Here is a 57671-nt window from a genome sequence, read left to right as displayed (position 1 = left end):
CATTCACCATTCAAAAATACAACTCTTATATTAACATGTTTGACCAATTATTACAATCTACTTAGCGTAAAGTTTCTTTTACAATTACTTAAATTTCAACATCTCTAACATGAGGGATTGAATTCTGAGCACCTTGAGTTTGAACTGTTATAGAAGATGCTTTACTAGCAAATTTCATTGCTTCCTCGATATTACTTAAATCGGAATCTAACTTAGCAGCTAAATATCCGATAAATGTATCACCAGCAGCTGTGGTATCAACTGTGTTAACCTTATAGGCATTAACAAAACCATTCCGTTCACCCTGTGAATAGAATGATCCGCTCGCACCAACAGTTATTATAACATTCTTTATACCCATTGTATGCAATTTATTTGAAACATTTTCCATTGATTGACGATCATCCACCTTAATCCCAGTAATAGCTTCAGCTTCTGTCTCATTAGGAACAATAATATCTGTTAATTTTAATAGCTCAGCCGGAATATTTTGCTTGGCTGGAGCAGGATTCAAAATTGTTAGAACGCCATTTTCCTTAGCAATTTTAAAAGCTTCAATTGAAGCTTCCAAAGGTGTTTCAAATTCAGTAATCAAACAATCTGCTTCAGCAATAGTTGCTTTAGCTTTTCTAATATCTTCTACTGTAATAGTTTGATTAGCTCCACCATAAATCAAAATACTGTTTTGACCTTTAGCATCCAAAAGAATATAAGCTTTACCAGTTCCGGCTTTTTCATCCTCTGTAACGTGATCGATTTTTAGGCCATCATCTTTAAAGGTATCAAGCATAAAGTCTGCCGCATGATTCTTTCCAATCTTACTGATAAAAGATGTGTCAGCGCCAGCTCTAACTGCAGCAATTGCCTGGTTAGCTCCTTTACCGCCACCAGCTGTAGAGCGATCATGCATAGCCATCGTTTCACCGGGTAATGGTAAACGATCAATATTTAAAATAGTATCTACATTAATTGAACCAAGTACAACAATTTTTTTCATATTACAATTCCTCTAAAAAACAACTCCACTTTCAAGTAAAATATTCGAATATGGTGTTTCCTCACCTGTTCTGATGAAAGCTTTTGTATCATTGAGATCTTTTTTCATATCTTCGTGAGGAATAAATTCAATTGGTGTGTCACCAATAGCTTTTTTAACAGCAGCCAATTGTTCAGGGTTTTGAACTTTAATTTCTTCAGCCAAATAAACTTTTTGAACTTCAAGTTCACTCAAAACATTTTCAAGTACTTGAATAAAACTTGGTAAACCAGCCTCAACTGCTAAATCAATTTTTTCAGTCTTTGCAGGAACTGGCATCCCAGCATCACCAATACCGATTGTGTCAAAATGTCCCATTTGAGCTATAACCCGTGATATGTTTGAGTTTATGACTCTTGTTTTTTTCATGAAATCCTCACCTTTTTCTGTAATCGTTTACAATCTCAATACTAACATTAGCTTTTCTTTAAGTAAATATTTTATCAATATCAGATGGACTGTCGCAACCTTTAGATTAGTATTGCTTGTATTCATCTAAAATTATATCCTATTAAGAGATATTACAAAGAGGAAAAAATATGAAACGAACAGCTAAACTGAGTTTTTACATTATTTTATTTATCATCTTCGGATTGATTGGCCTTTGGATGCCACTGCTCGGAGATGACCTACATTGGGGAACTTATTTCGGTAGCAACTACTTCCCTCAAGGTATCTTTTTGAAATACGACGGTCGTTATTTAGGAGACTTGCTAGTTATTGCTATCACTAAAATCAAGCCACTAGCTTTTATTGCTTATGGGACCTTTATGACAACTATCGTCTACTTGATTCAAAAAATCAGAGAGCAAATTTCTGCTCCTAAATCGCTTGGTCTTTTATCAGCATCGATGGCAACCATTTTTATTTTTATGACTCCAAAAGTAATCTTTAAACAAATTTTGGGTTGGCACGCTGGATTTGCAAATTATGTTCCATCAATTGTCTTCCCTTTATTTATGCTTTATCTAGTCCTCAAAAATTATGACAATAAAGATGTTCATTATTATAGAACTAGCGGCTTTCTAATTTTCTTTGCTGCTATTACAGCTCAATTTTTTGCAGAACATATTACTGTATTAAATGTTTTCAACAGCGTTTTAATCTGGTTATTCTTAAGAAAACATTTTGGCGATCAATTTAAAAAGATTTTCAATGGAATCGTCGTTGGTAACATTATTGGTGCCTTTTTAATGTTTATCAATGGCGCTTATATTAAGATTCTTTTTGGTAGAGATAGTTATCGTTCTCTCAAGGGTTCAGCCAATTCAGATACAATGTTCAATTATTTAAAAATTCAATTTGCTCCTAAAACTTTAATAATAGTAGGAATTTTAATATTAATCTTTTCAATTATTGTTATTGTATACACTAATAAATTAACTAATATCAAACATAAAATCGCTAACTTTGCATTACTGCTTTCAGCTTTTGTCGTTATCGCACCATTTATAGTTGTTTCCCCATTCGGATCCAGATGTATGTTTGCGAGTTACATGTTTTTTGTAACAATTTTTGTTATTAATCTAGATTTATTAGTTTCGGCCTATGAAAAATATCTCTTGCCAATTTTAATGATAATTGTCTTAGGACTAGGGTTAAGACTTGATGCTCTTGCTCATAACTACGGCAAAACTTTTAATTTCCAAATTCAATACTCACAGTATCAAAATACAGTTCAACGTCGTACTCAATATTTCCTACAATATAAGGATGATAAATATATTTGGATAACGGCTCCTGTTCAAAGTGATGCTAACTTTGCAGAATTGTATGTCAAAGACAATACTCGTAATATGGTGCCAATTAACTATTACGATTGGACTGACGCTTTAAGAAAGATAAAGAATAAAAAATTCCATAATCATGATGAATACATGAAAGCATTCGACCAACAAATCTTGAAAAAGGTTAAATTAATTCAAAATAAAGCTAATCAATAACTATAAAAATAGGCTCAGGTGACCACTCTTAAAGGTCACTTGAGCCTATTTTGTTGCTAATAAAATTAAGATTGTACCTGTACATCAGCAGCACTGACCCATTCATTAGTTGCTACCCGATACATTTTGACCCCATTTATTACTGCAGAACCGTCCGTTCTCCATTTGCTGCCGATTGGCAATTCTGCTGGCAAAGTTTGTCCTTGAGTATTATAAATTGGTGTCTGAGATATAACAGTAACTTTAGTCGTATCAGACACTGGTGAAAAATCAATTGTTCCTTTAACAGATACAAAGACATTTGAAGCAATTTGATAATAATCTGCTCCATTTATTGTGACTATCTGACTGTATTTCCAAGCGCTATTAGGTGCCAACTGATTAGCCAATAAATCACCATAAGAATCCACTACATCAGCGGCCGTATTTGAAATTCTGACGATACCTGAAGTAGCTGTCTTAGTGAAATTGTAAGTGTCAGCTGCAATCCATTGACCATATCCAACTAGATAGAAGGTTCGACCATTAACTAGAGCTGTCGCACGGACCCCTATACTCTTCAAGGTTTCAGATGCTGCTTGATAATCAAGGGCAAGAATTCTAGTATCCGTTGAACTTACATTCTTAACAGATGTCGTATTAGAAGATGACGTAGCCGGGATTCGGCTATAAACCAAGTTAACAACTTGAGGATTAAGAGCATACATTTCCTTCAAAACTGTGGCTGCACTTTGAAGATTATATCCTGATATCACACTGTCAGAAGTTAAATCAAACTTGTCTCCTACTAGGTTTCCAGAAAGTTGCTTAGTCATAGGAGTACCTTGATTCTCAATCGGAGTACCATCAGCATTCAAGTAATTAATCGTTACGGTAGGATGATTTTGCCAAATAAGGGGTTGAGCCCTAACCCCAAAATACTCAAAAGTATTAGTTCCATACTTCTTCTGAATATAGGAATCAGGATTACTTGAATACATGAAACCAAGGTGTCCATATATAAGAGTAATATTGCTTGAATCTGGATTTTCAATTTGATATTGATCATTACCAAGATTTTCCAGATTATCATCAGCCCATTTGCTTTTATCCACTGTATACGTGAAATGATAAGTATCTGCAATATCTTCTCCTGCAATGCCATAGGAAGGCAATGCCTTGAAAGTCAGAGGCTGTCCAATAACTCCATAAACTGGTACCGGATCATAAGTACCATCGTTAAAGGAAACAATTAGTGCTCCAGCATTAGGATCGATGTTCTTCAAAGGAGAAAAGTCGCTTAGTGCAGCGCTGCCTAATTCGACCATATTTCCCTGGTTTCCATTGTTAACAAATTTAGTTAGCCATGGTCCAATTTTCTTTAACTGTTGATCATTAATTCCTGAATATGTCGAAACTGAAGTATCTCCTGTAAATTCAACATACGTAGCTTTAGAAACGTTTATTTTAGGAATCTGGCTGACATCAATTTCTTTAGCTTTCGGATTACTGAAATTACCATCTATAGTTAGATGATTGAAATTCAAATTATCCAATGGCGTCAAATCTTGATTTGCTTTAGCATCTGTAGCCAACTTTACCTGCAAAATAATTTGTGATTTAGCTGGTAGCAATTGTAAATACTGCATTCCATTTAAACTTTCAATTGGTGTACTATCCTGATCAGTCATTGAAGCTCCTGGAGTTTTTAGTTGCCCTAATTGATACATAGTTACTGATGCTCCCAACAAGGGATCTTTAAAGTTTTTGATTGCTCCAACAGTTATATTATCAGTCGCTTTGACGTGTAGGCCGTTTTTAATTACGCTTTCCAATAAAGGATCAGTGAAGTTAACCACCGTACTATCGGAAACATCGCTAGGAATGGCATAAGAATTATTTTCTGACGGCAGATTTACATTAATAGTTCCGGTTGGTTCAGGATTAGTAGTCGATAGCGTTCCTGTTCCAGCAGTTCCCCCAGTAGTTATTGTTGAAGTACTGGTAGTACCTGTTGCAGCAGGTTGCGTACTAGAAGTTTTAATAGTAGTCGATGTAGGTGTACCTGAAACTGTCTGCAAACCGGCTGTCGATGCAGGTGTAGTTGTAGACTGTGAACCAGTAATTGTAGTCGTCGATACAGGTTGTGAGCCCGTACCTGTTGTATCTAACGAAGCACTTGTTTCAGGCTGTGGTTTTGCAGTTGCTGTAGTTGTTGCTGGCTGTGAACTAGTTATAACTGAAGTACTTGTGGGCACAGTTCCTTCGGTGGCAGCTGCTTGACTACTACCTGTGTTAGCTTGTGAGGCTACAGATGTTGCTGTAGTCACTGTAGTATTTTCAGCACTTGTCGATTTAGGCGAGGTTGCACTTGCTAATGCTGTTTGAGAGGCTGTTGTTGATGTTTGAATAGTATCTGAAGCAGTAGTTGCAGCCTTTGCTGTTTGGATATTTACAACCGAAGCCAAAATAGCTGAAGAAAACAAAGTAATTCCCACATATAAACGTTTTTTATTTAATGTCATATAGATCACTCTTCTTTCACTTTGCCCCTTATCTTAGTTCCAGAAAAGTCATATACCAAACATATAGTATTGCTTCATATTTTATAAGAATCTATTGATATCAATGCAATAGATAGTTTTATGTTTAATCTATACCAATTGTAAATATTATATTAAATTACTAATATTTATAACTAGAATAATTAAGTAGAAATACGCTCATCTTTATTTATTCCACTTTAGGAAAAAGCTTTTTACAAAAACTGAATCACATTGTTGCATAAATGATAGTAAACTACGAATTGTATTAAGGAATGACCTCAATATATATTAGATAACTTTTAGTACATATGGCAGTGTACATAAAGATTGATAGTTATATAAAAAACAAAAAGATATTCACGGTCGGCATACCATGAATATCTTGAAAATAGATAATTCACACACAATAAATTAAATTAATTAAATAGTAGCTTTGAAAGATTGTTCAACAACATCGTACATGGCAACGTACTCATCTGGAGCAATTCTTAAAAAAGGCATACCATTAGACGTATTTATTACAGTATCTGTGGCCCATTGGCTATTAGGTGCTATAGATACGTCTGTTCTTTGTACTAAATTATGATCATAAACATTAACATTTTTGTCTGCGCCGTCGAGTGACTGTACTTTAATAGTCATGCGACGGTTTTTATATGAGAAACTATCTTTTGAGCTTAAGAACTGGTTAGGTGCAACTTGATAATAGTTAGTTCCATTGATACTTTGTGTTTTAGCAACCTTCCAAGTACTGTTATTTTGAAGAGCAACATCAACTTTACTACCATTTTGATCGTAAACTTGAGCTTGATCGACATCCACTTGAGCAAAGTTACCACTTGAAACTGACTGAGCATTTACATCAGTAATACTACTTGCAGCAGTGGTGAAAGTGCTTCCTGTACCTAATAGTGCACAAACTAGAAATAAGATTGATTTTTTCATTTTTTCAGACCTCACTATACGTAATATTAGATTTCCCCCTGTGTACACTATTTTTTTGCATAAAAATAGTGTACAAAAAAAGATTGATTTTTATATAAAAAATAAAACAATTGGCATTCACACAAATCGCTTATATAAGTTCGGCATATTTTATAAGCATTTTTATAGTACAAGGATTCTGAACATTTTTCAACTTAAATATGTTAAACATTGGATATTTTTTTATTAAATATTTTATATTAATATTATCTCAATTTATGGGAAGCGGTATAACCGTTGATACTATCTACTTCTGTAGACGAACATATCATGCATATATAAAAAACAGGAATGAGTCCAATTAATGGATTCATTCCTGTTTTTTTATTTTTTAAAGTAATTTTTAAAATCTTGATGTAAATGATTGTTGAATAACATCCCACATACCTACATACTCATCTGTGGCAACTCGAACAAAGGGCATTCCCCCTGCCGTTGTTATTACTCGATCTGAATACCAATAAGTTCCTGGTGCTAAAGCTACTTTACTGCTTTCAACAAAATTATGATCATAAACAGATACATCACCATCAGTCGATACTCTAATAACCTCTGGTCTATTGCGATAAACATAGCTATCCTTTGAACTCAAATAATCATTTGTACCAATCTGGTAATAATCTATCCCCTTAATAGTAATCGTTTTGCCTAGATACCAATCACTGTTCTTAGGTTCCGTCTTATCTAATGAACTTCCTGAAGAATCATATAATTCAGCTGACCGAGAACTAACATCAACAAAGTGTCCACTTGAAACTGACTCTGCTTTGACACTTTGGCTAGGTAAAAATGAAAATCCAATGCCTAGTAGTATTACAAAAACAACTACCATAACTTTTCTTCTCATTTTTTATACTTCCTTAGTCTCCTTAGACTAATTAGATGATAATCTGTTTAAACATAAAAGAGCAAAGTGGAAGCATACTTATTTTTTTATAAAAAAAATCGTCAGGCTAATAATCTGACGATTCAAAATTTATTTTTTATTAATTTTTTTCAATAAAGGCTCGTTATTATTAGCCTTGGCCAAATAAAAAGCTAAATTTTTATGATCCTTATAAGCTTGCTTTTTATCAGTATCACCTTGCAATGAAACTGCTGCAATATAATTTAGATCATCTAAGAAATATGACACATGTTTCGATTGAGCGTACTCCAAGCCCCATTTACTAAAATCATATGATCTCCCATACATCTTCATTTCATTGAATGCTTCTGCAAGAGTCTTACAAATAAAGAGGACTTCAAGATCATTGGCATTGGAGATCTTTACATTCTCATCAATAATATTATCAATCATCTGAAAATAGTATTGAGCTCGGTCTCTGTGACCTTGGCCTAAATAGTTCAGACCCTTAAACAAATATGATAATAAAGTATAGACATCATCTTTAGCTGATTTAGTCAGTTGCAATACTTTATCTAAGGTAAACAATGAGGCATCAAAGTTACCTTTCCAATAATCCATCACACCGTTAATTAATTCATACTGTTCCATATCGTTATTAGTTAATTTACCATCCAATAACGATAATTTTTCTTTAACATCTTCAGTTCTATTTAAAAGAACATTACTTTCAATAGTGTCCAAGATGCTATCTTCACTGGCAGATGATTTACTTGAGAAATCACTGAAGACATCATTCAATGTCAAATCCAATTTCAAACAAATTTTTATTAAAATGTTCACGGTTGGTGCTATATTGTGCTTTTCAATCTTACTAATCGTATTCTGAGTACAAATATCGTTAGCTAACTCAATTTGAGTTAAGTTCATTTCCCGTCTTTTATTATAAATAATAGATCCAAGAAACAATGGCAACACACTCCCATCTATCATTATGATATTTATCAATAATACTATACCACCTCATAGAAATATATATACCTTTATTATTAATAATTGACAAAAAGCTAAAAAAAATTTTCCAAATTATTTGCAAATGCACAAAAAATATTGTGAGATATCACTAATATTTTCAACTAGAGATAAAAAAAAGCAGCTGAACAAATGTCCAACTACTTTAGTGATGCGGGTAAGAAGATTCGAACTTCCACGGAGGAAACCCTCCACAAGATCCTTAGTCTTGCGCGTCTGCCAATTCCGCCATACCCGCATGCACTTATTACTATACACATAAATAATTAAATTTTCAAGCTGAAATTTTTATATCTTTTAAATACTTTAATTTGCTGTGACACTTGCCACAAACATATTTACGAAGATTTATTTTTTTTACACGTCGATAAATTGTATGACATTTAGAGCATTCATAAACATGATAAGTTTTACTCTTAACAGTACTTTGAATTGGGGAATAACGTAATCCACCAACTTGCTTCAGCAAAACTTTAAAACTTCGATCTTTGTGCTGAGCTGGTAAACCATCGTTATAAAGATGATAGTGACACAATTCATGTTTAATTACACCAATCAGAGCCTGATTTCCAAATTCCTGATAAATCCTAGGATTTATATCTATATGTCGATCATTCAAATGAAATCTACCACCAGTAGTTCTAAGTCGTGAATTAAACATTGCTCGATGAATAAAAGGTTTCCCAAAATATTCTTGGGAAACCTTTTGAATTAATTCCGTTAATTCTTGATCTGACATTAAGCTAGATTAGTCAACTTTTGAATTAATTTAGAAAACTTGTCCATGTATTCATCTTGCTTCTTTTCAGCTTCATCAAATTGATGACGATCAACGTTTTTATCATCGCCTATACTTGCTGTCATATCAGCACATCCAGCCACATAATTCTTAAAAGCTGAAACTAAAGAAATATGTGTTCCCATCAATCTAGCTGGAGCCTTGCCTTTTTCAAGTTTAGCCAAAGTTTCTTGATAATTTTTAGTTCCAGTTTGAAAATCTTTTTGGATCTTTGTATATTCAACATCGTCCATCTTATCAACTTTACTACGATCAAGCGCATCACGAAGTTTTTCAAATTCTGGATTTAATTTATCCTGTTCTTCTTGAATTGATTGAACTGTATTATTGATTAATTGACCATATTGCATAGCTCTTTTTTGTGCGGCATTCATGTTAATTACCTCTTATTTTCTTCTTCGGTTTTTTCTGTATAAATATCTTTTTCAATAGTAAATCTTGGGCGCTGTTTCACTTCGCTGAAAATCTTTCCAACGTATTCACCGATTACACTAATACTTATTAATTGTACACCACCAAGTGCCCAAATAGATATCATTAATGACGACCAGCCATTGACGACATTTCCATTAATTTTTTGAACAAAACTATATATTAATAGCAACAAACTAACGAAAACAATGAAAAATCCTAATCCCATAATCAATTTAATTGGAACGATCGAAAATGAGGTTATTCCATCGACCGCAAATTTAATCATTTTCCTTAAAGGATACTTTGACTCTCCGGCAAATCTTTCCTTCCGAGCATAATAAACTTTAGCTGTTTTGAACCCAATCATAGGGACAATTCCACGTAAGAATAAATTTCTTTCACGGTAACTTAACAATACCTTACATGCTCTTTGACTCATCAAACGATAGTCAGCGGAATCAGGAACCAAATGCACACCTAAAAAGCCCATGAATTTATAAAAAAGTTCGGCGGTATTTCTCTTAAAGGCTGTATCGGTATCGCGATTATTTCTAACCCCATAAACCACCTCTGCTCCCTTTAAATATTCATCAACCATTTTAGGAATAGCATTAACGTCATCTTGCAAATCAGCATCTATCGTTATAACGGCGTCTGAATCTTTTGAAGCACTGGTAACACCTGCTAATAACGCTCCTTGATGACCAAAGTTACGACTAAGTTTAACCCCTGAAACGACCTCATATTTTTTAGAAAATTCGTCGATCAATGGCCAAGTCTTATCTTTACTACCATCATCAACAAAAACAATTTTACTTGTAGCTGTTATTTTATTTTTAGAAATCAATTCTTGAACAATAGCTGTTAATTCTTTCGTAGTTTCATGTAATACTTCTTCTTCGTTATAACAAGGCACTACGATACTTAATTTAAATAAATCAGACATTTGATTTCCCCCACTTCAAACTAGTCCATTCACAAATACTATATAAGCCTAATCCAGCTAAGATTGCAATCACCGGTAAAAACTCCAAACGATAACGTCCCTGAACTTCAATCAGCAGCTGCACAACTGCATAGGCCATTAATGGTAAAACAATTAAAAACAGCTTATTATTCCATTTCATTTTAAATAATTTCAATGAACCAATCCATGAGAGAATTATCAAACTAACTGTCCCCATATACCCTACGAGTTTAATAAAATTACTAGTTCTCAAAGAATGTTTTGTCTCTAATCCTGTGAAATCAATAGCCATCGATCTTCCTGACCATAACGTTGCATTTTTATTCCAAAAGAGCTTTAACCAGCCCTTAGTAGCATTTAAGTTATTAATATTTTCATGGATAATTTGATGTTCTTTGATACTCATCTTGCCACGACTGCTTTTTAAATCAAAGCGATCAACCATTCTTTGATCGTATGAACCATTTGAATTAGCATCTAAGCCAACTACGAATTTCCATTCTGAATCACGATTAGTTAATCCATATGAATTCAAGCCTGAATTTTTTATTGCCAAGCTAGCACCAGAAAAAACCATTTGATAGATAACTAAGGTCATCAAAACTTTAAGAATTCCCGAGAGATTAAAATGATTGTCTTCAATCATTAAATACAAAATTCCGTAAACGATAATTCCAGCAATTATTACTGGTCCAATTGGTCTAACAATACTTCCAATTCCTAAAGTTAAACCAGCTAGTATATAAGACCAGTACTTGTTTTTCATAATTAAGTAGAATGTCAGTAAAAACAGCATCATACCTAAATATTGATTATCAGCCTGGCTATTCAGTGCCAGCCAATCCAAATCAATCATCAGTATGAATACAGCTAGACGAGCTAACTTAACCTGTTTGAATATTTGTAACGATAATTTATAAACTAATAATAGAATTACGACCTGATATACAACATTCAACAATTGCAAAGCAATAACATGATGACCAAATATTTTAACTACCGTCATAACGTAGACTAAAAAGCCCGTTTGGTAGGCCCATTTAGCAAAATAATCATTATCATAATTAAAAATAGCCTTGCCATCTAAAGCCTTAGGAGCTGTTTTCCAAAGGGCCTTAAAGTCACTCACTTGATCCTGAGGGACCATTTGTAACCAAATAATTGCTCCAATCGCAAAAACCAATAATAAACTAATTAAGACCAAGCGATTTAAATTAGAATCAGTGTCTTTTATCCGATACAGAAAAAATCCAATTCCACTAATAAAAATAATTGCACAAAGAAAAACCAGTATGGCTAGTACTGGTTCTACTTTTAAATAATTAACTGTGTAAAACTGTCCCATTTGAACCAGCACAACAGTTGTAAAAATCGCCAAACAAATTAAAACTGTCTTGCTGATAATGCTTTGAAATCTACTTAGCATTTTTATCCTCTATATTTGACTTGTAACTTTTTGATGATTCTTTAAAAAATTTCCTAGTTTTGAAAGACATTTTTCAATACTATCCATGCTAGCAGCATAGCTAATTCTCAAATGTCCTTCCCCACCAATTCCAAAGAAACTACCTGGTAAAATAGCCAAATGTTCTTCTTTCAATAATTCATTAGCAAATTTGACATCATCTTGTTCATATTCATCAGGAATCTTTAAGAATAGATAGAAAGCCCCATCGGGATCAGGACATTCAAATCCAAGCTTACTCAATCCCTTGTACAATACATCTCGTCTAGCTTGATATTGTTCCTTCATAGCGATTGGATCATCATAACCATTAGTATAGGCTTCCAAAGCTGCATATTGGGTAATTGATGTGATTGACGTTGTAGCTAATTCATGAATTTTATTAATTTGTGAAATAACTTCCGCCGGACCACAAACTACACCAAAACGCCATCCCGTCATGGCGTGAGATTTAGACAATCCGTTCAATAAAATTGTTTGTTCTGGCAAAATATTACCAAAAGAAACGTGTTCAAAATTATAAGTTAATTCACTGTATATTTCATCACTAATAACAAAAATATTATGTTCCTTCAGAATTGCTGCTAAGGCTTCTAATTCGTCCCCAGTATAACTTACTCCCGTAGGATTGCTGGGATAATTAAGTAATAAAATCTTAATTCTTGGATTAGTGCGCAATACTTCAGATAAAACCTCTGGAACTATCTTAAAACCTGTTTTGGAAGTATCTAGGTAAACTGGCGACGCACCGTTAAAGTTAGCATCGGGACCATAAATCGTAAATGATGGCGAAGGGATCAATACTTCATCGCCATTTTGCAAAATAGCATTAAATGCTGAAAAAACACCTTCCGTAACACCGGTAGTAGCAACAATCTGTGTCTCCGGATCATAATTTAAATCATACTTATCATGGAGATACTTGGCTACAGCCTTCAAGAGCTCATGATCACCTTCAGGTACTGTATAGTGCGTTTTATTGTTCTCAATGGCACTAATGGCAGCCTGCTTGATATGATCAGGAGTATTGAAGTTAGGTTCACCAACGGTCATATTAACAGCTCCTGGGATACTCTTAGCTCGAGCGTTAAATTTAAAAATATCTTGTTGCTTAATTGCAACAACAGATGGTTTCATAAGGGAGACTAAATCACTTTTCACTGTTAAACACCTCTTTTTGAAGATTACACCCTAATTCTAACATAGGATATTTGGTAAAAAAAAAGACATTCGAAAATATGAATGTCCAAATATGAATTTTGTTATGACAACTAGACATCAAACACAGTATAAGGCGAACGGCGCTTATGTGCTGTCTTTTTATACCAATTTTCAATAATCTCTGCATTGGCAGGATCAATTTCTTTGCCTTCAAGATAGTCATCAATATCTTTGTAAGAAACGCCTAAAGCCAACTCATCAGGAAGACTTGGACGATCTTCCTCCAAATCAGCCGTTGGTACTTTTTCATAAAGATTCTTAGGGGCTTCTAGCTTAGCTAACATGGCCTTGCCCTGACGTTTATCCAAACGGAATAACGGCGTTACATCAGCTGCACCATCGCCATACTTTGTATAAAAGCCGGTAATATTCTCAGCTGCATGATCAGTTCCTACTACTACACCCTTGTTATCGCCCGCAATAGCATATTGAGCAATCATTCTAGTCCGAGCTTTGATATTACCTTTGTTAAAGTCCGAAATGACTAAGTCATTATCCTCAACCGCTTTGACCATTGCATCAACACTATCCTTGATGTTTACACGCACAACTTTATCAGCTTGCATCCAGTCAATGGCTTGCATTGCATCTGACTCATCAGCTTGTTCACCATAAGGCAAACGTACTGCAATAAATTGATAATCCTTATTGCCAGTCTCTTCACGTAATTCTGTCATAGCCATCTCTGACAACTTACCGGCTAATGTTGAATCTTGACCGCCAGAAATACCCAACACAAGAGTTTTTAAAAAATCGTGTTGTTTCAAATAGTTTTTTAGAAAATCAACTGAACGGCGTATTTCTGTTTCAGGATCAATTTCAGGTTTGGAATGTTCAAATTCAATAATTTTTTTTTGCAATGGTCTCATTTTAGTCACCTAATTTAATATTGTTTACATCGTTTCTGATTTTTTCAATGTACTTCATCTTATGACTGTACAATTTTGAAGACAAATCGACTGGATAAACTTGAGGATTTAGAATACGTTTGTACTCATCCCAGAGCGAATCCAAATTATCAGCACAATATTTTCTAATTTCCTTAACGTTAGGTAAATCATAGACTAATTTGCCATCTTTGAAAATATCATGTAGCAATGGTTTAGCTTGAAAATTTTCCACAGTTTTATTGATGTAAGTATATTGTGGATGGAACATATACAACGAACTATGTTCTCTTGGATCTTCATTCCAGAAGGTTACATAATCGCCTTCCGACTTATCATTCTTATCGTTATTAGTAATTCTCCAGACTTGTTTCTTACCAGGAGTAGAAATCTTAGCAGCATTGCTAGAAAGTTTCAAAGTATCCATCATATTACCTTTGGAATCCTCAATGCTTACCAACTTATAAACCGCACCTAAGGCAGGTTGATCAAAGGCTGTGATGACCTTAGTACCGATACCCCAGACATCAATTTTGGCATCCTGCATCTTTAAATTCAAAACGGTTTTTTCGTCAAGATCATTGGAAGCATAAATTTTAGCATTAGGGAATCCAGCTTCATCCAATTGCTTTCTAACTCGTTTAGAAATATAAGCCATATCACCGGAATCAATTCTGACACCCTCAAAATTGATCTTATCGCCCATTTCTCGTGCAACTTTAATAGCACTAGGTACGCCGCTCTTTAAGGTATCGTAAGTATCAACCAAAAAGACGCAATTCTTATGCGTTGTAGCATAAGCTTTGAAGGCTTCATATTCATTACGATAAGTCTGTACTAGCGCATGGGCGTGGGTCCCGGAAATAGGAATACCAAATAATTTACCAGCTAAGACATTACTTGTCGCATTGAACCCAGCAATATAAGCTGCTCTAGTTCCCCAAATAGCAGCGTCTATTTCTTGAGCTCGACGTGAACCGAACTCCATAACTGGATCATCGCCACAAACTGTTTTAATACGAGCAGCTTTAGTAGCAATAAGTGTTTGAAAGTTAACCATATTCAAAATAGCTGTTTCAATCAATTGGCATTGTGCTAATGGTCCTTCAACTTGAAGAATGGGTTCTTCATTAAAAACCAAATCACCCTCCAAAGCTGAACGAACTGTACAGCTGAATTGCATATCTTTTAACCAGCGTAAAAACTCTTCATCAAATTCACCATATTCACGTAAATAATCAATATCTGAATCTGAAAATTTTAAATTCTTCAAATAATCGACAACATGTTCCAAACCTGCAAAAACGGCAAATCCATTATCGAATGGCAATTTTCTGAAATAAACTTCAAAAACCGCCCGACGGTTATGTAAACCTTTCTTCCAGTATGTATACATCATATTCAATTCATAATAATCTGTATGCAAAGTTAGATCTTCATTTTGAAATTGAGTCATTATTGCTCCCTTATTTATTTGATATTAACAGACTTATTCTACCCTAATTGGTTTGCAAAGTCGCTTCGTATCCATCACTGACCTTCCGTGCCAACTCTTCAATCGAATAATTATCGCGAACTTCTTGATACAAGGCTAAACCTTTTTGATCAAGGTTATCATCTTTCCATAACATATGTGCATCATTCAATGCCGCTATCAATTCCTTTTCATTATCTGATTCAACTAACCAACCAGTTTCGTCATTGATAACTTTCGAGGTTGCACCAACATTAGTGGCAATAACTGGTTTGCCATATGCGGCTGATTCTAAGTAAACAGTAGGCAAACTTTCAGACTTGGAGGTCAAAATAGACACGTCGCATTCCTGGTAATAATCGCCAGTATTTTCTCTAAAGCCAACAAATTCAACTTTATCTTTAAGATTGAGTTTCTTAACTAAATCACGCAATTCATCCATCAAAGGACCATCACCAACTAAAGTTAAACGGAAATTAAATTTAACTTTACTTAAAGCTTCCAGTAACAAACGATGATTTTTTACTTCAACTAAACGTGCTACTTCCAGTAAACTAAAAGTAGATTGATGATTAAAACGTGGATTAATTCCTGAAAAGTCAATAGCATTAAAAACTTCATAGGTTTTAGCAGGATCTATTTTCAACGATTCAAAGTAATCTTCCAGATCAGGATTCATATAGAAAAGTGAATCAGCTTGCTTTAGAGCGTGAAGATTTAGTTTGAGCATGACTTTACCTTTAAGACCAGAAAAGTCAATACGAGGGTCAGAATGGACCGTTATGACCCATTTAGCATTAATCTTCTTTCTTATTAAGGAAACGATATAATTAGCTCTTGGTCCATGAGTATGTACTATATCAAATTTATTATTATTAATATATTTAATTAATGGTTTCAGAATCGATAGATCAAAACGTTGTTTCTGTTCCATAACCGCTACACTCAATCCATTTTGTCGAGCCATTTTTGAAACCGGACCCTCTTGAAAAGTCAGCAAAGTACTCTCTTCGCCAGTTAACTTTTGACCCTTCATCAGATTAACGATATATGTACGAGCTCCGCCGTCTTCATTGCCGGCATTAATATGTAAAACCCTCATTAAGACACCTCTCAAATTAATCTTTCTCGTGTATAATAATACATTAAAGGAGAACGCCATGCACAAAAATAGAGTAAATATTTTAGGTACAGAGTTTGATAATTTCACTGCAAAACAATTCCATCAATATTTAGATGACGATTTAGATCTTAAAGCTAATAAATTCATCGTAACACCTAATCCTGAAATTGTTCTTTCTGCCAGAAAAGACAACAATTTTTCAAAAATTATTAATAACGCTGATTATGTAATTCCTGATGGTATTGGAATTATTAAAGGTGCCAAAAGTTTAGGTACCCCTCTTCATGAAAGAATAACTGGTTTTGACACTTTACAATACTTAATTACAGCAGCTAATCGTAAACAAGCTAAGGTCTTTTTATTAGGTGCAAAGCCAGAAGTAATTCAAGCCAGCGCTGACAAAATAAAAAAAGATTACCCTCAAATTGATTTAGTTGGTTATCATGATGGCTATTTCAAAGATGAAAGCAAAATCGTCGAGGAGATTGCTGACAAAAAGCCTAACATTGTCCTAGTTGCTCTAGGTTCACCTAAACAAGAATTATTCATCAATAAATATCGTGATCAAGCAGATGCTATCTGGGTCGGTGTTGGAGGTAGTTTTGATGTTTTTTCTGGAACTAAAAAACGAGCTCCTCAAATCGTTCAAAAATTAAATCTCGAATGGTTCTATCGTTTAGTTAAAGAACCTACTAGAATTGGGAGAATGCTTGCCATCCCTAAATACATGAATCTAATTAGCAAAGCTAAAAAGTCTAATACTAAAGATTAATTTTTCAACTGCTAAAAATCTACAAAAAAGGCCTAATGACTAAGATATACCTTAATCATTAGGCCTTTTTGAATTTATCAAAATTAATCTTCTACATCAATAGTAAAAGGATCTTCATTTGTTCGTAAGAAGATGTGAGCATTTAACATTGCATAGCCTAAAACAGCTACAAAATAAATGCTTACTGATGGGGCTTCAATTACATGTCCTGTCATCAAAGCCATTCCAAATCCCAAAGCCACGCTTGAAACTAACATAGCCCACTTAGTTGACCACATATATTTGAACTTCATTAGGAATAGTCCTAATAGATAGATCAAACAGTATATCAATGGTGCTAAGTAAACAATCGTTCCAATAAATCCAAACTGGAAGAAGATATCTATATAATCCATCTCAACCAATTTAGCACGCTTCTCACTCTTAAAGCTAGTTGCATAACCCATTCCAAAGATTTTTTGAGCAGGCGTAGCTTTCGCAAAATTATGAGCCGCATTTTCAAAGTAAACTGTTCGACCACTTAGAAGATAAGAAACGGTTTTGTTTGTTTCTACATACTTCTTTTGATCTTTAGTAATACCCTTTTTGGTTTTAGCTTGTTTCTTCTTGTACTTGATCATGTCATTATGCAATTCAGCTGTTCTAGAAACTGCCATTGCTGGATAAGCAGCGAATACTCCCCCAAGCGTTACCACTAATAAGGCGATAATACCAGCTGTGAATTTACGGTTACCCTTGTTTCTAAACAATTGAACGATTGAAGCCAAGATAGCCATACAAGTTCCAAATAGAACTGCTAGCAATGATCCCTTAGTACCAATCAACAGTGCTGAATATATAGCCAATACAATTGAAATCCAGTAATAAATTCTCGACCAAGTACTAATTTTCTTGAGCGCATACCAGATCATAATTGGAAAAGCAATTGAAACAATAGCACTTAATTCATTAGCAGCATAGAACCAGCCACTCTCGCCTAGTTTGTAGTAAGCATAAGAACTAAAGCTAGTATTAGTAAAGTGCGCAACAATCATGATAATACTAATAATGTTGATAGCAACAAAGATTACTTTAGGGAAAAAGCGATTAATAATTCTATCTTCTGCCAATTCCTCGAAAGCGTAAAAGTAGCCTAACAGCATTATTGGATAGTACAGACTTTTAGCCAAAATTGTGATTTCTAGTGAAGGAATGAATAATTCCTTAGTTTTATAGTTAATGACCAAGCCTATTACTGAAACTAAACCCAGCAGTATAAAGTAGCCAATAACTCTAAACCCATGTTTATTATCTCGATTTAATATTAAAAAAACTAATATATAAAATATGGTGACCGCCATAACGGCCATCCGGATTAGAACCCCGAATGTGACATCAATACGAGCTTGAGCCATCACTCCAGTAACGGCATCTAATACTGGTTGAAATATAATGTACAACATCAAAAAGATACTGTACTTCTTAATAAAGCTTTGCATAAGTGACTCCCAGTTAAAAATTTAAAAACAACATCAGGTATTATCTTACCCTAAAACGAATCTTAAATAAATCGATTATCGCTCTAAATAAAATTCAAAACGATCTCCGGCATATTGTGACCTTACATATTCGAAAGGACGATTATCATCAAGTGTCGTGATTTGACGCACGCGTAATACCGCCGAACCACGTTTTACGTTTAAATAATTGGCAATTTTTTCCGAAGCCAAGATTGCTGAAACTGTTTGCATAGCATCACCTAATTTTAATCCAGCCTTATCTTCCAAAGCTTTATAAAGCGAAGACGTAATGTCTTTTTTATTAAGACTGCTGACAATTTCAATCGGAATAGTTGCAACTTCAAAACAAATTGGCTGTTGGTCAGCATAACGAATTCTTTCCATTCGTAAAACTTGATCGCCATCTTTTAATTTTAATTTCTCTAATTCACTAATAGAAGGATCAGCCACATGGTAGGAAACAGTTTTACTAGAAGGCTTTTTCCCTTGGCTTTCCGTAATCTCCGTAAAACTAGTTGTTCCAGACATTTTCTCTTGAACCTTGCTGCTAGCAACATACGTTCCCGATCCCACCTGGCGTTGTAAAATACCTTCATCAACAAGTGTTTGAATAGCTTGGCGTAAAGTCATGCGGCTGACGTCAAAATCTTGTGAGAGCTGTCTTTCTGAAGGAATTCTTTCACCGACAGCCCACTTCCCCGATTCAATTTCTTTTCTTATCTCATTATGTATTTGTATATAAACTGGTACCTTCATATCTGGCACTCCCTTTACAGCGTTACTTCCATTAATTATACAGTATTTCGAACAAAAATTAATAATTGTCTAAAACTTTAGAAAATAAAAAGGCAAAATTCAATAATGAATTTTGCCTTTTAAATTTATTGGGTTAGATGGATTCGAACCATCGCATCACGGGATCAAAACCCGTTGCCTTACCGCTTGGCTATAACCCAATTANCCATCAACTTGATTTGACGAACAGCCAAAATAAAATGCTCTTTTGAAAACAAAAAAGACTTAATTGTTGAACTACCAACAATTAAGTCTAAGTGTTATCTGGTTTAAAAACCTATAATACCGGTGATCGGGGTCGAACCGATACTCCCTAGTGGGAACAGGATTTTGAATCCTGCGCGTCTGCCAATTCCGCCACACCGGCATAATTAAATGCCTGATTACTTGAGCATAACCAAAGGCGGTAACCGGATTTGAACCGGTGATGAAGGTTTTGCAGACCTCTGCCTTACCACTTGGCTATACCGCCATATTCATTTATTACAGCAATTGGGTTAGCTGGATTCGAACCAGCGCATGATGGAGTCAAAGTCCATTGCCTTACCGCTTGGCTATAACCCAATAAAGGGCGGTATGTGGGAGTCGAACCCACGTGTGCCGGTGCCACAAACCGGTGTGTTAACCACTTCACCAATACCGCCATGATAAAAGGTAGAAACAGGGATAGTAGGAATTGAACCCACACCGACGGTTTTGGAGACCGTAGTTCTACCTTTAAACTATATCCCTAATATGGAGGGGAGTGGATTCGAACCACCGAACCCGAAGGAGCGGATTTACAGTCCGCCGCGTTTAGCCAGACTTCGCTACCCCTCCAAAATGGCGCGGGACGGAATCGAACCGCCGACACATGCAGCTTCAATGCATTGCTCTACCAACTGAGCTACCGAGCCATTTAACGGTCCCTGCGGGAATCGAACCCGCGATCTCCTGCGTGACAGGCAGGCGTCCTAACCAACTAGACCAAGGAACCAAATTAATTCTTTTTAAAACAAATTGCGGGAGTAGGATTTGGACCTACGACCTTCGGGTTATGAGCCCGACGAGCTACCAGACTGCTCCATCCCGCGATAATAAAAAAGTAAACTATATGTTATACCCACTAAGGAGGATGTGGGATTCGAACCCACGCGCCGCTTTCGCGACCTGACGGTTTTCAAGACCGTTCCCTTAAGCCGGACTTGGGTAATCCTCCATTGCTTAATGCGGTAATGCTATTTAATTCATGATGCCAAAAGCATCAATGACCCGTACGAGATTTGAACTCATGTTACCGCCGTGAAAGGGCGGTGTCTTAACCACTTGACCAACGGGTCATATTAACGGAGAAGGAGGGATTTGAACCCTCGCGCCGCTTACGCGACCTACACCCTTAGCAGGGGCGCCTCTTCAGCCACTTGAGTACTTCTCCAGATATAGNCGCGTTTAGCCAGACTTCGCTACCCCTCCATGTGTTTAACACATGTCTCATTCGACTTAATAATATTACCGAAAATCCGAAATCATTTCAAGAGTTTTTTTGAAAAAATTATTTTTAAATAAAAAAGCTAGTCCAGTAACCATCTAAGATGGCACTGCACTAGCTTTTAATATTCGGGAACTATTCCCGCTATATTCAATTTAAATATTAATTTACACCTTGCATCAATTTCTTGATTTTTGGTACAAACATAACCAATATTACTGCTACAACAAGTGTAACGATACCTGTAACGCCAAAGAACATCATTTCGTTTTGAGGATTACCAGGTTGGAATAACTTAACAATTTGAGCATTGGCAGCCTGTCCAGCTGAATCAGCTAGGAACCACATACTCATCATTTGACCCTTGAAAGCCTTTGGAGCCAACTTAGTTGTAGCTGACAAACCAACTGGAGAAATTAACATTTCACCAATTTCAATGATACCCCAACTTAGAACTAGCCAAAGCGGATTAACTTTACCATCACTGCTTAGTCCCATCAAAGGAATAATCAAAACAAAGTAAGAGATAGCTGTGGCAACTAATCCCATCCAGAACTTAGATGGTGATGATGGTTGTCTTTTACCCAATTTTGTCCAAAGAATAGCAAAGAATGGCGTATAGATAATGATAAAGAATGGATTAAGCATTTGGAACAATGGAGCTGATAAATGCCAACCCATGAAGTTCAAGTTTGTTTGTTCAGCAGCAAATAATGCCAAAACAACTGAACCTTGTTCTTCAATAGCCCAGAAAACAACAGCGGCTAAGAACAATGGAATATAGGCTAAAACACGTGAACGTTCAACCTTAGTAACCTTCTTACTTGAAATCATCATAATGAAATAGCCAATTGGCAAAGCAATACCTAGAATACTGATAATAGTAATAACATTACTAATCGTAAAGGCATGAGTAAAGATCATAACAATTACGATGACTATAATTGCAATAACGGAAATTATCAAACGTTTAAAGAAATTGCTACGTTCTTTATCTGTAATTGGATCTGGAGCATGCAAACTTTCTTCAGGAAGATACTTCTTTCCATCTATCCAATAAACAATCAAACCAATAAACATACCAATAGCAGCCAATGAGAAACCTGCATGGAAATTAAAATGATTTGTCATAGCATTTACAGCTGGTGGAGCAAAAAGTGAACCTAAGTTGATACCCATAACATAAATACTGAATCCAGAATCACGTCTTGGATCCCCTTCAGTATATAATCCACCAACCATTTCGGATACGTTTGGCTTCAATAATCCAGTACCAATAACAATAAGTCCAATAGATATAAATAGTCCTGTTTGACCAATTGGAAGTGATAAGACGATGTGACCAAACATGATCAAGACACCACCCCAGAAGACTGTTCTTCTGGCTCCCAAAAGTCTATCACTGATGAATCCACCAAGAACACTTGACATGTAAACAAGTGAACCATAGATAGACATAATTGATGCAGCCGTAGTACGGTCCATTCCTAGACCGCCCTTGGTTACAGCATAATACATGTAGAATAACAAAATGGCACGCATACCATAGTAACTGAATCTTTCCCAGAATTCAGTCAGGAATAACGTACGTAAGCCTGTCGGTTGTCCGAAGAAACCTCGATCTTTTTTCTCGTCCATTAAAAAATTCTCCTCACATTACACAACGAATGTATTAATATTAAACTTTCACTATCTTTATGTCAAAACATTTTTAATAAAAACATGTTAAAGCCTTTTATATCAACAAATAAAAATAAGAGTCTTTTAAGATAGACTCTTATTATTTCAACTATTATGCTTAAAGGCCATAGTTGCTTTGACAGCATCTTTCCAACCGCTGTATAAATCTTCTCTTACAGAATCTTTCATCTCGGGTTCATACATTTTTCCAATTTTGTAATTTTTCTTAATATCATCCAAATCTTTCCAAAAACCAATTCCCAAGCCAGCCATAAAGGCTACTCCTAATGAAGTTGTCTCCAATTCAGAAGATCTCTGCAAAGAAATTCCTAAAATATCAGTTTGAAATTGCATTAAGTAATCATTAGCTGAGGCAGCACCATCGACTTTTAAAACCTCAATTGGCATTTTAGCATCAGAACTCATGGTCTCAATAATATCTTTTGTTTGATAAGCGATAGCTTGGAGAGTAGCCTTGATCAAATCTTTGTCAGTAGTCCCACGGGTAATGCCAAACATAGTTCCGTGAGCTTGATTATCCCAATAAGGTGCCCCCAATCCAGCAAAAGCTGGTACTACATAAATCTCATCCTGATTAGTAGACTCTTTAGCTAATTTGGAAGTTTCCGGAGTATTTCCTATTAAACGCATGTCATCTCTAAGCCATTGCAAAGCTGCCCCGGCAACAAACACACTGCCTTCTAAGGCATACTTAATTTCGCCATTAATTCCATAAGCTATAGTTGTTAGCAAATTATTATCAGACAAAGCCGGTTTATCGCCAGTATTCATAACTGCAAAAGCACCTGTACCATAGGTATTCTTGACCATTCCAGGTTCAAAAGCCATTTGGCCAAACAACGATGCCTGCTGCGAGCCAGTCATCCCTGAAATAGGAATTTCTGATCCATAAAATTGATAATTCTTAGTAACGCCAAAAACTTCAGAATTTGATTTAACTTCTGGCAGCATAGCTCTAGGGATATTAAATAATTCGAGAAGATCTTCATCCCACTCTAAAGAATTTATATTGTAAAGCATGGTACGACTGGCATTGGCATAGTCAGTCATGAAACTTTCGCCATCAGTCAATTTCCAAAGCAACCAAGTGTTAATCGTTCCAAAGAGCAATTCACCCTTTTCAGCACGTTCCTGAGCTCCAGCAACGTGATTTAAGATCCAACGTATTTTAGTAGCTGAAAAATAAGGACTAATAATTAAACCTGTTTTTTTATGAATTTCATCCTTATAGCCTTGTTTGATCAGATCATTTGCTAATCTTGAGGTTTGGCGACTTTGCCATACGATTGCATTGTAAATTGGTAAACCTGTCTTCTTATCCCAAACTACAGTTGTTTCTCGTTGACTAGCAATCCCAATTGCTTTGATTTGATTGGGTTTGATACCTGAATCTATCAAAGCAGTAGCAATCGTTGTCTGAACCGCATTCCAGATTTCATTTGGTTCATGTTCGACCCATCCTGGATTAGGTAAGATCTGTTGAATCGGATGTCTGGCTACGGCAACTTTTTTTCCTTGATGGTCAAAAATAATTGCCCGAGCTGTAGTTGTCCCCTCATCAATTGCTAAAATATATTCTTTCTCCATCTTTAACTCCTAAACACGAAAAAAGGCGAAAATCGCCTTCTATTTTATTGCCTTATGCTTAAACATTCTAGTTGCACTGACGGCTTCTTTCCAGCCTTCGTACAAATAATCAGCCCGTTTGACATCCATTTCTGGTTCAAAAGTGGCTCCAGTTGCATATTGCTTTTTAATATCCTCTAGACTATCCCAATAACCTACTGCTAGTCCAGCTAAAAATACAGCTCCTAAGGCAGTAGTCTCTAAATCCTTAGCTCTTTGAACTGGTGTCTGTAGGATATCAGCTTGAAATTGCATTAGATAACGATTATTTGCTGCACCACCATCAACCTTCAGTGTTGGAATATCGATTCCAGTATCTTTTTTCATTGTCTCCAACACATCTCGAGACTGATAGGCCAAAGACTGTAACGTAGCCTTAATAAAATCATCTTTCGTCGTTCCTCGTGTCAATCCAAAGACCGCACCACGAGCGTCAGCATCCCAGTATGGTGCACCTAATCCAGTAAAAGCTGGAACTACATAAACTTCATTATCATCATCTGATGAAAAGGCAGCCTCTTCAGACTCAGGAGCTGAATCCACTAAATGCATTGCATCACGTAGCCACTGAATAGCTGAACCAGCAACGAAGATACTACCTTCCAAAGCATAATAAACTTTACCATTAATACCATAACCAATAGTAGTTAATAAATTATTATCTGATAACTGAGGCGTTTCGCCAGTGTTCATAACGATGAAAGCACCAGTTCCATATGTGTTTTTTACCATACCAGGATCAAATGCCATTTGTCCGAACATTGCTGCCTGTTGATCACCAATCATACCGGCAATAGGAACCTCTGACCCATAAAAATGATAGTCCTTTGTTTTAGCATAGACTTCTGAATTAGGATGAACTTCTGGCAACATTGCCTTAGGAATATTTAAGGCCTTTAAAATGTCATCATCCCACTTTAGATCGTGGATATTGAACAACATGGTACGACTCGCATTTGAATAATCTGTCACATGGGCTGCTCCGCCTGACAATTTCCATAATATCCAAGTATCAATTGTTCCAAAGAGTAATTCACCTTTTTCAGCTCTTTGTTGAGCACCATCAACATGATCCAAAATCCAACGTATCTTAGTGGCTGAAAAATATGGATCAATCAATAAACCAGTCTTTTCATGAATCATCTTGCCATAACCCGCTTGTTCTAGGCTATTAGCTATTTCTGAAGTCTGACGGCTTTGCCAAACAATTGCATTATAAATTGGCAAACCAGTCTTCTTGTCCCAAATTACAGTTGTTTCACGCTGGTTAGTAATTCCAATTCCCTTAATTTGCTTAGGCTTTATTCCAGATTCAATAAAGACGTTTGCAATTGTTGACTGAACGGCATTCCAAATTTCATTGGCATCATGTTCGACCCAACCTGGTTCTGGAAAATGTTGAGTAAATTCCCGCTGTGCATCGGCAATTTTAGTACCTTGCTGATCAAAAATTATGGCACGAGTACTAGTTGTACCTTCATCAATGGACATTATATATTCACTTGACATTATTTCACCTCATTTGAATGTAGACGGTTCATACCAAAATATTATAACATTTAGTTGATTTTGCAAATTATTTAACATTATTTTCAGTTATTTTGCTGTAATTGACATAATTTAGTTAATTTTAGATTTAAATTTCGATTTAACGATAAAATTAAAGCTAATGAACAAAAATAGTGAAACGATTGATATGATCCATCCAAATTTCAATCCTGGTACTTGATAGTTTAGAACCACTTTATGTTGACCTTTTTTCATATTAATTGCCATTAAATTACTGACAACTTTATGAATTTTAACTTTTTTACCATCAACAGAAGCACTCCAGCCGTTATCATAAGGAATACTGAATAACATTGGCGAAGCCTTTTGGACATCGATCGTTCCTCGAACTGTATCATGATTTAAATCGGAAGTAATCAACAACGAATGTGCCCGGAAATTATAGAGCGTCCGCAAAAATTTAGGTTGATCCAAGGACTGAAAATACTCTGGATCCACATCTAAAGATTTATCTGTCAAAATTTTTACTTGAATTTTTTGATTGGCCTTAAAATGCCCCAATCTTAAAGTCGCCGCACTATAAACATCCATAGATGAAGTCTTTACCCGTTTTCCATTAACAAATATCTTAGATTTAACATAATTCATCGGCGATACATAAAAGTATAACGGTCCACTGGCTCGCGTTGTCAATTGATAATCGTAAAGTGTCTCATTCCCTACATTAGATTGTTGCATACTATTTAAAGTAGCATTCTTCAAATATTCTGTGCTATTGCCATTTAAAGCCTGCCATAATCGATCTTGATTAGACAAAGCTCGTTTGGAATACATCTGAAAATTATAAACATTCTTATTAACCAAAAAACCTAAAGTTGGCGCATTGTAATTTTCTTCTACGTAATAACGATTATCTTCCTGCCTGATTCGATAATACACTCCTAATAACGCATTAGTGAGGTTGGTCCCTCCAAAATAACTGATACGTCGCACATTTAGACTAAAGTAACCTAAATTATGCATCATCTCTAAAGTATTTTGATTCAAAGTTGAACTGTAAAGACTTACTCCATTAATATTAAACAAAATTGGATCATTATAATTATTATATTTTTCAGGAAAAGCTTTATTTAATCCAGATTTCGAAACAATAATTCGATGTCCCAGATGACTTTGATTTTTAGCTTTATCGAGAATCTCATCTTCCTTAGCAAAGGCTTCTCGATACACTAATTGATTCCCCAGATCAGCCGTACTCATAACTGAATTAAAGTTAGCAATTACTTCAAAAGTCATCATTAGCATTGTCAAAAGTAAAAAATATTTGTTCTTATTAAAAAGCAACAATAAAATTCCTGAAATAATAATGCAGCTGATACTCAGCCAAAAATAGCTGCCATCATACTGATTGTTAGGATTAGCAAAACCTAGCTTCTCAATAAGCTTAGGCCACAACCATTCGGTCGAATAACCAATGCATACCAAAATCCCCGCTATGCAAGTACTCTTCACAATTGTTTCAGAATCTTTAAAAACACCAAATGAAAAGGCCTTATAAGCAATGAAAATACATACGAATGTAAAAATAAAACTATTCCTAAATGGAAATCCAGCTGGATTTTGAAACATATGCCAAACTGTATTAAAAGTTGTTACAAACATTCCCACTAAAAGAATTCCCAAAAGAAATAAGGAATTTCTTTTATCGTTATTAGTCACTCGAGAACTGACAAAATAAGCTAATAGCAAAATTAAAACTGTGGAAGTCATAAAAACAGACGGACCATGTTCCAACCTTTGCTCAAACGTATTGCCACCTATTCCTAATTCAGTTAGCGCTTCAAGCCCAAAACGGGCAGATGGCAAATAATTCAAAACATTGAATGAAGACTTAGCTGTTTTAAGCATACCAATTAATGTTGGTACCAAAACTACAGCTGAGCTCATTCCTGCCAGAATAGAAGTGATCAAATAATTTCGAATAATTTGCCATCTATTTTTTTTGTAAAAAAGCTGCTGTTCCATGCCAATATATATAAAAAAACAGAGTGAAAAAATACAAAGCATATAACCTAAGTAATAATTAAAAATTATTGATAATAAGATAGCAAAATAATAAAGTACATATTTTTGTTTGCTGACAAGACGCATTATACCTATCGCTACTAGAGGCAACATTATAAGTGCATCTAACCACATAAGATCATAAAAATAAGACGCTACAAAACCGCAAAAACTGTATGCCACCGTAAACAAATAATTTATTGGTGATACTTTATGAAAATATTCTTTCAAAAAGTATGCCATCGTGACACCCATTGTAGAAATCTTCAGCATAATAATGATATTAGCCGCTGCCGGTATTCCTTTAGAACTGAAAAAAACTAACAATAAATTAAAGGGCGATAGCAAATAATAACTGATAACTGGAAAAAAATTATCCCCCAAAGATTGACTAAATAAATAAAGGTGGAAATTTCCTGAAATCAACTGTCGTCGTAATTCTGTTAAAAAAGCCAAATATTGTGTTCCCAAATCGCTACTTAAAAAGTTATTGCTTCCAAACGGAACTAATCCCGCATAAGCCAAAATAATAGAGATAATGGCTAAATTAATCAAAAAAGCTCCAAGGTAATATAATACGTGACGTTTTGACATATTATTGCTCCTTACTTACTATCCAAATCATATGAAATTATCTGAACAATTGCAAAAAGAATCCATCAAAAAAGGCTTGCTTACGCAAGCCTAACTTCATATTATTTTTCATATAGTTACCTCGAATTTTTATTTTGAATGGTTTTGATTCATGTATTTTTGTATTTTGTATTTTTGTTTAGTGTTTAGTTCAAAAATTTCTTTTCGTTATGACTTCTAATCATCTTAGTACAAACTGTCGCTAAGACAGATACACCCGTTAGAACGAGAATAGGATGTTTTTTCATTAACTTCACCTCGTTTTTGTATAGCCATATTTGACTATGTATACATAATAGCGTGATTTTATGAAATTCATTCTATTAAAGATTGAATAATTTATGAAGATTGCGACAATACCTATATTCAGATCTATAGAAAAAGAGCTAATGACTACAAAATAAAAAGTCATCAGCCCCTTTGGCATTTAAATATTTAAAATGAGATATCATCCAACGATGACATTAGCTTGAATCTATTCAGTTACTTCGTTCATTGAATTAGCTTTTTCAACTGCAGCTCCAGCTAATGCACTAACGTAGTTAACTGGTTTATCGAAGTTTGGTTGGAATAAGAAGTCAACCATCGATAATTCATCAATAGTTACGTTCTTTTGAATAGCTAATGATAACAAATTGGCTGATTGTGAGACATCATATTTACTTGTCAAAGCTCCGCCTAAAACTACTCTCGTCTCGGGATCCCAAACAAGATTCATTAATACTGGTGTTGTTGAAAGCATAAATTCAGGACGATAATTGTCTTCCATTGATACTTCTGCAACTCTCTTATTTAAAACATCAGCATGTACTTTAGTTAAACCACTAGCAGCATAAGTTCTGCCAAATAATTCTACAGCTGAACTAGCTTGAGTTCCCATATATGCCATCGTATCTTTTTCAATATTCTTACCTACTAAGATACCTTGGCGAACGGAATTAGTTGCTAGCGGAATGTATTGATCATCATTAGTTGGATTGTAGTGAACGGAAGCTGCATCTCCAGCTGAGAAAACATCTTTCATACTAGTATGCATATACTTATCAACAATCAATGCACCATTTGGCAAAGTCTTAAATTTATCAGCAAACATATTTGTATTAGGACGGAATCCTACACACATAACGGCGATATCTGCTTCATAAGAACTCTTATCAGTTTTAACAATGACGCTGTGATCGGTTTCTTCAAAGGAGATAACTTTCTCATTCATTCCCAATGTAACGCCGTTATCCTTATAATCCTTTTCAGCAATAGCAGACATATTAGGATCAAGGTTCTTCGATAATACATTAGGCAATGCATCAATTAGAGTCGTCTCTTTGCCCAATGTTGCATAGCCTTCAGCTAATTCAGCACCGATATATCCAGCACCAATAACGATTGCACTCTTAATATTGTTAGCATTTTCTTTCAATTCATTAGCATTAGTCCAATTCTTGCATAACATAACACGACTTGAATCAATTCCAGGTATCTTCGGAATAATAGGAGCTGATCCAGTGGTAATAACTAATTTGTCGTAATCTTGCTCAAAGTTTTCGCCACTAACAAGATTTTTGACAATTAGCTTTTTATTATCAAAATCAATATCCGTAACATCATGCTGCATATACATATGAGCGCCCATCTGTGTTAAAGCATCTGGACTGGCATAAAACATTTTATTAGGATCAGAAACACGATCACTGACCCATAGTGCAATACCACATGATAAGAATGAAAGATTATCATTTCTCTCAAAAACCGATACTTCCCAATCTGGGTGTTCTTTCAATATATTCATGGCCGAAAATGTTCCTGCATGAGTACAACCGACAATACTTACCTTCATAATAAATACCACCTTTTCTTATTTGCCATCGTTATAGTTAACTTTTTAACATATTAAAAGTGTTTATTGAGTATTTAAAAAAATATATTAATTTTATTCAGTCAAAGAATTTTAACCGCATGATAGCAATATTTTAGCCGCAAATTCATTCAATAAATGAATTATCCTAATAAGGGATTTTAAAAATGTAACCGTTATCATAGTCTCACAATCAATTATATTTGTGATATTAAAAACAAATAAATATTTTTTCCTAAAATGAATTTAATTGTTTAAACACAAGTGCTATATTATAAGCGTGCAAGGGGCAAAGATATGAATGTATGCAATTCCTTCCTTTTTTAATTCTTAATGAAGGTTATGGTACACATCCTCATATCGTAACCTTATATAGCTTACTCGTAATGATAAGTAAGAGTTGCCCCCCTCAAACAATTCTTACTTATCTACTGTATCCCATTACAATAATTACTTTGAATGCTTTCATTAATTCAATTAACAAATCCCTCTCTATTTGACAAATAATATGGAAACCTCACAAGCGTTCATATCTTCCCCTTCACACTACTGGTAATGCCATTATACTAACGGTATAACAAAAAAACAAGCCCGTCCCCCCAGATGAACTGTTTTTTTTTTGCTATTTTTTATTGAAAACAATGTTTAAAAATATAATAATTGAACATTCTACTATTCCTAATAGATTGGTCAAAAGTAAATAAATATCTTTTTCAAAAATGAATATATATATTTAAACATATATGCTATATTATTAATTGTGAAAGGGCTAATGATATGGAATGCTATTCTTCCTTTTTTAACCTTTTAGTTTAGATGATACATCCTCATATCATCTATCATATTCAGGTAAAAGTTGCCCCCCTCAAACAACTTTTGCTCGTCCCTCATATGTATCCCATTACAATAATTTACTTTGAATGCTTTCAAATCCCTCTCTATTTGACAAATAATATGGAAACTTCATAAGCATTCATATCTTAACCTTCACACTACTGGTAATGCTGTTACATACATTGTATGTAACAAAAAACAGCCGTCCCCCTCAGACCGGCTGTTTTTTTGTATCTATTCGCATAAATATCCTAAAATCAAATTTATAGAATGTTTCCTCACTTTATATTAATGCTTAGAAGCACTGGATGTTGCATCTACCTTTATCTCTTCTGGAGCTGATTTCTTAGACGCACCTGAAGTAGCATCAATTTTAGCTTCAGGATCTTTAACTAGCTTTTGACCAGTAGCTTGCAAATATTGATCAACGATTGGCTTAATATCAACTGCCCATTCATTAACACCTTTATAATCGCCATCTTCGTCATGCATCGCTTTATAATAATGCATAATATGATGTTTTGTTTCGTCTTTCCCTGGTACTGCCATAGAAACTAAATCAGTCTTGCCAGTCCGCAAAGAGTTGATAACTTGTTTGACGTGTTCAATTACTCGATCAATTTTTGGATGAACTTTATCCAAAGAATCCCCTACTTGAGCAGGGACTCGTTTAGCCAGCATCTTTTCAGGCGACACAGCCTTGTTATAGTAAAGAAATTGATTGTTCTCATCTACATAAGTTAATTCTACAGGCATGGTTTTTAAGAAATAGTTCAATTGATCAACGGTCAACAAGCCACTATCTAATTTGACATATGTTTTGCCTTCGACAGCATTAACCTTTTGAGCTGCCAAATCTAACCAATTGTCGTCATTCATATCAATCCCTTGAATTGTTGTATCAGTTCCAGTTTTAGCGGATAAATCTTCATCATCGTAATCATTTGTTTTGCTGATTAGATTAATTACCTTCGCAAATTTAATAAAGTTCTGAAGTGTTGTTTGTAGAAAATCAACTGTTCCTTGATCCTTTAAATCACCATTTTCATCAAAAGCTTCTTTAACTTTGCCAAGTAGGAACTCATTTCCTGGTAAAACGATTGCATTCACACCTGGTGCCTCTAAAATTTGTCTTAAATGCAATTGAGCTCGTGACGATCCTTGTGTATGATAAGAATCCCCTACAATCATTACTGGCTTTCCGTCAAATGGATGAATTTCGTATGACAACCATTCAATCACATTTTTCAAAGCAGCTGGAACAGAGTGATTGTGTTCTGGAGTTGCAATAATTACCCCATCGGCTGCGCTTATTTTCTTGCTCAAATTTTGAATAACATCACTATTAGTTTGATCATCATCTTGGCTAAACATAGGGACATCATTGATGTTTAATACCTCGATCTCAACTAACCCCTCAAAATGCTTTGCAATAAAATTCAATAGTGTTCGATTGTATGATTGATCAGCAATCGATCCTGCAATACCAACTAATTTCATATCATTCCCTCTAATCTTTATCCCATAAAAATTGTTCAGCCTGCTGTTTGTTAACAACATTGGCATTATTCAATTGCTTGGAAATATTTACGAACTGTAAAAAATCTTTAAAAAGACCATTTAGTTGTTCAGTGATTTCAATATCTTTTAAATTATCATTATCGTCAAAAGCTTGTAACGAATGACCTAACAAAAACTCTGAACTTGGCATAATCCGAGCTTTTAATTCAGGTGAATCCAAAATTTGACGTAATTGAGCCTGTGCTCGCGATGACCCTAAAGAACCATAGGAAGCTCCTGTGATCATCACTGGTTTGTCAACAAATGGATGAATTCCATATGACAGCCAAGCTAATGCACTGGATAAAACCGCCGGTATAGAATGATCATATTCAGGCGTAGCGATAATTACCCCATCAGCGGCTTCAATTTTTTTGGCGATATTTCGGGCAGTTTGTGGCACATATTTATTGGCACTCTTTTTAAAAATTGGCAGTCCTTTAATTTCAACCAATTCAATCTCCGCCTGACTTTTAAAGTGTCTTTGCATATACTTCAATAATTCACGGTTAGTTGATTTGCTAGAATTAGAACCCACAATAGCAATAAATTTATTCATAAAATTAATCATCTCATTTATTTTAATTACGATCATTGTAAATTGTTTCACTAAATATATCAATCAAATATCATATATAACTTTTATATAAAATAATTATATTAACTTAAATTTGTTCTTTAATCCACTCGTCACTACTGTCTGTAAATCTTTAGTAACAAAAACAGCCTCGATACCTGGTTGAGCTTCAATCAAAGCTACTCCCTTTTCAATTCCTTGATAAAATCCGATTGTAGACCAAATTTCGCCGTCAATTGACTTATCGCTCACAATCGTGACGCTGGCTAAATTATTTTTAATTGGATAACCAGTTTGAGAATCAAACATATGATGATATTCATGACCATCAATAATCAATCTTCGTTCATAGATACCTGAAGTTCCAATTGATTTGGCACTTGTGTTGATTATCCCTAAAAAAGTATCCCTTGATTTAACAGGATTTTGAACGCCAACATTCCATAATTTATCGGCATGAAGACTGGCTCCTACTAGCAAAACATTACCACCCAAATCAATAATTCCAGTTGCGACATTTTGCTCGATCCAAAGCATTTTGATTTTATCAGCAATATAACCCTTAGCAATTCCACCAAGGTCAATTTCCATACCTTTTTTCTGTAAAAATACTGATTGCTCGTCATCATTCAGAGTAATCCTATTTGGGTCTATAATCTGCAAACGCTGTTGGATATCTGCCTCTTTAGGTTTATTAGCTCCTTTGAAACCAATCTTCCACAGTTTAACTAATGGTCCAATAGCAACATTAAAACCTAAATGACGGCGACTAACTAAAACGGCTCGTTTAATCAATTCATACGTATCTTGGGGAACTACAACTGGTTTTATACCAGCATTATGATTGATTGACATTACTTCTGATTGATCCCGATTAACGGTCAATTTATCTTCAAAGTGCTGTATCAAATGATGAGCAGCGTCCAAATTACCCTCATTAGCTGGCGGAGCCACTGACAGATTAATCACTGTTCCTAAAGCATAATAACTTTTGTTTATTAGGCTCATGAAATTTCCTCAATTCATCTAAAAATTATTATATGTATATCAGTAAACATCATCTATCATAGTCTTTTATGTCGTTCTCGACAAAAGGAAGTTGTTCACAATAATTATAATTAGAGTTATATTAATCCTAACATTTAGAGGAATGGGGTAAACAATATGTTTGATAATTCAAAGCTACAATGGAATGCTACTTATGATGTTATTGTTTTAGGTTTTGGTGGAGCCGGTGCCTCTGCTGCTCGCTTTGCTGCCGACAATAACAGTAAGGTATTAATTACTGATTCTGCTCCTGAGGGACATGAAGGTGGCAATACCCGTTATGCTGGACAAGTTATTTCATCCGGCGATGATCTCAATGATTTACGTAAATATTATCAAGATTTAGCTTTTCCCTTGTCATACGATAAAGATTTAATGGAGACCTTTATCAAGGGACTTTATAATATCCCTAATTATTTGGAAAGTTACCTTGGGGTAAAGCCATTTATTATGGGTAAACACCCTGAATCTCCTGTTTCCAAAGCTTTATATTTTATGGCTCATGAATATCCTGAATTCCGTGGTCAAGCCACTCACGAATTAGTAACTGTTCACGAAGGCGTTGCTGATTCTGCCCTATGGAAGAATTTACGTCAACAAGTTTTAAAACGTGCTGACAAAATTGATGTTTTGTACAACACTCCTGCTCAACATTTGATTCAAGACCCTAACACCAAAGCAGTTGTTGGAGTTCAAATCAAACGTAACGACGAACTTTTGAATGTCAAAGCTAATAACGGCGTTGTCATGGCAACTGGCGGTTTCGAAAATAATTCTCAAATGGTTGAAAACTATTTAGGCGAGACCAGCCTTAACCCTATTGGTTCACTTTATAACAAAGGAATCGGTATTAAGATGGCAAGCGAGGTCGGTGCTCAACTTTACAATATGAATAACTACGAATCATACGGCATTTTCCACGGCTTAACGCCTAAACCAGCTAAGGGTCAACGTTCTCAATTTTTACCATTCGACTGGCCTGCTTTCCACCAAGGCAGTTTAATTGTTATTGGCGATGACGGTACTCGTTATTTTGATGAAAATGAAATCCACCGCCACGGTCACATTCAAGATCATGGAAACTGGAGAATCCCTCAAGCCCAACGTCATCCATATGTAGTTTTTGATCAAAAAAAATATGATGAATTAATTAACGATAAAAATGCTCCTTATCCCGAATTTATGAAATTAGTCGTTAAAGCTGACAGTTTAGCAAAATTGGCTGAAGTTATGCAGGTTGATCTTGAAAATTTAACTGACACTATTAAAGATTTTAATCATTTTGCCGAAATTAAACGCGATTATGCTTTCAATCGTGACGCCAAAACCCTAGCTGCTTTCGATGAGAATGGTCCTTACTATGCTTTGGCTATGGTACAAGGATTATTAAATACTCAAGGTGGACCTGTTCATAATTCTAAGGCTGAAGTGGTTGACAATGACAATGTTGTTATCCCTCATCTTTACGCTGCTGGTGAACTTGGAAGTTTAATGGGACGCCAATACAACGGTGGCAGCAATTTGGCTGAGAACCTTATTTTCGGTAAAATTGCTGGTGAAAATGCTGCTCTCCAAAAGGATGAGTTAGAGTCATCAACTTCTCAAATTGATACTCAAACCTCCGCCAGTATTCATGAAAATGGACTAGGCTCCGATATTACTGAAGATCATTTCGATACTCAAGATAATCAATATATTGGAAAATCTTCTGCTGGTATGGGTAACGAAATTGTTGTTCGGGTTACGGCCGATAGCAAAGATGATATTCAAAATATCGAAGTTTTGAAACAAAGCGAATCCGATGATTATGGTTTGAAAGCTGTTAAAGAATTACCTAAAGAAATCGTCAAAAGCAATTCCATCAATGTTGATACAGTTTCCGGAGCATCTGCCTCCAGCAAAGCTATTAAAGAAGCAGTCTCCAATGCTCTTGCTCAAATAAAATAAAATTAAGCTGTAACTTTTTCTTGCAGCAAAAATGCGGACAAAATATAGCTTCATCCCGCTTAATATGAAAAGAACGGCAACTCAAAATCGAGTTGTCGTTCTTTTCACTTTTATACTCAGAAACCATCCGAGCCCCACCACGCATTTTTTATTTTCTAGAGAACAAAAAAAGAGATGCTGATTCTTTTCAGTATCTCTTTTGGGAGTTTTTGTTCAGTAATTATCAAGAATGCCGTCTGCAGGAGTCGAACCTGTGACCGCCGGTTTACGATACCGATGCTCTACCAACTGAGCTAAGACGGCTTAATAAAAAAATTACATCTAATTCTTTTATGAACTAGATGTAATCTATTGGACACCTAGGTAAATCCTAAGTATTATAACTCCGGATGTCAGACTCGAACTGACGACACCCTGATTAACAGTCAGATGCTCTACCAACTGAGCTAATCCGGAATAATTCAATAGCTCTTTAACAGAACTATTAAATTTTATCAATTTAAACGCCGCAGGTCAATAACTATTTAGCATTTTCTTTAGTAATTTTTGTTACGCCACCCATATAAGGTATCAAAACCTCAGGAATAGTTACTGAACCATCCTCATTTTGATAATTTTCAAGGATTGCAGCAACTGTACGTCCAGCAGCAAGACCTGATCCATTCAATGTATGAGCTAACTTTGTTTTGCCGTTTTCGTCACGATAACGAATATGAGCACGACGAGCTTGGAAATCAAGACAGTTAGAACAACTTGAAACTTCACGATACTTTTCTTGAGCTGGCATCCAAACTTCAAGATCGTATGTCTTAGCAGAACTGAAACTAGCATCGCCACTTGATAATACGATAACGTGATATGGAAGACCTAGCTTTTGCAAAATATTTTCTGCATTAGCTGTTAGTTTTTCCAATTCATTGTATGATTCTTCAGGCTTTGTAACTTTAACCATTTCAACCTTATTGAATTGATGCATACGGATCAAACCACGAGTATCACGACCAGCAGAACCAGCTTCTGAACGGAAGCAAGGTGTCAAAGCAGTCACGTATTTAGGTAAATCCTTTTCATCTAAAATCTTGCCAGCAAAATAATTTGTCAAAGGAACTTCAGCAGTAGGAATCAAAGTCAAAGGATTTTCATCAACCATTACCGTGTAGACATCTTCGGTAAATTTAGGGAATTGACTTGTACCAAACATAGCTTCGTTATTTACCAAATATGGAGGGATTACTTCTGTATAGCCTTCCTTTTGGTGTTGATCTAACATAAAATTGTAAACTGCACGTTCAAGACGAGCACCCATACCAATATAGTAGACAAAACGACTGCCGGCAACTTTTGTAGCTTGTTCAAAGTCCAAAATACCTAATTCTTCACCAATATCCCAGTGATGACGAGGTTTGAAGTTTTCCTTGGGAACAGCACCAACTTTTCTAATTTCAACATTAGTACTTTCATCAGGACCAACTGGTACAGAATCATCAGGAATATTAGGCAAACGAACTAAAATATAATTCATTTTACCTTCAGTTTCCTCAAGATCAGCATCAATTTTTTTAATGTCAGCACCGACCTGCTTCATAGCTGCAATTTCATCGCTGGCATCTTCTTTATTACGTTTCTTAGTAGCAATACCTTGAGAAACTTCATTTCTCTTTTGCTTCAAAGTTTCTGTTTGAACTAACAACTCACGACGCTTTGTATCATATGAAATCAATTCATCGATCTCGTCGCTTGTAACGCCACGTGAAGCCAATTTATTCTTGATCCATTCAGGATCTTTTCTAATTAACTTGATATCTAACATAGATATTTCTCCCTCTTTTTACTTACTTTGTTCACTAAAATTAATGTATTAAGGATGCCGTCCTCTGCAACAAAGAAAATTCGGCTGGACTAGTGTTTCGGTTTAGTCGTCTGCATTTTTACTTTAATGACACTTAGAATTCTCAATTATATAAATCCTCAAGCTTTCAATAATCTCCAACACACTAAGATTCCATTGCAGCAATTTTAACTAACAAAACTAGAAACCAAGCTCCAGTCGGAAGCGAAAACCTTAAATCCAAAAAACAAAAAAATGGCCGAATCATCCCAATAAAGGGACGAATCGACCATTCGCGGTACCACCCAGTTTCAGCGTATACAAATACACTGCACTTTCAGATTTTATCGGATCAACCCGAACGGCATTACCCGTTACCAGAATGCTGGAATAAAAACCATAACGATTTACACCGACCATCGTCTCTCTGAAAGGTTTTGTGAGTAGGCACTCTTTTAGTTTGATATTCTTTTTTATCTTAATTCAAAGTGTTACAAAATTCAACTAGTAGTCGCTATCATTTTTAGTTTTTTCAATATCAATATCTTCTAGTTTCAAAAACTTACTCTTATGTTTGACCTTATAGTAAGCCCAACATACAAAGAGGATAATTAAACCACTGTAACTGATCAATAAACGGCCTACGTTGAAATTAACCATTGAACGGACATCTTGTCCCATGATAATGATAATTCCTAATACAATAGCTAAAATTGGTCCAAATGGGAACCATTTTGCTTTATATTTTAGGTCATTTAGACTATAACCTTTGTATAAATAAGCTTTTCTAAAACGATAATGTGAAAAGGCAATTCCCAGCCAAGCAATAAATCCAGTTAAACCACTAGCAGATACTAGTAATTCGTAGAATGAATCACCATAAAAACTAGTAAATAAGGCAATTGCCCCAATTAAAACAGTCAAAATCAAGGAATAGACTGGGACCCCTCGACTGTTTGTCTTTTGAAAGGCTTTAGGAGCCATATTATTTTTACTCATTGACCAAAGCATTCGACTGGCAGCATATAGTCCTGAGTTAGCAGCAGAAATAACTGACGTCAAAATAACAGCGTTCATTACCCCAGCAGCTAAAGGAATTCCTACCTTTTTGAAAACAATCGTAAAGGGACTGATAGCAATATCACCAGCGCCCGAGCCTAATAGATTAGGACTTGTATAAGGTATCAATGCTCCAATAACAGCGATTGATAAAATATAGAATAATAAAATTCTCCAGAAAACTTGTTTAATAGCCTTAGGAATACTCTTCTCTGGTGTAGCTGACTCTCCAGCAGTAATACCAATTAATTCAGTTCCTTGGAAAGAGAATCCAGCTACGACGAATACGCTCAATATCGCCGGTATTCCACCGACAAAGGGAGCCTTTTTAGATGTATAGTTGGTCAAGCCAACAAAGTTTTGATTTCCCAAAATGCCTAAAATACTTAAAATACCAACAATTAAAAAGATGATTACAGCCGTAACTTTAATTGATGACAGCCAATATTCTGTTTCACCAAATGAACTAACTGAAATAAAGTTAATAACTAAAAGCAGAATCATAAAAGCCAAACTGATCTTCCACGAGGACCACGTTGGAAACCAATATTTAACCACCAACGAAATCGTCGACAGATCAACTGCTAAAGTTATGGCCCAATTGAACCAATAGTTCCAGCCAAGTGCAAATCCAAAAGCAGGATCGATAAACTTTGTTGCATACGTTGCAAACGAGCCGGATACAGGCATATACGTTGCCATTTCCCCCAAACTCGTCATTAAGAAGTAGACCATTATACCGATAGCCACATAAGCTATCAGAGCTCCTCCTGGTCCAGCAGTTGAAATTGAGGAACCACTAGCTACGAAGAGTCCGGTTCCAATTGATCCACCAAGTGCGATCATAGATAAATGACGGGTCTTCAGCGACCTATTCACATCATTATTTTCCATCTTTCATTCCCCTTTTTGGATACAAAAAAATCCTTATTATCAGAGGAACTACCGACAATAAGGATCATAATCATCCCATTAATCAATAGCTCAACGAATTCAGAAATCTGGAGCAACAAAAACTTCTAAAAGTTTACTTAGCTTTGCAAAGCATACAATCTTTGTACAACTTGCAAAGCCCAGTAAACCTCAAGAAGCTATTCGCAGTTTGCCTTAGTCAAAACAAATCACAAATAATTGCCCTCAGTTCTAAAAAACGACAGTCTACTGCCTATTAAGCAATAGCCCAATCAAATTACCAAGTAGGGGTAATTGATTTCGGCAAACTTCCCTTTCATATTTTTTCAAAGTACCCTATCCGTACTCCAAAATACTAATAATAAAGAATGCACCTCTATCTGATTACAAAACATTATAAATAAATGTTAAGATAGTAGCAAGTAGTGTTTTATATATAATTAGATTTTTTAATTTAACGTTACCGGGGGAAGACAAATGTTGGAGCAAATTTTCTTAGTCAAGCAGGACGTAGAGAAATACCGAATGCTTACCGTTATAAAATCATTACCTCCTCGTGAAGTAAACTTAAGTAATATCAGTAGCAGATTACATTTTACTTATCAAAAAACTTACAATATTTTTCAAGCACTGCTGGAAGATTTAGCTGATGTTGCTCCCGACATTGATTCAAGCGACACTAAAATTGAATCAATCGACTTCAGTAAAATTTCTATCGATACTTTCCGATTGTATTTGGTTAAAAATTCAGTTGTATTTCAAGCATTCAATTATGGGTTAACAAGTGCTAACCCTTCTTTTGAAAACTTTAGCAATGAACATTTTACAAGTAAATCTACACTCAATCGACGGATGACCAAGTTTAGAGCTTTCTTAAAAAACTTTGGCTTAAAAATTTCCAATTCAACGCTTGAAATTAAGGGGAATGAGAAGAATATTCGTTGGATGGCCTACTATGTTTATTGGTACATTTATCACGGTCAAGAATGGCCTTTCAACCTTATTCAAGAAAATTCAATTGATCAAATAATTGGACGTGCTGCATAACCTTCGACAATCCTATCGTTCACTTTCAATTGAAATACTTTTTAGCTATCTCTAGAATTCGACTAATAAAACGTAATTATATTGATGAATTGCCATATTATAGCGATGTTTTTGGCAGTCAAAATCTAGGCGAAGATATTCTAACTCATGACGATTATCCTATTGTGCCTGTTAAAGCGTTGAGTAATGAAAATAAGTTAGTCAATCTTTTCAGAAAGACTGCTTTTCAACCAAGCGATACTGCTTTTGAAGAACCTATCAACGCAAATGCTAGAATTAATCCAAAATTCTATGCGCTCGTTTATCACTTTATAGATTTTCTGAAAGAACATTATCATGATGATATGACCGTTTATCATAATCAGAAGACTCTAAAACATATTATGACTTATGTAACTCGGGATATTGTCTTCTATTACATCATGGCACCGTATTCCTTGATGCACCTTGATACAATGTACAGTAACGACGAAGAAAGAACTTATACTGATTTGTATAAAGATATTTACACTTTCTTTTCAAACATTGATCAAAATGAATTTCCAGGGATTTACAATGCTGCAGAACTTATTTCCAGAAACCTTTATCAAGTCCTTCCAAGCTATATTTCTACTATCCGAGCTGAAGATATTATCAAGGTAAAGGTTTTGATTGATCCTGGAAATCAAGCTGCTGAAGTCGTTTTGAGAACAATTCGAACTTTAGAATTTGTTCAAATTGTTCCTAGCGGTGTTTATGATGACGTTGATGTTTTAATTACTTCTCTAGATGTCTTACCTCTAGACATCGAAAGAAAAAATATCCCGAATATTTGAAAGTTATTTCATGGGATATTTCATCAACGAGACCAGATTATATTTGGTTGTTGATTCAATTAAATCAGATTTACGTCAAAAAGCTTCGAGACAAGATTGAAAGCAATAAAAAGAAACGTGCCTTATAAGTAAGTATTAGAGCAGTCCATAACGGATAGTCGTTAGACTGCTCTTTTTGTTGTAATGGAATCAAAAATGATCATAATAGGCTTATAAATTGATAAGGATACCCTACCTGAAAAAGAGGCGTATTATTATGTTTACAATAATTTTTTGGATTTTAGCAGTTTGGTTTATCGTTAATGTTATTGGAATGTGGTTTGCAATCAACAACAAAGATCTTCAAAGAAGCTTAGGCTTTATCAATGTGGCCGCTGTTATTATCGGCTTTTTGGCATATTCAATTCTTGCTAAGGTCGCTAGTCTTGAGGCTCTCTTCAGTGCTATAAATTATCTCAATATTATCGTAGCTATTGTCCAGCTTTATTTTGGCTTTCGCACTGGTCATACTCACAATCACAGCGTTGGACATGCTTAATGACATTTAAATATTAGTAAGGACTTAAAAAATAATTTTTAAGTCCTTTTTTTGTTGCATTTTATAAATAAAGAACTATACTAGCATTTGTAAGTTGATAGTGAGTACTCACTATCATAGAAAAAGGAGAGTGGATATTATGTTTACAACAATGTTTTGGATTTTAATGATCTGGTTCGTGATCAATGTCATTTGGATGTGGTTCGCAACTGACAACCAAAATTTACAAAAGACCTTCGCTTGGATTAACGTTGTGGCCGTTATTGTTGGATTTTGGGTTTACTTTGGAGTTGCAAAAGTTAGTGGAATTGACACATGGTTCAATATTTTAAATTACGTTAATATCGTCCTTGCTTTAGTTCAATTCTACTTCGGCTACAGAAATAACCACACAATAAAACATGCATAAAGATTTACCTCTTGAGCTCCTTTTAGGATAGAATGGAGCTATCAATAAAAATCAGAGGTAATGTCTATGGATAATCAATTTAATATTTATCGTGAAGCTGAAAAGAATGAAAAGTTAACTCCTAAGCAAAAATTGATTTTCCAATCTGCAATTAACCTCTTTTCAGATCGTGGCTACGCTAATACCTCTACTAAAGAAATCGCTGAAAATGCCGGTGTTTCTGAAGGCAGTATCTTTCGAAAATTTAAAAATAAAGAAGAATTGTTGATGGCCATTCTAACCCCACTTACTCATAAGATCCTACCCCAGGATTTAAATGAATTTTCGCATATCAGCCATCAAGATTACAGTTTGAAATATTTTTTAAACATTATCATCAATGATCGAATTGCTTTATTTAAAAGTAATTACAAAATAATGCGTATCTTTCTAAATGAATTCATCTATGATCAACATATTCATGATCGATTAATCAAAAGTATTCCTAAAAAATCTTTTAAACAGTTCAATGAGGTTCTTGACGATTTGAAGAAAAAGCAACTTCTAATCGAATGGGACAACTTAGAAATCTTTCGATTTTTAGCCTCAAACATTTTAGGATACATGATTGAACATTATATTATCATTGATGTTAAAATTTGGAACGAACCTTTGGAAATCGAACATACAATTGATTTCATAGTAAAGGGATTAACTCCTGAAAAATAAACTATTAAAAAAGCTGAAAAAGTATACAATATGCCTGCTTTCTCAGCTTTTTTAGTAAATCCTATAAAATTATTTTACAGAATCATCGACTTCCCAAGTTAAACTTCCAGTATAATTCCCCGCTGGAGAAATTTTTTTATTGTTTGGGTGTAATAGGAGCCCATCAAAATCATCCCAATCCTTTGAGATATTAGTAGTTGAATTCTGATTTGTCGCCTCCCCTGTAGCAATTTCTTGAGGTTCACTGTTCAAGTATATTGGTTTTGATTGGTCATCCTTCTTATAGATTAAATTTCCTTCAAAAGATTGAGAGCCGTTGAATAATCCTGTCGTTGAAGCCTTTAAAGTCCATGCTTCCTTCAGTTCAGTCACGTTCAAAGTAAATGGTGTCACACGCTTCAAATACGTTTGCGTAGTCAGATAATTAATACTTTGAAAATTTAAATTTTTGGAAACCGTCAGCTGCAAATATTGAGGTTTAACATCAATTTTGAAAATTGGCGTACTAGTACTTTCAATCGCATCGGTACCTTTGAAAACTGCCGGTTGTGAATCCTCAGTAATAACATGATCGGTTTCATTATCAGCTCTTCCATTAACCACAATATCCGCGCTGGTATAACCATTACTATCATTAGTTGATCCTAAACTAGCGATTTCATAACGTAACTTTTTAGCTGAAAGATCCGTTCCATTAGCAATAGTTATTGCCTCACTGCTCCCTGCATCATTGTGATAGGTAATCGTTGCTGAAGTGTATTTAATATCCGTCGGTAAATTAATATCTGCAGCAATTTTTAACCAATCCTTTTTCGATTCTTCGTAATCCCACGCTAAATTGTAATCAAGAGCCAATTCATCATTATAGTTAACTAAATTAGCCTTTGAATCAGGTGTCTTTTGAGAAGCATTGTTGGCATTAGATTCATCAGTAATAACTTTTCCACTAGTCTTATCAGTTAATGTTGTTTTAACATGGGCTGTCGTCAAAGCAGGAATAGATTCAAAAACAGCTATTTTACTATAATTTTGGCTCGTCCCATTATTGGCTCCCGTTAATCCCCAGTAGACACGTCCCCGATCAGGATTGTTGAAAACGCTTGGATCAACCGGAATATTCTGGGTAACCTCCGTATAATCCCGTGATTGACCAAGATTCTTACTTCCATCAGGAAACTTATCATTATAGTCATAATGTATTTCTGCTGGATTACCGTTCTTGGCTGGTATCCAAGTGAAGGTTAAATGATACCAATAAAGTTCATTACCCTTATATGTTGCATTTATTAAAGAAGCATTGACAGCACCAACTTGGAATGTTGACGTGGCATATCCATTATCATTTGAATTTAAATAATACCAAATATTATTGGAACCATATGATGAATCAGCCAATGCTATATTAGCCAAACTAATATTTTTATACGTATATTCTTCTCCAGGATATGTTAATGAAATTACCCCATACATTCCTCCACTATTGCCTAATCTTAATGGAAAAGAACCTAAACCGCTTTGACTAAAAATGGCATTTTTTTCTGGATAATTGTCTGGTACAGCCACGTTAGGATTAGTAGTTCCAAAACTATTTAAAGTAAATTCTTTATAGCGGCCTTCACTAGCGGTTCCTTTTTGAATAGCAGTCCAGCCAGTTCCAAATGGTGGCAAATAAGTATTCTCACTGATCAAACTATTTATTTGTGAATTAAAATCTAAGGCTTATACTATTAGCTACTGCTGTTTTGGCAATTTCGGACTCACTATTAATAAGCGGTGATGATCCTGAATCTGCTGTCCAGCTTCCAAATGGGCTTCCTAAAAATAATAATCTATTTTCCTTATATCTAGCATTGTCATAGCCTAAAGCTCCCATGCCCTGGTATCCAGCTCCCATAGCACCACTTCCACGGGGATCATTCTGTAAAACTAACGACATCCCTTCGCCATTATCAGCAATTTGTCCTTCACCAGAGCCAAAATACATCCAGACTGAAACAGTTTGTTTTTTATTGATGTCAATAAAATTAGCACTATCATCATCGATTTTCGACCAAGCCGCACCAACTTCAGGTAATTTAGTAGAATTAGTACTATCGGCAGCACTGTAAACTGATTCACCCGACTTAGCAAGATTTAAAACTCGTCCGCTATGTTGCTGGTCCGTCTTAGAAGTAAAAATACTTGAAGAGTTAGTTTGAAAGGGATAATCTGTTGCTTTTTCGTTTTGAGCTAGCTTAAAATTTCCTACATCAAAATATGATGAAATATCTAGTCCCACCGGTGCTTCCCCAACTATTTCGTTATAATTCTCAGCCAGAACTACCTGTGGTTTTGCTAGATCTATTAACGAAAACATAATAATACTAAAATAAAATATCCCTCTATAGCTTCTGTATTTTTTCATACAAATATCTCCTATATAACAACTCACAAGGATATAATATACCAAAATTGTTATAATTTTAATGAATATGCAAAATACTTATTATTAAATAATTCTATTATAAAAATATACATAAAGTTTATAAAATGAGTGTAAAAAAAATAACATTTGATTTTTACTATCGAATGTTATTTTTTATAATCATTTCTTATGTCGCGATGATCTAGTATTTCCGCCTCTCGAATCTTTTGAATCCTTGGAATTATTCGAATTATTCAACCATGGCAACTTCAGATTTACTTTACCTCGTCCACTACCTGGCCCATTGCCCTTATTACGTTGTGAATAATAGAGATACATCCACACAGCCACTGCAATTAAAACAATGATTCCAATAATGATACCGATCCATTGTCGATTATTAGTCGATTGTTTTGGATTAGCGGCATCATTAACATTATCTACTTCAGTTTTCTTAACCGTAATATTATATTTAAACGATTTTTCAAAACCATTATCATTCTTCAAAGTAATGTGTGCCTTATAAACACCCGCACTTAGCTTCTTAATTGGAATAAAATAATTGAATTGAGAATTAGGTGCAATTTGCAAATTATCAGCATTGTAATTGGTTGTTTGACTACCATTAACTACCTTAGCTCTTAAGGAAACCTTATTAATATTAATTGGAGCCGTATTATCCATTGTATAGGCAATTCCGGTTGACCCTGCAACTGCCTTAGGAGCAGCTGAAGTTAGATGCATATCAGGCATAACGCCATCATCCTTAGAACGAAGCACAACGCCTTTGACCTACCGAACCTGGTTTTTAATATTAATATTTTTAGATTTCGTAGGACTAACCGAAGCCGTCGTTGTCACACCACCTAGGATAATTCCTGAATATTCTGAACTAGGAGATTTAACTTTAAATTCAACAGTCTTATTTTGGCCCGTAGCAAGCTTCACAGTCTGCTTTCTCTTACCATCGACTAATGATGTCAAAGAAGGTAATTTAGCCTTATACAGCTTTGTATTGTACTTGTCATAGCCAATTACACCTGAATCAGCCGTATAAGCATTATTAACCTCTGCAGTAACCGTTATTGGTTTACTACCAGTATTAGCAATCAAGACCTTCAAAGATTGTTCCTTATTCGGAGTAACCTTCAAATCAAAGTATGACTCACCTTTGTTAACTTGATTATCCGGTAAAATTGCTTGAATCGCATAGGATTTATCCGGTGCAGCTTTTACAGTTGTCGCAAATGGCAAAACCGTCACTAATAAAAGTAACATTGTTGAAAAAAATACAATTATTCGTCTCTTCATAATCTTTAACTCCTACCTGAATACCAAATGGCCCAGAAAATTAGGAAAATCAATGATACAAGAACACAGACAATTAAAATATATGTCGTAGTTTTATTATATATCAGACCTTTGCATCGCTTATTAATATTATTAGCCTGATCCTGGGTAATCGTATAAGTTTTATGGAACGTCCACGTAGCTTTACCACTTCTAGCCGCACCTTTAACGACATAGGTACCAGCCTTGATCGGCGTAGTGTTCTGATCAAAGTCAACCGGAATCCGTGAATTAGGTGCCACCTTTGGATAAGTTAAATCGGCAATCATGGTTTTGTCACCCAAGTTAAACCTATCTAACCAGCTTTTACGTTTAACCGTCATATGAACAATAACATTTTTCATCATTCCTAGCTCTTTATTTTGAAGATTTACTATTATATGTGGCTTTTTATTCATTACATCTAAAGCTAGATTGTGGAGCGTTACTATTCCACCTACCGGTTTATTTGAATCAGTTATCCAAACTGGGACATTGGCATTTCCACTTACACTACTCTCCAATGCATAAATATTAAATCCACCTAATATTAAATTATCGATCTTTCCAGATGGTAATTTAACTTTAAATGAAACATCTTTAGTTTTACCAGCCATCAAAGAAATAGTTTGTGCCTTAGTCATATCAGCAAAAGCGTATTTAAGACCATATTGACCAGACTTAACATTATCAGTATAAACGATTTTTCCATCCATAGATGTAGTCGCATTTGTTGGTACAATACGTAATCTAATTTTTCTAATACCAAAGTTAGATAACGATATTTTCAAGGTTCTCGTAGAATTGGGCTTGCCAATTATTTGAAATCTGTCGCTTATATCCGAATCACCGATCAACGGTGTTACTGTTACTCCGTCAATATCAGCTTTAACTTTCTGAGTTGTAAACATAAAACTGAACGTTGCAAAAAGTGCCATTAAAATAACATATATAATTTTCTTATTCATAACTACCTCTGAATATCACTTCTTACATCTATAATACTAAAAAAGCTGTTCCAAGTCTTGGAACAGCCTAATTTATTTATTTATTATCGACGACGTCTTCTAGTTGTATTACCAGAATTATTGTTACCATTATTATTCTTATTATTATTTCTTCTACCTAAGTAGATTCCTAAACCAAGAATAATTGCTAATGCAAGAATTGCTAACAAAATATATAGCCATAGGTAATTTGGTTTAATACCAGCCAACTTATTGTATTTAGCAGCATCATTATTAGTAATTGTAAAGTCCTTATTTAAGACCCAAGTTTTAAGACCACCTGGAGCTTTATAAGTTAACTTCAAATGATAATTTCCAGCTTGTAATGATTTCTTTCCCCAAGAAATTTCGTAGTTGTAGTTAGATGTTGGGGCAATTTCTTGATTACCAGATTTCGAAGTAATTTTGAAATTCTTATCTCCCTTTTTCGTAACAACAGCTGTTGAATCCAAGTCGCCAGAGTAAGAGTTGGTCTTATTCTGAACGTTAGCTTTAACTCCAGGATGAGTACCAGCAGAATCAATAACTGTACCTGGTCTTACCGCTGTAACTGAATACTTAGCGTCTTCATTCTCAGCATCTTTTTGATGTATTTGAATAGGAATAGAATAGCTAAACTTATTTTTAATTAAAGTACCATTTGATGTAACTGTTCCCTTAGATGGATATACAGTAACACCACCCATTAAGTAACCTTTAAAGGCCTTTTCGGGCACTGTTATTTTAAACTTCAATGTTGCTGTGGTCTTGCCAGGTACACTAAATACTTGCTTCTGAGGTGAAGCTGTAGACTTAGTTTGTATTTTAAGATTTGGATCAGTTACTTTAGACTTATCATATCTCAATTGACCAGCATCATTAGTATACGCTGTATTAACCATGAACATGAATTTTCTAGTACTACTTGCTTTATTCAAAACCATCAATTGCAACTCTACAGACTGTCCTGGAGTACCTGTAACCATGTAACTACCTGAATCGACGCTAACCGCGTCTGAATCAGAAGCTGGTTTCAATAGATAGTCACCAGATGTAGCATGTGCCGTGATACCGCTAGACGCTACTCCCATTACCATTGCAAACAAAAGAAATAATAGCTTTATCAATCTATTTGCTTCTTCATAAAACTTCCTCCAAAATAAACCAAATATTATACAAATACATTATAAAATAAAAACCACTACACTAGTAGTGGTTTAAAAGTACTATTTTAATTTTTTAGTTAAATTATTCGCCTGTACCTGGTGTTGTAGTTGTTGCTTCTGGTTTTGTTGTTAATGTCCATGTAATAGGAGCATTCAATGAACTTACTTTACCAGTTGAAGCAGCTGGAATATCACTAGGAATTACCAATTGTGCAGTTGAAGTTGAGCCTTGGTTTGCAGCAAATTTAGCAAGATATTCGCCATCTTTGTATGAAGCACCATTAGCAGCTTTTGAAACATCCATAACTGTTTCAGCTTTACCAGTTGAGCCAGATGTCAAATTAGCAGCTACTGTTGATAGTCCTGTAATAGGGTTTTGACCATCAGTAATACCTTGTGAAGCCAATTTCAATGTAAATGGTGAGCTTGTTAATCCTTGTGCTTTACCAGTTGAAGCATCAACGAAGTCACCCAATTGAGCTTGTAGATTAAAACCAGTTGCCTTTGTCAAATCACGTGATTCAAGAACTGATAGGTTACCTTGGTCGTTACCATCTTCACCTTGAGCATTAGCATCTTTTGAGTTGTTTACCAAGTTCTTTGTTTGACCTGATACAGCACTACCAAAGTTGAAATCTGGAACTTCGTTAAGTACTAAGACACCACTTACAATTTTAACAGCTGCATTTGATGTTGCTGTAGCGATACCATCGTTTGCACCATCTTTACTATCATAAGCAATTGCTAATTGACCATTGTCTGGGTTTGATAATTTACCAATATTCTTTTGAGCTGTGTATTTCACTGAACCATCAGTATCAATTTCACCTGTTGTTGTTGCAGCTTGTGCTGTCAATGCTGGGGCAACTGCTCCTAAAACCATTCCTGCTGTTGCTAGTGAACCTACTAAAACGTTTCTTGATAATTTCATGATATATCCTCCCTGATATAGAAAATTATTTTTTGTTTTTGTCTTTCTTGATTACGATTTAATAATAACAAATTTTCCAAACTGTACATCTCATAATTTGTAAATGTTATTTGTCAAATCTGAATCATTTTGAAACCTTGGAAAACTGTAAAACTCTCAAGCTTTTGCGGAGCTTGTAACCGTAAAAAGCGAATAGACCAATCAAAATCGTAAAGCCAGTTATGATCAATCCGGTGTCACGTGCATCACCCGTTTGTGGGTAAGTAGAAAGATTGTTGATACTAACTGAAGGCGTGTAGCCCGTCTCCTTAATCTTCGATTCATTGCTACCAGTACTTGTACCAGTATTATCGCTATTAAGAACAACTGAACCATTGGAACCGCCGCCACCATCAAGTCCAGATGACTCTGACTTGCTAGCGACAACCGCCACCGGTGCTGACCTATCAGCGCCACCCCCTGTTGTACTGTTGGATTCAGCAATTACATGTGTAAAGCTGAATCCTCCAATCACACCCAACAATATAACGGCAATTGCGAAGAAACCGACTACTCGCTTTTTGACTGTGAGACTTTTTTTGGATCTCATTTTTCTCTTCATATAAAAAACCTCTCATCAAAAGTCTGTCTGCTTTCTCCTTACGATTAGTATAATACCATCTGTATATCTCCTTGCTAATCCGAAATAATTAAGAATTTCTTACAAGAAGTGAATTATTTAGTTAAAAGGTAATATTTGATCAAATTGTGCTGTCCTGTGTATGGAAGCGTTTGATCAGCTTCGTACATATATTTGAATTCTAATGATTCTAACAGTTTCTGCGGTGCCACATTATCCGCTTCAGTTGAAGCCCACAATTCAGTTAAATCTAACTCATTGAAACTGTAGTCTCTCAATAACTGAATAGCCTCCTTTGCGAATCCTTGTTGACGATATTCTTTGCACACAACAAATCCTATCTCCCGTGTAGCTAATAGTCCTTCTGATTCGCCACGCTTATTCAATTCAATTATTCCAATCATTTCATCAGTATCTTTTAAGGCTATGACGTACGCTCCAGCTCTTCTTCGATACATATCCAATAAATCATGGCCAAAATCATCATCATCTGTATACTCCAAGCCAGCTAATTCATGATTTTGCCTATCCTGTACCAATTTAAAAAATTGTTCCCAATCCGTTGTCTCAAAATTTCGTATTTTCACTTTACTTCCTATTAAATGCATATCATTGCCTCATAATAAATTAATTTTCAATCTAATTTCTAGGTTTTTACTTTACCGTAACTTATAATAAATCTAGTTCAAAAATGAAAGGTGTGATTTTTATGGATCTAGATTTTAAGGGACAAACCATTTCAACAATTGGTAAACCATTAACTGTTGGTGAAAATTTTCCCGATTTTACTGTTCTTAATAAGGATAACAATGAGATTAAACTAAGCAGTCTCTTAGATAAACCTGTTTTAATCAGTGTTGTACCAGATATCAATACTAGTGTTTGCAGTATTCAAACAAAACACTTCAATGAAGAAATCGATGGTCATTCAGAAATCAATTTTGTAACTATTTCAACCAATACCCCAGAGGAACAAACTTCGTGGTGTGCAGCTGAAAATGTCAAAAACATGCAAATGCTATCTGACATTGATCATGACTTTGGTAAGAAATCTAATATTTGGATCAGAGATCTCAACATTCTAGCTCGTTCTGTATGGGTTGTTGACAAGAATGGCGAAATCATCTATTCAGAAATCGTACCTGTTCAATCCGACGAACCAAGTTATGACAGAGTTCTCGGTCAATTAAATGAATTAGTCAAATAAGAATTCCAATACACATAGCAAAAGGCGGTCATAATTGACTGCCTTTTTTTATTAATAAATTAACGCCGACGATGTTTGACAAAGGTCATAAAATGCAAGATACATGACAGTAAAACAAAGAATATCAAAGTAAAGCTAATATAATTCCACCAAAAATTACTGCCAATCCAAGAATTTAATGGTAATTGAATTCCCATCGTAATTAGTGCCATTACGGCTATCATAAAGAATAATTGAATGTATCTTTTCAAAGTTGAATCGTCCTTTCTCTTTTTTACAGAAATCTTTTTAGCATACTTTTGACACAGTTTCTTCTTATTATGTGGGAGCTCTTTCATGCCAAACGTTCCTGGTAAGACAATTTCGCCAACTTTTATTACCCCAGCAGCTGCCATAACTCGGTCAATTGTCTTAAAAGCTTCGTCTGTTACCCCAGTTATAAAGTTTTCCAATGGGGAAATGTAACATGAACTGATACTTAAGTAATGCTTATTCTTAAATTGTCCAGGAATTGTATCGCCATTTTCTTTAAAATAGACCAGTTTTGGTCGCATACAATCGAAAAAGTTCTTCAAAACACCTGATAATTCACGAAAGTATGTCGGAGCCGCAAAGACCCACACATCGCTCTTTAGTAATTTTTCCGAGAGTTCATCTAAAACAGGATTCTTTTCATGATACTTATGTGGCGTTATTTTATAATTTTCTAAATAAATTGTTTCTGTCTCCACGCCCTCATCAACATTTTTTAAAACTTCATCAAGCATCTGAGCATTCAAACCATGTTCTTGGTGCGAGGCCAAAATCCCTAATATTTTCATACGCAAATTCCCCTTTATTTAAGTTTAATATACCGTTATATTAAATTCAAAACACTAGCTTTATTAAAAAAATGTTGCTACAGTATGGTTAACTAAGGAGGTTTTGAATTTATGAAAGTTCTTATCATTGGTGCTCATGGTAAAGTCGGCCACCTATTAATTGGAGAATTACAATCAAGAAACATTGATTTTGTTGCTGGATTGCGTAGTCAAGAACAAATCAAGGCCTACAACGAAAACAATATTGAAACTCAATTTATCGATTTAACTGCATCTCTCGATAATATTAAGGATTCTATTGAAGCTTCTGGCGCAGATGTTATTGTCTTTACCGCCGGAGCTGGTGGCGCTGGATCTGATTTAACATTAGAAATAGACCTCGACGGTGCTATTAAAACTATGATGGTTGCTGAAGCAATCGGCATTAAACGTTATATCATGGTTAGCTCAGTCTTTAGCGACAACAGAAGTAAGTGGGATGCTTCTGGAATCAAGCCATATATGATTGCTAAGCATTACGCTGATGATCATTTACGTGGTTCTAACCTTGATTACACTATTATCCACCCCGGCTCTTTAACTAACGAGGATGGTACTGGCAAAATCAAATTATTAAATTCTAATGAGGTTGACAGCATACCTCGAGTTGACGTTGCTCGTGCACTAGCTTTGATTATTCAGAATCCAAGTACAATTGGCAAGGAATATACTTTTGCTAGTGGCGACCAACCTGAGGAAGAAATTTTTAGATAAAAGCTAAATCACTTTATTTTGGCTAATCGTAGGAATCAGAACATTAATATTAAAAGGACGGCAACTCAAAATTGAGTCGCCGTCTTTTTAATATTAATGTTTTGTCTTGCGCTTTTGCTGCAAATTTAACAAATATTATGTCTTAGACACATTTTGCGTACAGCTCTTGATTAATCCTCAGAATTTTAAATTTCTTTACTTATCAAAATTAATAAATTGTAATCTGATGGCATTTAAAACTGCAATAATTGTTACCCCAACATCAGCGAAAACAGCTTGCCACATATCGACCATTCCCAAAGCTCCAAACAATAAGAACAAAATTTTGATTATTAGGGCAAAGGAAATATTTTGAATTACTATTTGCCGAGTTCTTTTGGCTATCTTCATTGCTCGAGCTACTTTAGAAGGTTCGTCTCCCATGATAACAATATCTGCAGCTTCCACAGCAGCATCCGAACCTAGGCCACCCATAGCAAATCCAACATCAGCAGTGGCCAGAACTGGAGTGTCATTAATCCCATCACCCACAAAAGCCACCTTATGGCTATTTTTATGAGAATCAGCGAGCAATTCCTTCACTATTTCTACTTTATTTTCTGGTAACAAATCAGCATAAACTGAACTCATTTTTAATTTTCCAGCAATAGCTGTACCTACTTTTTCATTATCGCCAGTTAACATAACCGTTTTTTCAATTCCACGATTATTTAATAATTTAATGGCTTGTTGGGCATCAGGCTTAGGTTTATCAGCAATAACAATGCTGCCCCAGAATTGACCATCTACAGCCACATAGACAACCGTTCCTACAGTTTGAGTTTCAATAAAATTAGATTGTTGCTTCATCGACTTACTATTTCCTACAATTACTGTTCGACCATTAATTGAAGCAGCCAAACCATGTCCAGGCCGTTCAGTTACATTATCAGCCGACAAAAGCTTACCATCGTAGGCCTTCATAATTGAAATAGCAATTGGATGCGTCGAATTACTCTCGACACTGGCTGCCATTTGTAACAATTCCGTCTGAGAAATACCAGATTGAGGCTTAATTTGAACTACCGAGAATTTTCCTTTAGTTAAAGTCCCTGTTTTATCAAAGGCTACCGTGTCAACGTCATTCAAAGCTTCAAGATAATTACTGCCCTTAACCAAAATACCTTGTTTTGAAGCTGCCCCTATTCCTCCAAAGAAACTCAGTGGAACAGAAATAACTAAAGCACAGGGACAAGAAATTACTAAGAAAATTAAAGCTCGATAAATCCACATATTCCATCCACCTTGCGTTACCAATGGAGGAATTATTGCTAAAGCAATAGCTAAAGCTACCACAATAGGCGTATAGATTTTAGCAAATTTAGTAATAAATTTTTCTGTATTGGCCTTTTTGCTACTGGCATTTTGAACTAAATCTAAAATCTTAGAAACTGTTGAATCACTGTAAAGCTTGCTTACTTTAATTTGTATCGTTCCATTTTGATTAATTGATCCACTTAAAGCTTTGTCACCAACTTGCAGGTTTTGAGGCATAGATTCACCAGTCAAGGCTGACGTATCAACTGACGAATGTCCTAAAATCACTGTACCATCTAAGGGAATCTTCTCGCCTGGTTTAACCACAATAATTTGCCCAACTTGAACTTTGCCAGGATCAACTATTTGAACTTTGTTGCCTAATTTCAAAGTCGCAAAATCTGGTTTAACCTCTAACAAAGCCGATATAGATTTCTTTGAACGATTAACTGCCACATCTTCGAAGACATTTCCTAATTCATAAAATAGCATTACAGCAATAGCTTCAGGATACTCTCCCAAAATAATTGCCCCAATAGTAGCTATACTCATCAAGAAATTTTCATCAAAAATCTCCCCATGAAAAATATTTTTAAGGGCTTTGTAAACTATTTTGCTGCCAATTGTCAGATATGCTAAAACAAATAGCCCGATACTTATAGGCCTAGAAAATAGTGAACTTGATCCCAATAGTAGTAGAATAAAGGCAATTAATAACCGAATGATTGTTAACCTAGTTTCCTTACTAAATTCTACTTTTACTTGTTTTTGTTTATTTTTTACTTTGTAATCAGTTTGGACATCGTATGATTTCATCGAGAACATCCTCCTTGAAAAGGTTTACATGCTCAATTGAATATATGAGCAATCATTCATATATAAATTATAATATAATAGGTCGTAACAAATTTCAACCAATTTTTGACAAGAGGACAATTTATGCCAGAACAAAATTTTGAGGTGGAGCATCAAAAAGCACTCCACAATCTAAAACAAAACCTACCAGATAATCAGGATCTTGATGCAATGGTCAATATTTTCAAAGCATTCGGCGATATGACTCGAGTAAAAATTATTCTAGCCCTTGCTGAAACGCCCCTAAGTGTCGGCGAAATTGCCGATACCCTTGACATGAGTCAATCATCGATTTCCCATCAATTAAGTATTCTCAAACAACTTAATCTTGTCTCAAATGCTCGTCGTGGACGCAATATTCATTATCGTCTCAGCGACCAACACATCATTACTATCTTTAAACAAACTCAAGAACATATTATTGAAGACGAAAATGATTTCTAGAATACTATTCTAAAAAAGGCTGTGAATCTATAAAATCAAATTTATAGATTCACAGCCTTTGACTGTTTTAACATGTCTTACAATTGCTTGTCTAACCAATCAATATGATTTTGCTCACGTTCAATCGCTCGCGTTAGAATCAAATAATGACCAAAATTGTGCTTAATTTTTTCATCATCAGTAAAAACAGCCTGTAGTCTTTTTTGCAGATAATTATATTTTTCATATTTTATAGCCAGCTCTTGATTTAAAAGTACTTTTAAAAGTGGATCAGATTTATCCTTGATGAAATAAAGTTTCAACGAAAATAATTCCTCATTATCCGTTAACGGTTCTTCCATCCACTCACGTAATATTTGATGACCCTTGTCAGTCAGAGCATAGAACGTTGACGTGTCTTCTATCTTATCCATTAGCCAACCATCATCCTTCATTCGGGCTAATTCTGGATAAATTTGACTGTGTGAAGCATGCCAAAAATCACCCACTTCATTTTTAAACTCTTGACTGATCTGATAACCAGATAAGCTTCCTTTATTATTTATTAAACCAAGCAATACATACGGTAAAATTCTTTTCTTAGGCATATTTATCTCCAAAAAAAATGATATACATCTCTGTATATCATTTTATCATGCTATTTATTGATACGATGATAGTTTTCATCAAAATACTTACCGGCACGAATATCATCGGGCATACTCTTGTATGGTTCTTCACTGATAACGTCCTCATTATTTTGACCAGCATCGCCCATATAAGTGATCTTAGCCATTTCGGGAACAACTAACTTTGGATAAGTTTCATATTTTTCACGTGATTCTTCCATTAAATCAATATGTTCATTTTGGAAAGTAACAGTGATTTCTGGATGTTCCTCAACCCACTTAGGGAAAAAGATCGTTCCATGCATCTTATTTTGGCTGTACGATAAATAGAGTTG

The 57671-nt window shown here is 35.1% G+C and carries 50 protein-coding genes, 16 tRNA genes and 1 riboswitch; of the genes, 11 read left to right on the top strand and 55 right to left on the bottom strand.

Translation table 11 applies throughout. The features are described 5' to 3' along the window. Window positions 1–88: 88 nt before the first annotated feature. A complete protein-coding gene (rbsK, locus tag FD26_RS04785; RefSeq protein WP_057867289.1) occupies window positions 89–997 on the bottom strand; it encodes a ribokinase in 909 nt (302 codons plus the stop codon). 12 nt (window positions 998–1009) lie between these two features. Continuing rightward, entirely contained in the window at window positions 1010–1405 is a 396-nt protein-coding gene (gene rbsD / locus FD26_RS04780) for a D-ribose pyranase (protein ID WP_057867288.1), read from the bottom strand. Between the two features lie 170 nt (window positions 1406–1575). Between rbsD and FD26_RS04775 the strand changes: the two genes are divergently transcribed. After that, window positions 1576–2979, top strand: a complete 1404-nt coding sequence (locus FD26_RS04775) for a hypothetical protein (RefSeq protein WP_057867287.1) — start codon at window positions 1576–1578, stop codon at window positions 2977–2979. 65 nt (window positions 2980–3044) lie between these two features. Here FD26_RS04775 and FD26_RS04770 read toward each other — a convergent pair whose 3' ends face one another. From FD26_RS04770 to FD26_RS04710, 13 genes are all read right to left on the bottom strand, one after another. Further along, entirely contained in the window at window positions 3045–5483 is a 2439-nt protein-coding gene (locus FD26_RS04770) for an SLAP domain-containing protein (RefSeq protein WP_057867286.1), read from the bottom strand. Between the two features lie 441 nt (window positions 5484–5924). Then, window positions 5925–6449 (bottom strand): SLAP domain-containing protein, encoded by a 525-nt coding sequence (locus tag FD26_RS04765; protein ID WP_057867285.1) that lies wholly within the window; start codon window positions 6447–6449, stop codon window positions 5925–5927. Between the two features lie 382 nt (window positions 6450–6831). Then, window positions 6832–7335 (bottom strand): SLAP domain-containing protein, encoded by a 504-nt coding sequence (locus tag FD26_RS04760; protein ID WP_057867284.1) that lies wholly within the window; start codon window positions 7333–7335, stop codon window positions 6832–6834. Between the two features lie 129 nt (window positions 7336–7464). Continuing rightward, window positions 7465–8328 (bottom strand): helix-turn-helix domain-containing protein, encoded by an 864-nt coding sequence (locus FD26_RS04755; RefSeq protein ID WP_057867283.1) that lies wholly within the window; start codon window positions 8326–8328, stop codon window positions 7465–7467. A 191-nt stretch (window positions 8329–8519) separates the two neighbouring features. Then, window positions 8520–8605, bottom strand: a tRNA-Leu gene (locus tag FD26_RS04750). Between the two features lie 36 nt (window positions 8606–8641). Next, on the bottom strand, window positions 8642–9106 hold the full coding sequence (locus FD26_RS04745) for a SprT family protein (RefSeq protein WP_057867282.1): 465 nt from the start codon (window positions 9104–9106) through the stop codon (window positions 8642–8644). Then, complete coding sequence (locus tag FD26_RS04740) at window positions 9106–9540, bottom strand: hypothetical protein (protein WP_057867281.1); 435 nt, start codon at window positions 9538–9540, stop codon at window positions 9106–9108. Before FD26_RS04740 ends, FD26_RS04745 begins: the two co-directional genes overlap by 1 nt. A gap of 5 nt (window positions 9541–9545) precedes the next feature. Continuing rightward, window positions 9546–10526, bottom strand: a complete 981-nt coding sequence (locus FD26_RS04735) for a glycosyltransferase family 2 protein (protein ID WP_057867280.1) — start codon at window positions 10524–10526, stop codon at window positions 9546–9548. Then, on the bottom strand, window positions 10519–11973 hold the full coding sequence (locus FD26_RS04730) for a hypothetical protein (RefSeq protein ID WP_057867279.1): 1455 nt from the start codon (window positions 11971–11973) through the stop codon (window positions 10519–10521). Before FD26_RS04730 ends, FD26_RS04735 begins: the two co-directional genes overlap by 8 nt. Window positions 11974–11982: 9 nt before the next feature. Continuing rightward, window positions 11983–13173 carry an aminotransferase class I/II-fold pyridoxal phosphate-dependent enzyme gene (locus tag FD26_RS04725; RefSeq protein WP_232230819.1) on the bottom strand — a complete coding sequence of 397 codons (1191 nt, stop codon included), beginning with the start codon at window positions 13171–13173 and terminating at the stop codon, window positions 11983–11985. Between the two features lie 110 nt (window positions 13174–13283). Then, window positions 13284–14102 (bottom strand): ammonia-dependent NAD(+) synthetase, encoded by an 819-nt coding sequence (gene nadE, locus FD26_RS04720; protein ID WP_057867278.1) that lies wholly within the window; start codon window positions 14100–14102, stop codon window positions 13284–13286. Window position 14103: 1 nt separating this feature from the next. Continuing rightward, window positions 14104–15576, bottom strand: a complete 1473-nt coding sequence (locus FD26_RS04715) for a nicotinate phosphoribosyltransferase (protein WP_057867277.1) — start codon at window positions 15574–15576, stop codon at window positions 14104–14106. Between the two features lie 43 nt (window positions 15577–15619). Continuing rightward, window positions 15620–16696: a glycosyltransferase gene (locus FD26_RS04710; protein WP_057867276.1), complete on the bottom strand. Its 1077-nt coding sequence runs from the start codon at window positions 16694–16696 to the stop codon at window positions 15620–15622. Between the two features lie 58 nt (window positions 16697–16754). Between FD26_RS04710 and FD26_RS04705 the strand changes: the two genes are divergently transcribed. Further along, window positions 16755–17489 carry a WecB/TagA/CpsF family glycosyltransferase gene (locus FD26_RS04705; RefSeq protein ID WP_057867275.1) on the top strand — a complete coding sequence of 245 codons (735 nt, stop codon included), beginning with the start codon at window positions 16755–16757 and terminating at the stop codon, window positions 17487–17489. Window positions 17490–17572: 83 nt separating this feature from the next. On the opposite strand, the gene FD26_RS04700 is transcribed toward FD26_RS04705, so the two are convergent. The 23 genes from FD26_RS04700 to FD26_RS04590 all read right to left on the bottom strand — a co-directional run bounded on the left by FD26_RS04700 (window position 17573) and on the right by FD26_RS04590 (window position 34615). Next, entirely contained in the window at window positions 17573–18967 is a 1395-nt protein-coding gene (locus tag FD26_RS04700; protein WP_057867274.1) for an O-antigen ligase family protein, read from the bottom strand. A gap of 75 nt (window positions 18968–19042) precedes the next feature. Further along, on the bottom strand, window positions 19043–19744 hold the full coding sequence (locus FD26_RS04695; protein ID WP_057867273.1) for a GntR family transcriptional regulator: 702 nt from the start codon (window positions 19742–19744) through the stop codon (window positions 19043–19045). 128 nt (window positions 19745–19872) lie between these two features. Next, a tRNA-Gln gene (locus tag FD26_RS04690) sits at window positions 19873–19944 on the bottom strand. Between the two features lie 122 nt (window positions 19945–20066). Continuing rightward, a tRNA-Leu gene (locus FD26_RS04685) sits at window positions 20067–20150 on the bottom strand. 34 nt (window positions 20151–20184) lie between these two features. Continuing rightward, window positions 20185–20255 (bottom strand) — tRNA-Cys (locus FD26_RS04680). 20 nt (window positions 20256–20275) lie between these two features. Then, a tRNA-Gln gene (locus FD26_RS04675) sits at window positions 20276–20347 on the bottom strand. 6 nt (window positions 20348–20353) lie between these two features. Beyond that, window positions 20354–20426 (bottom strand) — tRNA-His (locus tag FD26_RS04670). Window positions 20427–20444: 18 nt separating this feature from the next. After that, window positions 20445–20515 (bottom strand) — tRNA-Trp (locus FD26_RS04665). Between the two features lie 4 nt (window positions 20516–20519). Further along, window positions 20520–20602: transfer RNA gene (locus FD26_RS04660), tRNA-Tyr, on the bottom strand. Window positions 20603–20606: 4 nt separating this feature from the next. Next, a tRNA-Phe gene (locus tag FD26_RS04655) sits at window positions 20607–20679 on the bottom strand. Window positions 20680–20685: 6 nt separating this feature from the next. Further along, window positions 20686–20759, bottom strand: a tRNA-Asp gene (locus FD26_RS04650). Between the two features lie 23 nt (window positions 20760–20782). After that, window positions 20783–20856 (bottom strand) — tRNA-Met (locus FD26_RS04645). Between the two features lie 35 nt (window positions 20857–20891). Next, window positions 20892–20981: transfer RNA gene (locus tag FD26_RS04640), tRNA-Ser, on the bottom strand. A 49-nt stretch (window positions 20982–21030) separates the two neighbouring features. Next, window positions 21031–21102: transfer RNA gene (locus tag FD26_RS04635), tRNA-Glu, on the bottom strand. Between the two features lie 7 nt (window positions 21103–21109). Beyond that, a tRNA-Ser gene (locus tag FD26_RS04630) sits at window positions 21110–21197 on the bottom strand. 216 nt (window positions 21198–21413) lie between these two features. Continuing rightward, the gene (locus tag FD26_RS04625) at window positions 21414–22889 is read right to left on the bottom strand and encodes a peptide MFS transporter (protein ID WP_057867272.1); all 1476 of its coding nucleotides are present in this window, start codon (window positions 22887–22889) and stop codon (window positions 21414–21416) included. A 147-nt stretch (window positions 22890–23036) separates the two neighbouring features. Then, window positions 23037–24539, bottom strand: coding sequence for a glycerol kinase GlpK (gene glpK / locus FD26_RS04620; RefSeq protein ID WP_057867271.1), 1503 nt, complete (start codon window positions 24537–24539; stop codon window positions 23037–23039). A gap of 39 nt (window positions 24540–24578) precedes the next feature. After that, the gene (glpK, locus tag FD26_RS04615) at window positions 24579–26087 is read right to left on the bottom strand and encodes a glycerol kinase GlpK (RefSeq protein ID WP_057867270.1); all 1509 of its coding nucleotides are present in this window, start codon (window positions 26085–26087) and stop codon (window positions 24579–24581) included. 111 nt (window positions 26088–26198) lie between these two features. Continuing rightward, complete coding sequence (locus tag FD26_RS04610) at window positions 26199–28745, bottom strand: YfhO family protein (protein WP_057867269.1); 2547 nt, start codon at window positions 28743–28745, stop codon at window positions 26199–26201. Window positions 28746–29259: 514 nt separating this feature from the next. After that, the gene (locus FD26_RS04605) at window positions 29260–30618 is read right to left on the bottom strand and encodes an FAD-dependent oxidoreductase (RefSeq protein WP_057867268.1); all 1359 of its coding nucleotides are present in this window, start codon (window positions 30616–30618) and stop codon (window positions 29260–29262) included. Between the two features lie 1140 nt (window positions 30619–31758). Next, window positions 31759–32970 carry an NAD(P)H-dependent oxidoreductase gene (locus FD26_RS04600; RefSeq protein WP_057867267.1) on the bottom strand — a complete coding sequence of 404 codons (1212 nt, stop codon included), beginning with the start codon at window positions 32968–32970 and terminating at the stop codon, window positions 31759–31761. 10 nt (window positions 32971–32980) lie between these two features. Then, window positions 32981–33589: an NADPH-dependent FMN reductase gene (locus FD26_RS04595; protein ID WP_057867266.1), complete on the bottom strand. Its 609-nt coding sequence runs from the start codon at window positions 33587–33589 to the stop codon at window positions 32981–32983. A 96-nt stretch (window positions 33590–33685) separates the two neighbouring features. Further along, complete coding sequence (locus tag FD26_RS04590; RefSeq protein WP_057867265.1) at window positions 33686–34615, bottom strand: FAD:protein FMN transferase; 930 nt, start codon at window positions 34613–34615, stop codon at window positions 33686–33688. 156 nt (window positions 34616–34771) lie between these two features. Between FD26_RS04590 and FD26_RS04585 the strand changes: the two genes are divergently transcribed. Then, window positions 34772–36601, top strand: a complete 1830-nt coding sequence (locus tag FD26_RS04585; protein WP_057867264.1) for an FAD-binding protein — start codon at window positions 34772–34774, stop codon at window positions 36599–36601. Between the two features lie 230 nt (window positions 36602–36831). On the opposite strand, the gene FD26_RS04580 is transcribed toward FD26_RS04585, so the two are convergent. From FD26_RS04580 to FD26_RS04565, 4 genes are all read right to left on the bottom strand, one after another. Continuing rightward, window positions 36832–36904, bottom strand: a tRNA-Thr gene (locus FD26_RS04580). An 80-nt stretch (window positions 36905–36984) separates the two neighbouring features. After that, window positions 36985–37057 (bottom strand) — tRNA-Asn (locus FD26_RS04575). Between the two features lie 64 nt (window positions 37058–37121). Further along, window positions 37122–38411 (bottom strand): serine--tRNA ligase, encoded by a 1290-nt coding sequence (serS, locus tag FD26_RS04570; RefSeq protein WP_057867263.1) that lies wholly within the window; start codon window positions 38409–38411, stop codon window positions 37122–37124. A gap of 522 nt (window positions 38412–38933) precedes the next feature. Continuing rightward, complete coding sequence (locus tag FD26_RS04565; RefSeq protein ID WP_057867262.1) at window positions 38934–40382, bottom strand: amino acid permease; 1449 nt, start codon at window positions 40380–40382, stop codon at window positions 38934–38936. 229 nt (window positions 40383–40611) lie between these two features. Next, a riboswitch (Lysine riboswitch) is annotated at window positions 40612–40787 on the bottom strand. 90 nt (window positions 40788–40877) lie between these two features. On the opposite strand from FD26_RS04565, the gene FD26_RS11280 reads away from it, so the two are divergent. From FD26_RS11280 to FD26_RS04540, 5 genes are all read left to right on the top strand, one after another. Next, window positions 40878–41447: a helix-turn-helix domain-containing protein gene (locus FD26_RS11280; protein ID WP_057867261.1), complete on the top strand. Its 570-nt coding sequence runs from the start codon at window positions 40878–40880 to the stop codon at window positions 41445–41447. A gap of 29 nt (window positions 41448–41476) precedes the next feature. After that, complete coding sequence (locus FD26_RS11275; protein WP_152976846.1) at window positions 41477–42262, top strand: hypothetical protein; 786 nt, start codon at window positions 41477–41479, stop codon at window positions 42260–42262. A gap of 256 nt (window positions 42263–42518) precedes the next feature. Further along, a complete protein-coding gene (locus FD26_RS04550) occupies window positions 42519–42800 on the top strand; it encodes a hypothetical protein (protein WP_057867259.1) in 282 nt (93 codons plus the stop codon). Window positions 42801–42939: 139 nt separating this feature from the next. After that, window positions 42940–43209: a hypothetical protein gene (locus FD26_RS04545; protein WP_057867258.1), complete on the top strand. Its 270-nt coding sequence runs from the start codon at window positions 42940–42942 to the stop codon at window positions 43207–43209. A 66-nt stretch (window positions 43210–43275) separates the two neighbouring features. Next, window positions 43276–43917, top strand: coding sequence for a TetR/AcrR family transcriptional regulator (locus FD26_RS04540; RefSeq protein WP_057867257.1), 642 nt, complete (start codon window positions 43276–43278; stop codon window positions 43915–43917). Window positions 43918–43986: 69 nt separating this feature from the next. On the opposite strand, the gene FD26_RS04535 is transcribed toward FD26_RS04540, so the two are convergent. The 9 genes from FD26_RS04535 to FD26_RS04495 form a co-directional block, all read right to left on the bottom strand. Further along, window positions 43987–45585 (bottom strand): hypothetical protein, encoded by a 1599-nt coding sequence (locus tag FD26_RS04535; RefSeq protein ID WP_057867256.1) that lies wholly within the window; start codon window positions 45583–45585, stop codon window positions 43987–43989. A gap of 37 nt (window positions 45586–45622) precedes the next feature. Next, window positions 45623–46321, bottom strand: coding sequence for a hypothetical protein (locus FD26_RS04530; protein ID WP_057867255.1), 699 nt, complete (start codon window positions 46319–46321; stop codon window positions 45623–45625). Window positions 46322–46501: 180 nt separating this feature from the next. After that, complete coding sequence (locus FD26_RS04525) at window positions 46502–47101, bottom strand: WxL protein host-binding domain-containing protein (protein WP_075888001.1); 600 nt, start codon at window positions 47099–47101, stop codon at window positions 46502–46504. Between the two features lie 12 nt (window positions 47102–47113). Further along, a complete protein-coding gene (locus tag FD26_RS04520; protein WP_057867253.1) occupies window positions 47114–47632 on the bottom strand; it encodes a DUF916 domain-containing protein in 519 nt (172 codons plus the stop codon). Window positions 47633–47637: 5 nt separating this feature from the next. Beyond that, on the bottom strand, window positions 47638–48618 hold the full coding sequence (locus FD26_RS04515) for a WxL protein peptidoglycan domain-containing protein (protein WP_057867252.1): 981 nt from the start codon (window positions 48616–48618) through the stop codon (window positions 47638–47640). Between the two features lie 83 nt (window positions 48619–48701). Beyond that, window positions 48702–49763, bottom strand: a complete 1062-nt coding sequence (locus FD26_RS04510) for a DUF3324 domain-containing protein (RefSeq protein ID WP_057867251.1) — start codon at window positions 49761–49763, stop codon at window positions 48702–48704. 121 nt (window positions 49764–49884) lie between these two features. Continuing rightward, complete coding sequence (locus FD26_RS04505; RefSeq protein WP_057867250.1) at window positions 49885–50733, bottom strand: WxL domain-containing protein; 849 nt, start codon at window positions 50731–50733, stop codon at window positions 49885–49887. Between the two features lie 124 nt (window positions 50734–50857). Next, window positions 50858–51334: an LPXTG cell wall anchor domain-containing protein gene (locus FD26_RS04500; protein ID WP_057867249.1), complete on the bottom strand. Its 477-nt coding sequence runs from the start codon at window positions 51332–51334 to the stop codon at window positions 50858–50860. Between the two features lie 113 nt (window positions 51335–51447). Further along, window positions 51448–51939 (bottom strand): GNAT family N-acetyltransferase, encoded by a 492-nt coding sequence (locus FD26_RS04495; RefSeq protein ID WP_160318167.1) that lies wholly within the window; start codon window positions 51937–51939, stop codon window positions 51448–51450. 122 nt (window positions 51940–52061) lie between these two features. Here FD26_RS04495 and tpx point away from each other — a divergent pair, with 122 nt between their 5' ends. Further along, window positions 52062–52559 (top strand): thiol peroxidase, encoded by a 498-nt coding sequence (tpx, locus tag FD26_RS04490; RefSeq protein ID WP_057867247.1) that lies wholly within the window; start codon window positions 52062–52064, stop codon window positions 52557–52559. Window positions 52560–52618: 59 nt separating this feature from the next. Here tpx and FD26_RS04485 read toward each other — a convergent pair whose 3' ends face one another. Continuing rightward, window positions 52619–53380 (bottom strand): flavodoxin family protein, encoded by a 762-nt coding sequence (locus FD26_RS04485; RefSeq protein WP_057867246.1) that lies wholly within the window; start codon window positions 53378–53380, stop codon window positions 52619–52621. 111 nt (window positions 53381–53491) lie between these two features. Here FD26_RS04485 and FD26_RS04480 point away from each other — a divergent pair, with 111 nt between their 5' ends. Continuing rightward, complete coding sequence (locus tag FD26_RS04480) at window positions 53492–54133, top strand: SDR family oxidoreductase (RefSeq protein ID WP_057867245.1); 642 nt, start codon at window positions 53492–53494, stop codon at window positions 54131–54133. A gap of 195 nt (window positions 54134–54328) precedes the next feature. On the opposite strand, the gene FD26_RS04475 is transcribed toward FD26_RS04480, so the two are convergent. Beyond that, window positions 54329–56245 carry a heavy metal translocating P-type ATPase gene (locus FD26_RS04475; RefSeq protein ID WP_057867244.1) on the bottom strand — a complete coding sequence of 639 codons (1917 nt, stop codon included), beginning with the start codon at window positions 56243–56245 and terminating at the stop codon, window positions 54329–54331. A 123-nt stretch (window positions 56246–56368) separates the two neighbouring features. Between FD26_RS04475 and FD26_RS04470 the strand changes: the two genes are divergently transcribed. Next, complete coding sequence (locus FD26_RS04470) at window positions 56369–56728, top strand: ArsR/SmtB family transcription factor (protein WP_057867243.1); 360 nt, start codon at window positions 56369–56371, stop codon at window positions 56726–56728. Window positions 56729–56805: 77 nt separating this feature from the next. Here FD26_RS04470 and FD26_RS04465 read toward each other — a convergent pair whose 3' ends face one another. After that, window positions 56806–57315 carry a PadR family transcriptional regulator gene (locus tag FD26_RS04465; protein ID WP_057867242.1) on the bottom strand — a complete coding sequence of 170 codons (510 nt, stop codon included), beginning with the start codon at window positions 57313–57315 and terminating at the stop codon, window positions 56806–56808. A gap of 50 nt (window positions 57316–57365) precedes the next feature. After that, the coding region (locus FD26_RS04460; RefSeq protein WP_200953662.1) for a phenolic acid decarboxylase at window positions 57366–57671 on the bottom strand (306 nt) is incomplete at its 5' end.

Origin of the sequence: Companilactobacillus crustorum JCM 15951, assembly GCF_001434585.1 — a bacterium.
Classification (GTDB): Bacteria; Bacillota; Bacilli; order Lactobacillales; family Lactobacillaceae; genus Companilactobacillus; species Companilactobacillus crustorum.
The sequence above is the reverse complement of the archived record's forward strand: the minus strand, read 5'-3'. Positions and strand labels throughout refer to the sequence as shown.

Bases quoted from the DNA above. Each gene is read 5' to 3' on its own strand.
- glpK (WP_057867270.1), bottom strand. From the start codon at position 26,087: ATGTCAAGTGAATATATAATGTCCATTGATGAAGGTACAACTAGTACT.
- glpK (WP_057867271.1), bottom strand. From the start codon at position 24,539: ATGGAGAAAGAATATATTTTAGCAATTGATGAGGGGACAACTACAGCT.
- FD26_RS04775 (WP_057867287.1), top strand. From the start codon at position 1,576: ATGAAACGAACAGCTAAACTGAGTTTTTACATTATTTTATTTATCATC.
- FD26_RS04745 (WP_057867282.1), bottom strand. From the start codon at position 9,106: ATGTCAGATCAAGAATTAACGGAATTAATTCAAAAGGTTTCCCAAGAA.
- FD26_RS04530 (WP_057867255.1), bottom strand. From the start codon at position 46,321: ATGAAAAAATACAGAAGCTATAGAGGGATATTTTATTTTAGTATTATT.
- FD26_RS04710 (WP_057867276.1), bottom strand. From the start codon at position 16,696: ATGAGGGTTTTACATATTAATGCCGGCAATGAAGACGGCGGAGCTCGT.
- FD26_RS04595 (WP_057867266.1), bottom strand. From the start codon at position 33,589: ATGAATAAATTTATTGCTATTGTGGGTTCTAATTCTAGCAAATCAACT.
- FD26_RS04500 (WP_057867249.1), bottom strand. From the start codon at position 51,334: ATGAAGAGAAAAATGAGATCCAAAAAAAGTCTCACAGTCAAAAAGCGA.
- FD26_RS11280 (WP_057867261.1), top strand. From the start codon at position 40,878: ATGTTGGAGCAAATTTTCTTAGTCAAGCAGGACGTAGAGAAATACCGA.
- nadE (WP_057867278.1), bottom strand. From the start codon at position 14,102: ATGAGACCATTGCAAAAAAAAATTATTGAATTTGAACATTCCAAACCT.
- FD26_RS04770 (WP_057867286.1), bottom strand. From the start codon at position 5,483: ATGACATTAAATAAAAAACGTTTATATGTGGGAATTACTTTGTTTTCT.
- tpx (WP_057867247.1), top strand. From the start codon at position 52,062: ATGGATCTAGATTTTAAGGGACAAACCATTTCAACAATTGGTAAACCA.
- FD26_RS04610 (WP_057867269.1), bottom strand. From the start codon at position 28,745: ATGTCAAAACGTCACGTATTATATTACCTTGGAGCTTTTTTGATTAAT.
- FD26_RS04465 (WP_057867242.1), bottom strand. From the start codon at position 57,315: ATGCCTAAGAAAAGAATTTTACCGTATGTATTGCTTGGTTTAATAAAT.
- FD26_RS04730 (WP_057867279.1), bottom strand. From the start codon at position 11,973: ATGCTAAGTAGATTTCAAAGCATTATCAGCAAGACAGTTTTAATTTGT.
- FD26_RS04485 (WP_057867246.1), bottom strand. From the start codon at position 53,380: ATGAAAATATTAGGGATTTTGGCCTCGCACCAAGAACATGGTTTGAAT.
- FD26_RS04695 (WP_057867273.1), bottom strand. From the start codon at position 19,744: ATGAAGGTACCAGTTTATATACAAATACATAATGAGATAAGAAAAGAA.
- FD26_RS04735 (WP_057867280.1), bottom strand. From the start codon at position 10,526: ATGTCTGATTTATTTAAATTAAGTATCGTAGTGCCTTGTTATAACGAA.
- FD26_RS04590 (WP_057867265.1), bottom strand. From the start codon at position 34,615: ATGAGCCTAATAAACAAAAGTTATTATGCTTTAGGAACAGTGATTAAT.
- serS (WP_057867263.1), bottom strand. From the start codon at position 38,411: ATGTTAGATATCAAGTTAATTAGAAAAGATCCTGAATGGATCAAGAAT.
- FD26_RS04755 (WP_057867283.1), bottom strand. From the start codon at position 8,328: ATGATAGATGGGAGTGTGTTGCCATTGTTTCTTGGATCTATTATTTAT.
- FD26_RS04545 (WP_057867258.1), top strand. From the start codon at position 42,940: ATGTTTACAACAATGTTTTGGATTTTAATGATCTGGTTCGTGATCAAT.
- FD26_RS04505 (WP_057867250.1), bottom strand. From the start codon at position 50,733: ATGAAATTATCAAGAAACGTTTTAGTAGGTTCACTAGCAACAGCAGGA.
- FD26_RS04540 (WP_057867257.1), top strand. From the start codon at position 43,276: ATGGATAATCAATTTAATATTTATCGTGAAGCTGAAAAGAATGAAAAG.
- FD26_RS04705 (WP_057867275.1), top strand. From the start codon at position 16,755: ATGCACAAAAATAGAGTAAATATTTTAGGTACAGAGTTTGATAATTTC.
- FD26_RS04605 (WP_057867268.1), bottom strand. From the start codon at position 30,618: ATGAAGGTAAGTATTGTCGGTTGTACTCATGCAGGAACATTTTCGGCC.
- FD26_RS04625 (WP_057867272.1), bottom strand. From the start codon at position 22,889: ATGGACGAGAAAAAAGATCGAGGTTTCTTCGGACAACCGACAGGCTTA.
- FD26_RS04765 (WP_057867285.1), bottom strand. From the start codon at position 6,449: ATGAAAAAATCAATCTTATTTCTAGTTTGTGCACTATTAGGTACAGGA.
- FD26_RS04600 (WP_057867267.1), bottom strand. From the start codon at position 32,970: ATGAAATTAGTTGGTATTGCAGGATCGATTGCTGATCAATCATACAAT.
- FD26_RS04515 (WP_057867252.1), bottom strand. From the start codon at position 48,618: ATGAATAAGAAAATTATATATGTTATTTTAATGGCACTTTTTGCAACG.
- FD26_RS04565 (WP_057867262.1), bottom strand. From the start codon at position 40,382: ATGGAAAATAATGATGTGAATAGGTCGCTGAAGACCCGTCATTTATCT.
- FD26_RS04470 (WP_057867243.1), top strand. From the start codon at position 56,369: ATGCCAGAACAAAATTTTGAGGTGGAGCATCAAAAAGCACTCCACAAT.
- FD26_RS04585 (WP_057867264.1), top strand. From the start codon at position 34,772: ATGTTTGATAATTCAAAGCTACAATGGAATGCTACTTATGATGTTATT.
- FD26_RS04475 (WP_057867244.1), bottom strand. From the start codon at position 56,245: ATGAAATCATACGATGTCCAAACTGATTACAAAGTAAAAAATAAACAA.
- FD26_RS04760 (WP_057867284.1), bottom strand. From the start codon at position 7,335: ATGAGAAGAAAAGTTATGGTAGTTGTTTTTGTAATACTACTAGGCATT.
- FD26_RS04480 (WP_057867245.1), top strand. From the start codon at position 53,492: ATGAAAGTTCTTATCATTGGTGCTCATGGTAAAGTCGGCCACCTATTA.
- rbsK (WP_057867289.1), bottom strand. From the start codon at position 997: ATGAAAAAAATTGTTGTACTTGGTTCAATTAATGTAGATACTATTTTA.
- FD26_RS04550 (WP_057867259.1), top strand. From the start codon at position 42,519: ATGTTTACAATAATTTTTTGGATTTTAGCAGTTTGGTTTATCGTTAAT.
- FD26_RS04520 (WP_057867253.1), bottom strand. From the start codon at position 47,632: ATGAAGAGACGAATAATTGTATTTTTTTCAACAATGTTACTTTTATTA.
- FD26_RS04715 (WP_057867277.1), bottom strand. From the start codon at position 15,576: ATGACTCAATTTCAAAATGAAGATCTAACTTTGCATACAGATTATTAT.
- FD26_RS04740 (WP_057867281.1), bottom strand. From the start codon at position 9,540: ATGAATGCCGCACAAAAAAGAGCTATGCAATATGGTCAATTAATCAAT.
- rbsD (WP_057867288.1), bottom strand. From the start codon at position 1,405: ATGAAAAAAACAAGAGTCATAAACTCAAACATATCACGGGTTATAGCT.
- FD26_RS04700 (WP_057867274.1), bottom strand. From the start codon at position 18,967: ATGCAAAGCTTTATTAAGAAGTACAGTATCTTTTTGATGTTGTACATT.